Source organism: Pseudomonas shirazensis (genome assembly GCF_050496565.1).
GTDB classification, from domain to species: Bacteria; Pseudomonadota; Gammaproteobacteria; order Pseudomonadales; family Pseudomonadaceae; genus Aquipseudomonas; species Aquipseudomonas shirazensis_A.
This window is the reverse complement of the sequence record NZ_JBNWAE010000012.1, coordinates 1-56,454: the sequence shown is the minus strand read 5'-3', so window position 1 is coordinate 56,454 and position 56,454 is coordinate 1. Positions and strand designations below refer to the sequence as shown.

51 protein-coding genes and 1 other RNA gene (1 of these 52 only partly in view) are annotated in these 56,454 nt (G+C 63.1%); 27 read left to right on the top strand and 25 right to left on the bottom strand.

The genetic code is table 11. The features are described from left to right. The 6 genes from ACQZ2L_RS17820 to ACQZ2L_RS17795 form a co-directional block, all read right to left on the bottom strand. Positions 1-567, bottom strand: partial view of a PLP-dependent aminotransferase family protein gene (locus ACQZ2L_RS17820; protein ID WP_430327186.1) — the beginning only. The gene continues 876 nt to the left of window position 1, outside the view; only the first 567 of its 1,443 coding nucleotides appear in the window; it begins with the start codon at positions 565-567; its stop codon lies beyond the left edge, outside the window. Between the two features lie 192 nt (positions 568-759). Then, positions 760-1,569, bottom strand: a complete 810-nt coding sequence (locus ACQZ2L_RS17815; protein ID WP_101318115.1) for an OmpA family protein — start codon at positions 1,567-1,569, stop codon at positions 760-762. Continuing rightward, positions 1,566-1,919 (bottom strand): DUF4398 domain-containing protein, encoded by a 354-nt coding sequence (locus ACQZ2L_RS17810; protein ID WP_101318113.1) that lies wholly within the window; start codon positions 1,917-1,919, stop codon positions 1,566-1,568. The genes ACQZ2L_RS17815 and ACQZ2L_RS17810 overlap by 4 nt, the downstream gene beginning before the upstream one ends. Before the next feature lie 10 nt (positions 1,920-1,929). Then, entirely contained in the window at positions 1,930-2,751 is an 822-nt protein-coding gene (locus tag ACQZ2L_RS17805; RefSeq protein ID WP_430327185.1) for a substrate-binding periplasmic protein, read from the bottom strand. A gap of 71 nt (positions 2,752-2,822) precedes the next feature. Beyond that, entirely contained in the window at positions 2,823-3,752 is a 930-nt protein-coding gene (locus ACQZ2L_RS17800; RefSeq protein WP_101318108.1) for an electron transfer flavoprotein subunit alpha/FixB family protein, read from the bottom strand. Beyond that, entirely contained in the window at positions 3,753-4,502 is a 750-nt protein-coding gene (locus tag ACQZ2L_RS17795; RefSeq protein ID WP_430327184.1) for an electron transfer flavoprotein subunit beta/FixA family protein, read from the bottom strand. It lies immediately after the preceding gene. Positions 4,503-5,041: 539 nt separating this feature from the next. Here ACQZ2L_RS17795 and ACQZ2L_RS17790 point away from each other — a divergent pair. Next, complete coding sequence (locus ACQZ2L_RS17790) at positions 5,042-6,706, top strand: electron transfer flavoprotein-ubiquinone oxidoreductase (RefSeq protein WP_430327183.1); 1,665 nt, start codon at positions 5,042-5,044, stop codon at positions 6,704-6,706. Positions 6,707-7,554: 848 nt separating this feature from the next. On the opposite strand, the gene ACQZ2L_RS17785 is transcribed toward ACQZ2L_RS17790, so the two are convergent. The 3 genes from ACQZ2L_RS17785 to ACQZ2L_RS17775 all read right to left on the bottom strand — a co-directional run bounded on the left by ACQZ2L_RS17785 (position 7,555) and on the right by ACQZ2L_RS17775 (position 10,076). Next, the gene (locus ACQZ2L_RS17785; RefSeq protein ID WP_430327182.1) at positions 7,555-8,895 is read right to left on the bottom strand and encodes an MFS transporter; all 1,341 of its coding nucleotides are present in this window, start codon (positions 8,893-8,895) and stop codon (positions 7,555-7,557) included. Positions 8,896-8,963: 68 nt separating this feature from the next. Then, positions 8,964-9,443, bottom strand: a complete 480-nt coding sequence (locus ACQZ2L_RS17780) for a histidine kinase (RefSeq protein ID WP_430327181.1) — start codon at positions 9,441-9,443, stop codon at positions 8,964-8,966. 156 nt (positions 9,444-9,599) lie between these two features. Next, positions 9,600-10,076 (bottom strand): sigma-70 family RNA polymerase sigma factor, encoded by a 477-nt coding sequence (locus tag ACQZ2L_RS17775; RefSeq protein WP_430327180.1) that lies wholly within the window; start codon positions 10,074-10,076, stop codon positions 9,600-9,602. Between the two features lie 295 nt (positions 10,077-10,371). Here ACQZ2L_RS17775 and ACQZ2L_RS17770 point away from each other — a divergent pair, with 295 nt between their 5' ends. Next, complete coding sequence (locus tag ACQZ2L_RS17770; RefSeq protein ID WP_430327179.1) at positions 10,372-10,902, top strand: RNA polymerase factor sigma-70; 531 nt, start codon at positions 10,372-10,374, stop codon at positions 10,900-10,902. A 3-nt stretch (positions 10,903-10,905) separates the two neighbouring features. On the opposite strand, the gene ACQZ2L_RS17765 is transcribed toward ACQZ2L_RS17770, so the two are convergent. Next, positions 10,906-11,709, bottom strand: a complete 804-nt coding sequence (locus ACQZ2L_RS17765; protein WP_430327255.1) for a substrate-binding periplasmic protein — start codon at positions 11,707-11,709, stop codon at positions 10,906-10,908. A 150-nt stretch (positions 11,710-11,859) separates the two neighbouring features. On the opposite strand from ACQZ2L_RS17765, the gene ACQZ2L_RS17760 reads away from it, so the two are divergent. Both ACQZ2L_RS17760 and ACQZ2L_RS17755 read left to right on the top strand, forming a co-directional pair. Then, positions 11,860-12,411 carry an exonuclease domain-containing protein gene (locus ACQZ2L_RS17760; RefSeq protein ID WP_430327178.1) on the top strand — a complete coding sequence of 184 codons (552 nt, stop codon included), beginning with the start codon at positions 11,860-11,862 and terminating at the stop codon, positions 12,409-12,411. Between the two features lie 75 nt (positions 12,412-12,486). Beyond that, positions 12,487-12,771, top strand: a complete 285-nt coding sequence (locus ACQZ2L_RS17755; protein ID WP_430327177.1) for a pyrimidine/purine nucleoside phosphorylase — start codon at positions 12,487-12,489, stop codon at positions 12,769-12,771. A gap of 49 nt (positions 12,772-12,820) precedes the next feature. Here ACQZ2L_RS17755 and ACQZ2L_RS17750 read toward each other — a convergent pair whose 3' ends face one another. Beyond that, positions 12,821-13,513 (bottom strand): alpha/beta family hydrolase, encoded by a 693-nt coding sequence (locus ACQZ2L_RS17750; RefSeq protein ID WP_430327176.1) that lies wholly within the window; start codon positions 13,511-13,513, stop codon positions 12,821-12,823. A 49-nt stretch (positions 13,514-13,562) separates the two neighbouring features. On the opposite strand from ACQZ2L_RS17750, the gene ccoN (ACQZ2L_RS17745) reads away from it, so the two are divergent. The 16 genes from ccoN (ACQZ2L_RS17745) to ACQZ2L_RS17670 all read left to right on the top strand — a co-directional run bounded on the left by ccoN (ACQZ2L_RS17745) (position 13,563) and on the right by ACQZ2L_RS17670 (position 29,189). After that, a complete protein-coding gene (ccoN, locus tag ACQZ2L_RS17745; protein ID WP_430327175.1) occupies positions 13,563-14,987 on the top strand; it encodes a cytochrome-c oxidase, cbb3-type subunit I in 1,425 nt (474 codons plus the stop codon). 13 nt (positions 14,988-15,000) lie between these two features. Next, entirely contained in the window at positions 15,001-15,609 is a 609-nt protein-coding gene (gene ccoO, locus ACQZ2L_RS17740; RefSeq protein ID WP_101318075.1) for a cytochrome-c oxidase, cbb3-type subunit II, read from the top strand. Positions 15,610-15,618: 9 nt separating this feature from the next. Then, positions 15,619-15,810, top strand: a complete 192-nt coding sequence (locus tag ACQZ2L_RS17735; RefSeq protein WP_101322973.1) for a cbb3-type cytochrome oxidase subunit 3 — start codon at positions 15,619-15,621, stop codon at positions 15,808-15,810. Beyond that, entirely contained in the window at positions 15,807-16,748 is a 942-nt protein-coding gene (ccoP, locus tag ACQZ2L_RS17730) for a cytochrome-c oxidase, cbb3-type subunit III (protein WP_430327174.1), read from the top strand. Before ACQZ2L_RS17735 ends, ccoP (ACQZ2L_RS17730) begins: the two co-directional genes overlap by 4 nt. Positions 16,749-17,263: 515 nt before the next feature. Then, complete coding sequence (gene ccoN, locus ACQZ2L_RS17725) at positions 17,264-18,706, top strand: cytochrome-c oxidase, cbb3-type subunit I (protein ID WP_103436733.1); 1,443 nt, start codon at positions 17,264-17,266, stop codon at positions 18,704-18,706. Then, entirely contained in the window at positions 18,706-19,314 is a 609-nt protein-coding gene (ccoO, locus tag ACQZ2L_RS17720) for a cytochrome-c oxidase, cbb3-type subunit II (protein WP_101318069.1), read from the top strand. Before ccoN (ACQZ2L_RS17725) ends, ccoO (ACQZ2L_RS17720) begins: the two co-directional genes overlap by 1 nt. Positions 19,315-19,319: 5 nt before the next feature. Continuing rightward, positions 19,320-19,517, top strand: coding sequence for a cbb3-type cytochrome oxidase subunit 3 (locus ACQZ2L_RS17715; protein WP_101318067.1), 198 nt, complete (start codon positions 19,320-19,322; stop codon positions 19,515-19,517). Next, positions 19,514-20,494, top strand: a complete 981-nt coding sequence (ccoP, locus tag ACQZ2L_RS17710) for a cytochrome-c oxidase, cbb3-type subunit III (RefSeq protein ID WP_430327173.1) — start codon at positions 19,514-19,516, stop codon at positions 20,492-20,494. Before ACQZ2L_RS17715 ends, ccoP (ACQZ2L_RS17710) begins: the two co-directional genes overlap by 4 nt. A 223-nt stretch (positions 20,495-20,717) precedes the next feature. Then, positions 20,718-22,133, top strand: a complete 1,416-nt coding sequence (gene ccoG, locus ACQZ2L_RS17705; RefSeq protein ID WP_430327172.1) for a cytochrome c oxidase accessory protein CcoG — start codon at positions 20,718-20,720, stop codon at positions 22,131-22,133. Positions 22,134-22,145: 12 nt separating this feature from the next. Beyond that, positions 22,146-22,670 (top strand): FixH family protein, encoded by a 525-nt coding sequence (locus ACQZ2L_RS17700; protein WP_103436730.1) that lies wholly within the window; start codon positions 22,146-22,148, stop codon positions 22,668-22,670. Between the two features lie 167 nt (positions 22,671-22,837). Next, complete coding sequence (locus ACQZ2L_RS17695; RefSeq protein ID WP_430327171.1) at positions 22,838-25,300, top strand: heavy metal translocating P-type ATPase; 2,463 nt, start codon at positions 22,838-22,840, stop codon at positions 25,298-25,300. An 11-nt stretch (positions 25,301-25,311) separates the two neighbouring features. Beyond that, positions 25,312-25,521, top strand: a complete 210-nt coding sequence (ccoS, locus tag ACQZ2L_RS17690; protein WP_103436728.1) for a cbb3-type cytochrome oxidase assembly protein CcoS — start codon at positions 25,312-25,314, stop codon at positions 25,519-25,521. Continuing rightward, the gene (locus tag ACQZ2L_RS17685) at positions 25,514-26,197 is read left to right on the top strand and encodes a sulfite exporter TauE/SafE family protein (RefSeq protein WP_430327170.1); all 684 of its coding nucleotides are present in this window, start codon (positions 25,514-25,516) and stop codon (positions 26,195-26,197) included. Before ccoS ends, ACQZ2L_RS17685 begins: the two co-directional genes overlap by 8 nt. A 97-nt stretch (positions 26,198-26,294) precedes the next feature. Continuing rightward, positions 26,295-27,677: an oxygen-independent coproporphyrinogen III oxidase gene (hemN, locus tag ACQZ2L_RS17680; protein WP_430327169.1), complete on the top strand. Its 1,383-nt coding sequence runs from the start codon at positions 26,295-26,297 to the stop codon at positions 27,675-27,677. Positions 27,678-27,857: 180 nt separating this feature from the next. Further along, positions 27,858-28,592, top strand: coding sequence for a Crp/Fnr family transcriptional regulator FnrA (fnrA, locus tag ACQZ2L_RS17675; protein ID WP_101318051.1), 735 nt, complete (start codon positions 27,858-27,860; stop codon positions 28,590-28,592). Between the two features lie 48 nt (positions 28,593-28,640). Then, positions 28,641-29,189 carry an adenine phosphoribosyltransferase gene (locus ACQZ2L_RS17670; RefSeq protein ID WP_101318049.1) on the top strand — a complete coding sequence of 183 codons (549 nt, stop codon included), beginning with the start codon at positions 28,641-28,643 and terminating at the stop codon, positions 29,187-29,189. Between the two features lie 68 nt (positions 29,190-29,257). Here the strand turns inward: ACQZ2L_RS17670 and ACQZ2L_RS17665 are convergent, their stop codons facing one another. Genes ACQZ2L_RS17665 through ACQZ2L_RS17645 form a run of 5 tightly spaced genes read right to left on the bottom strand, consistent with a single transcriptional unit; the run spans position 29,258 to position 34,586 of the window. Further along, positions 29,258-30,322, bottom strand: coding sequence for a 2,3-butanediol dehydrogenase (locus tag ACQZ2L_RS17665; RefSeq protein WP_430327254.1), 1,065 nt, complete (start codon positions 30,320-30,322; stop codon positions 29,258-29,260). Positions 30,323-30,371: 49 nt separating this feature from the next. Further along, the gene (locus tag ACQZ2L_RS17660; RefSeq protein ID WP_430327168.1) at positions 30,372-31,478 is read right to left on the bottom strand and encodes an acetoin dehydrogenase dihydrolipoyllysine-residue acetyltransferase subunit; all 1,107 of its coding nucleotides are present in this window, start codon (positions 31,476-31,478) and stop codon (positions 30,372-30,374) included. Further along, the gene (locus ACQZ2L_RS17655; protein WP_430327167.1) at positions 31,475-32,497 is read right to left on the bottom strand and encodes an alpha-ketoacid dehydrogenase subunit beta; all 1,023 of its coding nucleotides are present in this window, start codon (positions 32,495-32,497) and stop codon (positions 31,475-31,477) included. Before ACQZ2L_RS17655 ends, ACQZ2L_RS17660 begins: the two co-directional genes overlap by 4 nt. A 33-nt stretch (positions 32,498-32,530) precedes the next feature. Beyond that, positions 32,531-33,508 (bottom strand): thiamine pyrophosphate-dependent dehydrogenase E1 component subunit alpha, encoded by a 978-nt coding sequence (locus ACQZ2L_RS17650; RefSeq protein ID WP_430327166.1) that lies wholly within the window; start codon positions 33,506-33,508, stop codon positions 32,531-32,533. A gap of 22 nt (positions 33,509-33,530) precedes the next feature. Beyond that, a complete protein-coding gene (locus tag ACQZ2L_RS17645; RefSeq protein ID WP_430327165.1) occupies positions 33,531-34,586 on the bottom strand; it encodes an ATP-NAD kinase family protein in 1,056 nt (351 codons plus the stop codon). 277 nt (positions 34,587-34,863) lie between these two features. Between ACQZ2L_RS17645 and ACQZ2L_RS17640 the strand changes: the two genes are divergently transcribed. Further along, positions 34,864-36,717 carry a sigma-54-dependent Fis family transcriptional regulator gene (locus ACQZ2L_RS17640; protein ID WP_430327164.1) on the top strand — a complete coding sequence of 618 codons (1,854 nt, stop codon included), beginning with the start codon at positions 34,864-34,866 and terminating at the stop codon, positions 36,715-36,717. Positions 36,718-36,735: 18 nt separating this feature from the next. Here ACQZ2L_RS17640 and recR read toward each other — a convergent pair whose 3' ends face one another. The 3 genes from recR to dnaX form a co-directional block, all read right to left on the bottom strand. Beyond that, complete coding sequence (gene recR, locus ACQZ2L_RS17635; RefSeq protein WP_430327163.1) at positions 36,736-37,338, bottom strand: recombination mediator RecR; 603 nt, start codon at positions 37,336-37,338, stop codon at positions 36,736-36,738. 219 nt (positions 37,339-37,557) lie between these two features. Then, the gene (locus tag ACQZ2L_RS17630) at positions 37,558-37,884 is read right to left on the bottom strand and encodes a YbaB/EbfC family nucleoid-associated protein (RefSeq protein WP_101318032.1); all 327 of its coding nucleotides are present in this window, start codon (positions 37,882-37,884) and stop codon (positions 37,558-37,560) included. Positions 37,885-37,949: 65 nt separating this feature from the next. Next, positions 37,950-40,013: a DNA polymerase III subunit gamma/tau gene (gene dnaX / locus ACQZ2L_RS17625; RefSeq protein ID WP_430327162.1), complete on the bottom strand. Its 2,064-nt coding sequence runs from the start codon at positions 40,011-40,013 to the stop codon at positions 37,950-37,952. 128 nt (positions 40,014-40,141) lie between these two features. On the opposite strand from dnaX, the gene ACQZ2L_RS17620 reads away from it, so the two are divergent. Beyond that, the gene (locus ACQZ2L_RS17620) at positions 40,142-40,909 is read left to right on the top strand and encodes a substrate-binding periplasmic protein (RefSeq protein WP_430327161.1); all 768 of its coding nucleotides are present in this window, start codon (positions 40,142-40,144) and stop codon (positions 40,907-40,909) included. Here the strand turns inward: ACQZ2L_RS17620 and ACQZ2L_RS17615 are convergent. Further along, the gene (locus ACQZ2L_RS17615; RefSeq protein ID WP_430327160.1) at positions 40,898-41,386 is read right to left on the bottom strand and encodes a DUF2938 domain-containing protein; all 489 of its coding nucleotides are present in this window, start codon (positions 41,384-41,386) and stop codon (positions 40,898-40,900) included. The two genes, ACQZ2L_RS17620 and ACQZ2L_RS17615, sit on opposite strands and share 12 nt — an antisense overlap. 83 nt (positions 41,387-41,469) lie before the next feature. Between ACQZ2L_RS17615 and ACQZ2L_RS17610 the strand changes: the two genes are divergently transcribed. Next, positions 41,470-41,874, top strand: a complete 405-nt coding sequence (locus ACQZ2L_RS17610; protein ID WP_430327159.1) for a helix-turn-helix domain-containing protein — start codon at positions 41,470-41,472, stop codon at positions 41,872-41,874. A 79-nt stretch (positions 41,875-41,953) separates the two neighbouring features. On the opposite strand, the gene ffs is transcribed toward ACQZ2L_RS17610, so the two are convergent. From ffs to ACQZ2L_RS17585, 5 genes are all read right to left on the bottom strand, one after another. Further along, positions 41,954-42,050, bottom strand: an RNA gene (gene ffs / locus ACQZ2L_RS17605) — signal recognition particle sRNA small type. 121 nt (positions 42,051-42,171) lie between these two features. Continuing rightward, positions 42,172-44,502, bottom strand: a complete 2,331-nt coding sequence (gene ligA / locus ACQZ2L_RS17600) for an NAD-dependent DNA ligase LigA (RefSeq protein WP_430327158.1) — start codon at positions 44,500-44,502, stop codon at positions 42,172-42,174. A 279-nt stretch (positions 44,503-44,781) separates the two neighbouring features. Continuing rightward, positions 44,782-45,669, bottom strand: a complete 888-nt coding sequence (zipA, locus tag ACQZ2L_RS17595) for a cell division protein ZipA (RefSeq protein ID WP_430327157.1) — start codon at positions 45,667-45,669, stop codon at positions 44,782-44,784. Between the two features lie 206 nt (positions 45,670-45,875). Next, positions 45,876-49,364, bottom strand: coding sequence for a chromosome segregation protein SMC (smc, locus tag ACQZ2L_RS17590; RefSeq protein ID WP_430327156.1), 3,489 nt, complete (start codon positions 49,362-49,364; stop codon positions 45,876-45,878). Between the two features lie 3 nt (positions 49,365-49,367). Beyond that, positions 49,368-50,027, bottom strand: a complete 660-nt coding sequence (locus ACQZ2L_RS17585) for a GntR family transcriptional regulator (RefSeq protein WP_430327155.1) — start codon at positions 50,025-50,027, stop codon at positions 49,368-49,370. A gap of 267 nt (positions 50,028-50,294) precedes the next feature. On the opposite strand from ACQZ2L_RS17585, the gene xdhA reads away from it, so the two are divergent. From xdhA to guaD, 4 genes are all read left to right on the top strand, one after another. Then, entirely contained in the window at positions 50,295-51,740 is a 1,446-nt protein-coding gene (gene xdhA, locus ACQZ2L_RS17580; RefSeq protein ID WP_181107630.1) for a xanthine dehydrogenase small subunit, read from the top strand. Next, entirely contained in the window at positions 51,733-54,132 is a 2,400-nt protein-coding gene (gene xdhB / locus ACQZ2L_RS17575) for a xanthine dehydrogenase molybdopterin binding subunit (RefSeq protein ID WP_186698718.1), read from the top strand. The genes xdhA and xdhB overlap by 8 nt, the downstream gene beginning before the upstream one ends. Before the next feature lie 67 nt (positions 54,133-54,199). Next, positions 54,200-55,045, top strand: coding sequence for a xanthine dehydrogenase accessory protein XdhC (xdhC, locus tag ACQZ2L_RS17570; protein ID WP_430327154.1), 846 nt, complete (start codon positions 54,200-54,202; stop codon positions 55,043-55,045). Between the two features lie 10 nt (positions 55,046-55,055). After that, positions 55,056-56,360 (top strand): guanine deaminase, encoded by a 1,305-nt coding sequence (gene guaD / locus ACQZ2L_RS17565; protein WP_430327153.1) that lies wholly within the window; start codon positions 55,056-55,058, stop codon positions 56,358-56,360. The last annotated feature ends 94 nt before the right edge of the window (positions 56,361-56,454 follow it).

Here is a 56,454-nt window from a genome sequence, read left to right as displayed (position 1 = left end):
GCGCAGTGACATCTGCAGCGCATCGACACAGCCATGGGTCACGATGATCTCGCGCGGGTCGACCAGCACCCCGGCATCGCGCATGCGAATGGCTATTTGCCGGCGCAGTGGCTCGAAACCTGGGCTGAACATGTAACTGAACGCGCGCGGGCTGTGAAAACGAGTGACCTTGGCCAACTGCTGGTGCAGCGCTCGTACCGGCAGATAGTCGACATGGGGCACGGCAGCGCCGAACGGGAACACACCGTCACGGCGCGCCTCGGTCAGTACCTGCTGGATGATGGTGGCGCGGGTCACCAGTCCAGGCCGCTCGACGCGGGCGATGTCTGGCGTCTGCGCAGTCAGCGCTGGCGTCTGGTGCACATAGTAGCCGGACTGCGGCCGTGCACGGATCAGCCCCTGGTCTTCCAGGTTGGCGTAGGCCTGAAGCACGGTCGCGTGGCTGACATTGAGCTGCGCGCTCATCTTGCGTACCGACGGCACCCGCTCACCGGGCTGGTAGACACCACGACGGATGTCCTCGGCCAGTTGCTGGGCGATGCGCTGGTACAGCAGCAGGTTGGTCATGACGGATTCTCGAAGCGCGGACGGGTCGTTGTTTTTATGCGACTCACTGACAGGCAGAATACCGGAACAGTTGCAAAGTGTACGGGGACAGATTGCAGAGTAGTCGACATTACAGTTACGTGACCAGCACCCTTTCAGGGTTTACCCACGCCAGCTCACGGGGCCCTGCAACGACCCCGCGAGCAGCGTCTGTCAGCGTGGCGCGGCGAGTTTGCCCTTGTCGTCGGAGAAGACGATCTCGACTCGGCGGTTCTGCGCCCTGCCCCGCTCGGAAGCATTGACGTCGATCGGATACTGGTCGCCGTAACCCTCGACCTGAATACGCTTCTCGTCGATACCCAGATCGACCAGCATATCGGCCACGGCCTGTGCACGATCACGCGACAGCTTGAGGTTGTCTTCCGGCGTGCCGGTACTGTCGGTGTAGCCCTCGATGCGGATCACCCGACGCGGATTGAGCTGGAGAAACTGCACCAGCTTGAGCACGGTGCGACTGGCTGAGTTCTTCAGATCAGCCCGACCGGTGTCGAACAGCACATCGCCCAAGGTCATCACCAGGCCGCGTTCGCTCTGCTCGGAGGCCAGCGCGCTGATCTGCGCTTCGACCCACTTGCCTTGCTGTTGCACACTGGCCAGCTTGGCCTCACGCAGCGCCAACTGCAGGCGCTGACGCTCCAGATCAAGCTTGGCGATGCGCTCCTGATTCAACGACAGCTTGGCGTGCTCGGCAGCGATCTCGCTGTAGCGCTGGCTCAGATAAGCGTAGTGGCGCACATCGGCACCGGTGCCGATGTAGCTGGACAGCCGCTCAGCCTTGGCCAGCGACTCGCCGGCACGGATCACGTCACGTGGCGCACTGCGCAGTACGTTGGAGTCATCCTTGACCTTCTGGAACGCCGCGCTGGCATCCTCCAGGGCCGATTCGCTGCGCTGGCTGGCACAGCCCTGCAGCCCGACCAGCGCCAGCAATGCCAGCGCCGCGATTGGCGTCGTGCGGTTCATGGCTGCGCCTCCAATTGCTTGCGCAAGCGCTTGACCCGCGACTGCAGCACAGTCAACTGTTCTTCGCTCTTGAGCGTCAGCACCTGCGCCTCGGCCAGGCGTGCATCCAGTTCGGCCTGCTCGGCGCGCATGCGTGCATCGCGGTTGTCCTGGCTGAGCAGATTGGCTTTGGCGCGAGTCAGTTTTTCGTCTGCCAGCTTCAGCGCTTCGACCTGATCGGTGGCACCGACGGCCTTGGCCTGCTCCAGCGCCTGCTCGGACAGCCGCAGTTGTTCAGTGGGCGCCGGATCATTGGCACAGCCAGCCAGGCTGGTGATGGCCAGGGCCAGCATCAAGGGTTGGATTCTCAACACGGTCTTCCTACTGTTTGGGGGCATCCTGGGGCACCAACATCTGCGCCTTCCAGCGCTCGACGTTACGTTGCAGCACCGTTTCGGATGCACCGGAGATCGGCAATTCTGTCAGTTTTTTTGCCAGTTGTCCGCGCAACCAGGCGTCATTGCAGGCCGAGTTGTGCGACACCGCCAGGTACAGCCCGGGACGGTCCACCGGCAGACCACGGGCGATCAGGTCATTGGCCATGCCCAGACCCTGGACCATGGCCATGCCTGAGTAGCGCCCGGCCAGCACATAATCGACCTGACCGAGCACCAGCTTCTGGAACGCCTGAGTCAGGTTCTGCGCCGGCACCAGCTTGAGCTGCGCCTTGGCAAAGGCCTCGAAGGCCGGGGTCAGCCGGGCCCGCTCCGACAGCGTGCCTTGGTACTGAGCGAGATCAGCCGGGCCGTCGAACACCACGGCACCGTCATGCCGGGTCCAGACCAGGTATTCATTGAGCTGCAGCGCCGGGTGGATGTAATCCAGGGCATCCAGCTGGGTCACCTGCATGGGCGTATCGAGCAACACGTCCATACGCCCGCTGCGCACCTCTTCCAGCGCTTGATCGCGGCGGCCGGCGTGCAGCACTTCAAGCTTCAGGCCCAGCTCGGTCGCCACCTGGCGCAGCAGGTCGACGTTGGCCCCGATCAGGTGCCGCGGGTCTTGCGGGTCCTGCCATGAATAGGGCGGCGCATCCGGGCTGCCGGTGGCGACCAGGCGCTCGCACTTGCCGGCCGCCATGACTACAGGCGACATCAGCGCGGCCAGGCAGATCAGCGCCCTGCCCGTTCTGCGAAAATTCATCCACCACTCCTTATGAAAAAGCCCGGCCCTCATGTCGAGGGCCGGGCTTCTTTATAAGTGAAGCAGGCGGATCAGACCAGCTTTTCCAGCTCTGGAACTGCTTCGAACAGGTCCGCGACCAAGCCGTAATCAGCCACCTGGAAGATCGGCGCCTCTTCATCCTTGTTGATCGCAACGATCACTTTGGAGTCTTTCATACCGGCCAGGTGCTGGATCGCGCCGGAAATACCGACGGCGATGTACAGCTGTGGCGCGACGATCTTGCCGGTCTGACCGACCTGCATGTCGTTCGGCACAAAGCCTGCGTCGACCGCAGCGCGCGATGCGCCAACGGCGGCGCCGAGCTTGTCGGCCAGGGTGTACAGGTGCTTGAAGTTGTCACCGTTACCCATGCCGCGACCGCCGGAGACGACGATCTTGGCAGCGGTCAGCTCAGGACGATCCGACTTGGCCAGCTCTTCGCCAACGAACGCCGACTTGCCGGCATCGTGGGCGGCGCTGACGGCTTCGACAGTGGCCGAACCACCCTCGGCAGCAACCGGATCGAAACCGGTGGTACGCACGGTGATGACCTTGACGGCCGCGCTCGATTGCACGGTGGCAATGGCGTTACCGGCATAGATCGGGCGCTTGAAAGTGTCGGCAGACTCGACCGCGATGATCTCGGAGATCTGATCGACGTCCAGCAGCGCAGCAACCCGCGGCAGGATGTTCTTGCCGTTGGTGGTGGCCGGGGCCAGCACGTGGCTGTATCCCTTGCCCAGCTCGGCCAGCAGCGGCGCGACGTTTTCTGGCAGCAGGTGGGCATAGGCGGCGTTGTCGGCTACCAGCACCTTGGCTACGCCAGCGATCTTGGCAGCAGCTTCGGCGACAGCACCAACATTGGCGCCGGCGACCAGTACATGTACTTCACCACCGATCTTGGCGGCAGCAGCAACTGTATTGAGGGTGGCCGGGGCAACGGCGCCGTTCTCGTGTTCAGCGATAACCAGGATAGTCATTTAGATTACCTTCGCCTCGTTCTTCAGTTTCTCGACCAGTTCAGCCACCGACTTGACCTTGATACCCGCGCTGCGTGCAGCCGGCGCTTCGACTTTTACGGTCTTCACAGTGGAGGCGGTAGAAACGCCCAGCGCGTCCGGAGTAACAGTCTCCAGCGGCTTCTTCTTGGCCTTCATGATGTTCGGCAGCGACGCATAGCGCGGCTCATTCAGGCGCAGGTCGGTAGTGACGATCGCCGGCAGGTTCAGCGATACCGTCTGCAGGCCGCCATCGATTTCACGAGTGACGTTGAGCTTGTCACCGGCCACTTCAACCTTGGAGGCGAAGGTGCCCTGGGCGTAGCCAGTCAGCGCCGCGAGCATCTGCCCGGTCTGATTGTTGTCGCTGTCGATCGCCTGTTTGCCGAGGATCACCAGCTGCGGTTGTTCCTTGTCGACCAGCGCCTTGAGCGCCTTGGCCACGGCCAGCGAGTTCAGCTCTTCGCTGGTCTCGACCAGGATGGCACGGTCAGCGCCGAGGGCCAGCGCGGTGCGCAGTTGCTCCTGGGCAGCGGTCGGGCCGACTGCAACGGCGATGATCTCGGTCGCAACGCCCTTTTCTTTCAGGCGTACGGCTTCTTCCACCGCGATTTCGCAGAAGGGGTTCATGGACATCTTGACGTTTGCAAGGTCGACGCCGGAGTTGTCCGCTTTGACGCGAACCTTGACGTTGTAGTCGACCACTCGTTTGACAGCTACAAGAACCTTCATGGATTCCTCGTTACTCTCCGGTGAAAAGAAACTCGCCTAGGGGCAAAGGCCCGGCGATTGCGCGTGGGTACAAGGGCACCTCTAAAAACGTATCGGCCAGAGGATTACTCACTGTGACTGATAAGTCCTGTAGCGACTGCCGAGGCAGAACCTGCGGGTCATTTTCTGTGGTGGCGTGTAAACTCCACTACATGACGGCGTTCAGCCCGAAAACCCTGCTCTACACCTGGTCTTTAGGGGTGCTCCTGCGCCCATCGATCAGCCTACGGCGAGCGTAAAACCGCTCGTATCTTGACCGTAACACCCAGCCTGGTCAATACGGCAAATCGGCCAGCCTCCAGCCGCCTCCCTTTGATTTTACTGGTCTGCGGCAAATTCAAACAAACGTTTGTATTGGACCGTTGGAGTGGTGTAGATATAATGCGCGGCATGACCCAGCGGTGTAGTCCGTGTTCGGTAAAGCTACAGCCTAGATAGCTACCGGTGACTGCCCGTCCCCCGACAAGAAACAGCGATGAGCCTTGAGTAGGAGAGAACCAGTGGAACGCGAATACATGGAATTCGACGTGGTCATTGTCGGCGCCGGGCCGGCAGGCCTGTCCGCCGCCTGCCGTCTGAAGCAGAAGGCCGCCGAAGCCGGTAGCGAGATCAGCGTCTGCGTGGTCGAGAAAGGCTCCGAAGTCGGCGCTCATATCCTCTCTGGCGCGGTGTTCGAACCGCGCGCGCTGGATGAGCTGTTCCCTGACTGGAAAGCGCTCGGCGCCCCGCTCAACACCGCGGTCAAACGCGACGACATCTATGTCCTCAAAGATGCCGGCAGCTCGACCAAGGTGCCTGACCTGTTCGTGCCCAAGACCATGCACAACCAGGGCAACTACATCATCTCGCTGGGCAACCTGTGCCGCTGGCTGGCCCAGCAGGCGGAAAACCTCGGCGTTGAGGTGTACCCAGGCTTTGCCGCTCAGGAAGCGCTGATCGATGACAACGGCGTAGTCCGCGGCATCCTCACCGGCGACCTCGGCGTCGACCGCGAAGGCAAGCCGAAAGATGGCCTGTACACCCCAGGCATGGAACTGCGTGCCAAGTACACCCTGTTCGCAGAAGGCTGCCGCGGGCACATCGGCAAGCAACTGATCAAGCGCTTCAATCTCGACAGCGAGTCGGATGTGCAGCACTACGGCATCGGCATCAAAGAGATCTGGGAGATCGACCCGAGCAAGCATGAGCAAGGCCTGGTGGTGCATACCGCGGGCTGGCCGCTGGATGTGGTCAGCAACGAGAACACAGGTGGCTCGTTCCTCTATCACCTGGAGAACAACCAGGTGGTGGTTGGCCTTATCGTCGACCTGTCCTATGCCAACCCATACCTGTCGCCGTTCGATGAGTTCCAGCGTCTCAAGCACCATCCGGTGATCAGCCAGTATCTTGAGGGCGGCAAGCGCATCAGCTACGGCGCCCGCGCCCTGGCCAAAGGCGGTATCAACTCACTGCCAAAAATGGTCTTCAATGGCGGCGCATTGATCGGCTGCGACCTGGGCACCATGAACGTGGCCAAGATCAAGGGCAGCCATACGGCGATGAAGTCGGGCATGCTCGCCGCTGATGCGGTGGCTGCTGCGTTGCTGGCCGGGAGTGAAGGCGGTGATGTGCTCAACAGCTACGTCGATGGCTTCAAGGCCAGCTGGCTGCACGACGAGCTGTTTGCCAGCCGTAACTTTGGCCCGGCGATGCACAAGTTCGGGCCGCTGTTTGGCGCTGCCTTCAACTATGTCGACCAGAACTGGTTTGCTGGCAAGCTGCCGTTCACCCTGCGTGATACCAAGCCTGACTATGCGTGTCTGAAGCTGGCGGCGGATTCGAAGAAGATCGATTATCCGAAGCCGGATGGCAAGTTGAGCTTTGACAAGCTGAGCTCGGTGTTTCTCTCCAGTACCAACCATGAAGAGGAGCAGCCTTGCCACTTGAAGCTGGCTGATCCGAGTGTGCCGATTGCCAGTAACCTGCCGTTGTATGACGAGCCGGCGCAGCGGTATTGCCCGGCTGGGGTGTATGAGGTGGTTACGCAGGAGGATGGTGCCAAGCGGTTCCAGATCAATGCGCAGAACTGTGTGCATTGCAAAACGTGCGATATCAAGGATCCAGCGCAGAATATTACCTGGGTTACGCCTGAGGGTGCGGGTGGGCCTAACTATCCTAATATGTGATTATTTTAGGTTGGTTTGAGGTTGGGGGCTGGGGCTTATCCGTTTGTTTTATCGGTAGGTCCGGCCCCTTTCGCCCTTACGGCGAGTCACTTTTTTGACAAACGCCTCAAAAAAGTAACCAAAAAAAGGCTTGCTCCTACATACGGCCCCTTCGCTGCGCTGCGGGGTTCCCTCGCTTCGGTCTTGCTCCCGGGAGGACCGCGCTGAACGGGCCCTCCTGGCCCGCAGCGCTTGACGGCCATCCATGGCCGTCACCTCCCTCCGCAAGACCTGCGCTCGGCCTCCTGAAGTCGCAGTAGATCAAGATCAAAAGCAGATCAAGATCAAGTGCACGCCTCGCTGCGCTGGCGCAGAGCGGGATTGGTGTGGCTGCCTGATTTTTGTTTGATTTGAGATTGCCGGGGCTGCTGCGCAACCCCTCGCGGGTAAACCCGCTCCCACAGGAAGCTGAGCCAACTTGTGGGAGCGGGTTTACCCGCGAAGGGCCGCAAAGCGGCCCCGCCCTTGATCTGCGCCAGCGCAGCGAGGCGTGCTCTTGATCTTGATCCACCGGCGACTCAGGAGGCCGAGCGCAGGTCTTGCGAAGGGAGGTGACGGGCATGGATGCCCGTCAAGCGCTGCGGGCCAGGATGGCCCGTTCAGCGCGGTCCTCCCGGGAGCAAGACCGAAGCGAGGGAACCCCGCAGCGCAGGGGCCGGATGTGGAGCCAAGCATTTTTTTGGTTACTTTTTTGGGGCGTTTGCCAAAAAAGTGACTCGCCGTAAGGGCGAAAGGGGCCAGAACTACCTATAAATCAAATGGATAATCCCAAAAACCCGCGCCCCACCCCCGAAGACAGCCAAGGCAACCTAGACAGCCCGCTCACGACACAAAGCCGCCCCCACAACAGAACTATCCCCCGCAAACACCAACGACTCCCGCCCCTGAAAATACAGCGCAGTCACCGCCCCAACCACCCCCATCATCAAACAGAACCCCACACAAACCCAAGGGCTCCAAGGCATCAGAGCAATCAAAGCCAAAGGCGTAGTACTCGCCCACAACGCATAAGCCACGTTATAGGTAAAGGAAATCCCGGAAACCCGAATCTGCGCCGGGAACAGCCCCACCATCACCGAAGGCACCACCCCCACCACCCCACAGCAAAGCCCGGCCAAGGCATAGGCCGGCCAGATCACCGCCCACTGCCCCACCAGACTCGCATACAGCGCCGCAATCCCCACCGGCAGCGCCAGGCTGTAGATCAGCAACGCGCGCCACGCCCCGATCCGGTCAACCAGCAACCCAGCCAACACACAGCCAATATTCAAAAACACGATACCGACACTGCTCAAGGCAAAGGTATGCCCAGCACTGATGCCAAACCGCTGCTGCATCACCGTTGGCGTGATCACCACCAACACCACCACCGCCGAAGTCAGCACACAGGTCAGCAATGCCGCCGGCACCAACGCCCGTCGATGCTCGCGCAACACCTGCCGCAACGGAAACGCCACCGGCTGCTCACGCCGCTCACGCAATGCCAGAAACACCGGCGTCTCACTCAACCAACGGCGCAGCCAAACCCCAATCACGCCAAACACCCCGCCAAGCAAGAACGGATAACGCCAGGCGTAATCAAGAATCTCCTGCGGGGTAAACAACTGCGCCAGCAAACTAGCCGTCAGCGCGCCGAGCAAATAACCAAAGGTCAGCCCAGCCTGCAAAAATCCCAATGCGTAGCCTCGCCGACCATCCGGCGCATGCTCGGCAACGAAGGTCCAGGCGCTGGGGACTTCACCGCCCACTGCCGCGCCCTGCAGAATCCGCAGCGCCAATAGGATCAACGGCGCGGCGTAGCCTATGTCGGCGTAGGTCGGCATCACCCCGATCAACAGGCACGGCAGCGCCATCATCAGGATGCTCAGGCTGAACACCCGCTTGCGGCCCAGATGGTCGGCAAAATGCGCCATCAAGATACCGCCCAACGGCCGCGCCAGGTAACCGGTCACAAAAATCCCAAAGCTCTGCAACAAACGCAGCCACTCAGGCATTTCCGGCGGGAAAAACAGCTGGCTGAGGGTCAGGGCAAAGAACACGAAGATGATGAAATCGTAGATTTCCAACGCGCCGCCCAGCGCCGCCAGACCCAGGGTCCGGTGGTCAGCGCGGGTAAACCGCGGCACAGGCGCGCTATCGATGGCAGTCATGGCAGAGTCCGCAGATCGGCAAAGGGCGAGAGGATAACAAACCCTGCGGCAATCGGGCGCATCCAGGCTTAGCGGTTGAACACGGTCTGGGCGAAGTTGCGCCGTAGTCTTGGATAGCCCGAGCCTGGGGAAAGCCCGGGCGGCAGCGGCAACTGGCCGACCACCATCGGCAGGTCGATGATTGCCATAAATGACTCCAGCGCCTCGCTGTCAGGCACTTTCGGCAGGCTGATGCTCACCGCCTTGCGCTCGGTCTGCGGCACCGCCGGTACTTTCAGGTGCTGCGAGTGGTACAGCAGGGCATGCTGAATCTGCGAACTAACCCGGCAGAAACGCGCCAGATCAACACCTGCGTGGCTAGCCAGCTCGATGTTGCCAATCAGCAGATTGAACGGCTGCAGCGCGCTCTGCACCAGGCGCTGCAAGTCTTCGAAGTTTTCCACCGGGGCGATCCGGTAATACCCCATGGCATTGAGCATCTTCTCCAGCTGCAAACGCTGGGACGGATGCTCGTCGGCGATGAGGATGCGCAAGGCTTTATGAGGCATCGATCGAACCTGGGCAGAGGTAAGGACACACGCTCCATGACCATACTGCGCCAGTTCAGGCATGCCCGGTGACTACCAGGCGGGGTCTTTACTGATACTCGTCGCTAAAACGCGAGAAATCAAGGTGCCAGTACGGGGATTTTTACTGGCCGCCGTTCACGATTCCCACTGGCGCATGCGCACGCGGCAGTGCTTCATGGCATTGACGATGTGCTTTTCCACAAGGCTGCGGGAGATACCCAGGCGCTCGGCGATCTGCGGATGCGACAGGCCTTCGATCTTGCGCAACAGAAAACTCTCGCGGCACGGCGCGCTGAGTTCATCCAGTGCGCGTTGCATCAGCGCCAGTCGCTGGTCAAGCTGCATGCTCTGCGACGGCGCCGGGGTGTGCCAGCGCTCATCGTTGTCGAGCACATCAAGCGACTCGGCCCGGCGGACCAGGTGGCGGCGGTGGCGGTCAATCACCAGATTCAGCGCCGTGCGATAAAGGAACGCGCGGGGATGCTCGATCTGCTGCGTATCGGTACGCTCCAGCACCCGCAGATAAGCGTCGTGAGCCACGTCTTCAGCGGCCTGGCGATTGCCCAGACGCGCGCTAAGAAAGCTCACCAACTCACGGTAATAATGTTCCACAACGGCACCTGGCGTCTCCCTGCTCGGCAATAAGCGCTGCATTGACGCGGGACTGAGTGATATCAGCGTGCGATCTTACAAATTATAATTATTCTCAGCAACACAGTCTCGAGCACCCTTACCGTCATGTTGGGCAACTCACTGCTCCGGGCTGCCTGCTCCAGACACCGCACAATGGATAGTCATTATCCTTTGCATTTGACAATCATTACCATCAAGCCTAGTTTGTCGCTGGTCGCAGGAAGCGTCCTTAGCCAAAAACGCTCCTGTTCCCACAAGAGCTGAGGTGATTTCCATGGCGGACCAGCTATTCGCAAGTAACTGCAACTCCCCCTTGCTCCAGGCGTTCGTCGACAATCGCAGTATCCTTGTGAAAATCGCCGCCCGCATCACAGGCTGCCGCTCACGTGCCGAGGACGTCGTTCAGGACGCTTTCTTCAGGGTCAACGCGGCGCCGCAGATCACCTCCTCGATCAAGGCTCAACTCAGCTATCTGTTCCAGATCGTGCGCAACCTTGCGATCGATCACTACCGCAAGCAGGCGGTGGAGTTGCGGTATTCGGGCACAGAAGAGGAAGGCATGAATGTAGTAGTCGCCAATGCATCGCCAGAGCAAACCCATATCAACCTGGCTGCGCTTGAACATATCGCCGATGTGCTGAATGAGCTGCCACAGCGCACCCGTTATGCGTTCGAGATGTATCGGCTGCATGGTGTCCCACAAAAAGACATCGCCAAGGCGTTCGGCGTCTCGCCGACGCTGGTCAATTTCATGATCCGCGATGCCTTGATCCACTGTCGCAACAGCGCCCAGCTATATACCTGAGCGCTATTGCGGGCTGATCGTCTGGATTTGATAAGGCTGAAAAATCCGCGCCAACTCACCGTTGCTGCGCAGCTGTTGCAACAGTGTGGTAAATGCCTGCGGGCTGATCGGTGCGTCCGGGCGCAGCAGTGCGTAATGATGATAGCGCTGATCGACCCGCTCCGAGCCCAGCAGCTGCTCGCGGCTGGCAGGGTTGCGGGCGAGAAAATCATTGAAATACGAGCGCGTCACCAAAGCAATGTCGGCGCGGCCGCGCTGGACCATGAACAGGTTGCTGTCATGGGAATAGGTCAAGGTTGCGCGGAAGTTTGCAATGAGCTGCTGCGGGTCGGCATTGAAGCCGGCGAAGGCATAGTGATAGCCGTGATACACCGCCAGGCGTTTGCCATGCAGATCATCGAAGTAGCTTTGGTCACGGCCCGGCTGACGCCGCGCAACAAAAATCTCGGCGTCTTCCAGGCCCATGTCGACTGCACTATGGGCAACCTGTTGCCAGCCCCATTGAGGGTTCTCGAAAATTGCCATGTCAGTGCGCCCTTGCTCCAGGTCGGCAAAGCGCCGCGGAATCGAGGTGGGTACCAGCACGAAGTGGTAAGTCTGTTGCAGGGTGTTGAGCGCCTGCGTCAGTTGCGGCAGCAGGCCACTGTCGACGCCCCGCTCCGGGCGAAAGGTGTAAGGGGGAAAATGCGCTGCACCGACGCGCACTTCGATACCTGCTTCGGGCTCGGCCCAGGCAGGCGCGAGGTGCCCCAGCAGGGCAACCAGCAACAGCGACGATAAGGCCTTGAGCCTGGGCAGTGGAATCAACGCAGACACTTGCAGACACACCAAACCTTGATGCGCCTAAGCTAGGCGTTTTCCGCAAGCGGCACAACCAGCACATATGCTAAAGTGCCATAGGGTGCCTGTTTGGCCGAGTTTGGCTACTCTCTAGCCAGACTTGCAAGGGAGCCTGCCATGGCCCATTGGTTAGTGATCGACCTGGAGGCCACCACCGACGACGGTGGCTGGCCGCTCACGGAAATGGAAATCATCGAAATCGGCGCCAGCCTGGTGACGCGGCAAGGCCATGAGGTCGACCAGTTCCAGTGCTTCGTCAAGCCGAAAAAGCGCCCGCAGTTAACTCCGTTCTGCCGCCAGCTGACCCACATCAGCCAGGCGGACGTCGACGCTGCCGCGTGTTTTCGTGAAGCCTGGGCCGGGTTTGAGGGCTGGCTGAGTACGCATGCCGACGAACTGCAAGCCTGGGTCAGCTGGGGCGACTATGACCGCCGCCAGCTGCTGCAGGAGTGGCACGACTATAAAGTGCGCAGCGTGCTCCAGGACACCGCCCACATCAACCTCAAGCAGCGCTTCGCCAAGGCCCGCCACCTGCAACGCCCGGCCGGGCTCAACAGCGCTCTGCAACTGGCCGGCCTGCAGTTCAGCGGCCAGCAGCACCGCGCCCTCGAAGACGCGCGCAACACCGCGCGTTTGCTGCCACTGAGCCTGCCGACCGAGAGCCCCTGAAAGCAGATGACGACACGCTGGGGCTTGGGCATACTGGCCGGCCCCTTTTTCATCCCCCTTACAGGAGTCGCCCCCATGTTCAAGGTCAACGAGTACTTTGATGGCACCGTCAAGTCGATCGCTTTCGAAGGCACTGAAGGCCCGGCCACCGTCGGCGTCATGGCCCCGGGCGATTACGAGTTCGGCACCGCCAAGCGCGAAATCATGCACGTGGTTTCCGGCGCCCTGACCGTCAAGCTGCCAGGCAGCGACAACTGGCAGGAGTTCGCCGCTGGCAGCCAGTTCAATGTGCCTGCCGACAGCAAGTTCCAGCTCAAGGTCGCGGTTGCAACCGCTTACCTGTGCGAATACCGCGACTGATCCAACGGTCGCATTGGCTCAGCAGGCGCGGCGCCTGCTGAGTTGCTGTTCAGCGCTGGATGAAGCGGGCAACCCGTTCTGCGGTTGTCTGCAGGTGCTGCTCATGGGTGAAACCCGACGCTTTGAGCGGCTTGAGGTCATGATCCGCCGCCGCCAGCCAGCACAGTTCGATAGCTGACGACAGCTCGTACCCCGCGACCGTCTCCCGGTTACCCAGGGCATCGCGCTCGCCCTGAACAATCAAGGTCGGTGTCTGTAGTTCAGCCAAGTGCGCGACCCGCGGCTTTTCCGGCTTGCCCGCTGCATAGAACGGATATCCCAGGCACACCAGTGCATCTACCTGCAGTTCATCGGCCAGCAAACTGGCCATGCGCCCACCCATCGACTTGCCGCCAATCGCCAGCGGCCCTGTGACCAATGGTCGCACCTGTTGATACACCTCGCGCCAGCATTCAAGCAAAACCTTCTGCGGGTTAGGTGGCCGCCTGCCGCCCGTTACGCGCCGTTCGGCCATGTACGGGAACTCGAAGCGCACTACCGCCAGCCCTTGCCCTGTGAGCCTTTGCGCCATGTCGTTCATGAACCCGCTGTCCATCGGAGCGCCGGCCCCATGGGCCAGGATCAAACACCCCGCATTGCCCTGCGCGCCACCGGTCGGCGGCAGATCGCAGCGCAAGCCTGAAACATTTGTCACTTGCGCCCATTGATCCCCGTCAATACCGGCATTTTGCCCATCTCTCATTCTTGCCTCGCTGTTTAGTCTGCCTATAACCGTGGATGGGAACCCATACATGAACACAACACCCAGAACCGCCTACAACTACAAGGTGGTCCGCCAATTCGCCATTATGACGGTGGTGTGGGGAATCGTCGGGATGGGGCTCGGCGTTTTCATCGCCGCCCAGCTCGCCTGGCCTGCCCTCAACTTCGACCTGCCGTGGACCAGCTTCGGCCGCCTGCGACCGCTGCACACCAACGCAGTGATCTTCGCCTTCGGCGGCTGCGCGCTGTTTGCCACCTCGTATTACTCGGTGCAGCGCACCTGCCAGACCACCCTGTTCGCGCCGCGCCTGGCGGCATTCTCGTTCTGGGGCTGGCAACTGGTAATCCTGCTCGCCGCGATCAGCCTGCCGCTGGGCTACACCAGCTCCAAGGAATACGCCGAGCTGGAATGGCCGATCGACATCCTGATCACCATTGTCTGGGTGGCCTACGCGATCGTGTTCTTCGGTACGCTGATCAAGCGCACTACCAAGCACATCTATGTGGGTAACTGGTTCTTCGGTGCGTTCATCCTCACCGTGGCGCTGCTGCACATCGTCAACAACCTGGAAATCCCGGTCAGCCTGACCAAGTCCTACTCGATCTATGCCGGCGCAACCGACGCCATGGTCCAGTGGTGGTACGGCCACAACGCGGTGGGCTTCTTCCTGACCGCAGGCTTCCTCGGCATGATGTACTACTACGTGCCCAAGCAGGCCGAACGCCCGGTGTATTCCTATCGGTTGTCGATCGTGCACTTCTGGGCGCTGATCACCCTGTACATCTGGGCCGGCCCGCACCACCTGCACTACACCGCCCTGCCCGACTGGGCGCAATCACTGGGCATGGTCATGTCGCTGATCCTGCTTGCGCCAAGCTGGGGCGGCATGATCAACGGCATGATGACCCTGTCGGGCGCCTGGCACAAACTGCGCAGCGACCCGATTCTGCGCTTCCTGGTGGTGTCGCTGGCGTTCTACGGCATGTCGACCTTCGAAGGGCCGATGATGGCGATCAAGACCGTCAACGCCCTGTCGCACTACACCGACTGGACCATCGGCCACGTCCATGCCGGCGCGCTGGGCTGGGTAGCAATGATTTCGATTGGTGCGCTGTATCACACCATTCCGAAAATCTGGGGCAAAGAGCGCATGTACAGCATTGGCTTGATCAATGCGCACTTCTGGCTGGCAACCATCGGCACCGTGTTGTACATAGCCTCGATGTGGGTCAACGGTATCGCCCAGGGCCTGATGTGGCGCGCAGTCAACGCCGACGGCACCCTCACCTACTCGTTCGTCGAAACCCTGGTGGCCAGCCACCCAGGCTTCATCGTGCGCTTCGTCGGTGGTGCGATCTTCCTCAGCGGCATGTTCCTGATGGCCTGGAACACCTGGCGCACGGTGCGCGCACCGGATGCAGCCGCCGCCCCTGCGAACGCCCAGTTGGCCTGAGGAGAGTTGTCTGATGAAACATGAAGTCATCGAGAAAAACGTCGGCCTGCTGGCAGTGTTGATGGTGTTGGCCGTCAGTATCGGCGGCCTGACCCAGATCGTCCCGCTGTTCTTCCAGGACGTCACCAACAAGCCGGTAGAAGGCATGAAGCCCTACACCGCGCTGCAGCTGGAAGGCCGCGATATCTACATTCGCGAAGGCTGCGTCGGTTGCCACTCGCAGATGATCCGGCCGTTCCGTGCTGAAACCGAGCGCTACGGACACTACTCGGTCGCCGGCGAGAGCGTCTGGGACCACCCGTTCCTGTGGGGCTCCAAGCGCACCGGGCCGGACCTGGCCCGAGTCGGCGGGCGCTACTCGGACGACTGGCACCGCGCGCATCTATACAACCCGCGCAACGTCGTCCCCGAGTCGAAGATGCCGTCCTACCCATGGCTGGTCGCCGACCAGGTCGACAACAGCCACACCGAGACCAAGATGCGCGCCCTGCGCACCCTCGGCGTGCCTTACACCGACGCGGATATCGCCGGTGCCCGTGACGCCGTCAAGGGCCATACCGAGATGGACGCGCTGGTGGCCTACCTGCAGGTGCTCGGCACTGCGATCAAGAACAAGAGGTAAGCAATGGAACTGTCAATCGACATCGGCATGATCCGCGGCCTCGGCACCCTGGTGGTGATGATCGCCTTCATCGGCCTGAGCCTGTGGGTGTTCAACCGTCGCCGTGACCGTGATTTCGCCGAAGCGCGCCTGCTGCCCTTCGACGATGACCGCCTGCCCCCTGCCGGGCAGGAGCCTGCAATGAGGAGTAACGGGCAATGACCACCTTCTGGAGTACGTACATCAGCGTACTGACCATCGGCAGCCTGATCGGCCTGACCTGGCTGCTGCTCAGCACCCGCAAGGGCCAGAGCAAGGACACCACCGACCAGACCATGGGCCACAGCTTCGATGGCATCGAGGAGTACGACAACCCGCTGCCCAAGTGGTGGTTCTGGCTGTTCGTCGGCACCCTCGCCTTCGGCGTCGGTTACCTGATCCTGTACCCAGGCCTAGGCAACTGGAAAGGCATCCTGCCGGGCTACGAGAATGGCTGGACCCAGGTCGATGAATGGCAGCGCGAGATGGACAAGGCCGACGCCCGCTTCGGGCCGATCTTTGCCAAGTTCGCCGCCATGCCGGTGGAAGAAGTGGCCAAGGACCCGCAAGCGCTGAAAATGGGCGGTCGCTTGTTTGCCTCGAACTGCTCGGTGTGCCACGGCTCGGACGCCAAGGGTGCCTACGGCTTCCCCAATCTGACCGACAGCGACTGGCGCTGGGGCGGCGACCCGGAAACCATCAAGGCCTCGATCATGAACGGCCGCCACGGCGTCATGCCGGGCTGGGCGGAGGTGATCGGTGAGCAGGGCGTGGCTGATGTGGCCGCATTCGTGCTGACCAACATGGACGGTCGCACGCTGCCTGAAGGGGTCAAGGCTGATCCAGCCAAGGGCCAGCAGATTTTCGCCAGCAACTGCGTTGCCTGCCATGGCCCGGAAGGTAAAGGCACGCCAGTGATGGGCGCACCTGACCTGACCCATCCGCAGGCGTTCATCTATGGGTCCAGCTTCGCCCAGCTGCAGCAGACCATTCGCTACGGCCGCCAGGGGCAGATGCCGGCGCAGGCTGACATCCAGGGCCACGACAAGGTCCACCTTCTGGCCGCCTACGTGTACAGCCTGTCGCAACCGCAACCGGCCGAGACGGTAACCGCCAAGTAACACCCCCCGGGGCTGCTCTGCAGCCCTTTCCGACCGGTCCGGCGCCCCGGCAAGGCCGCTCCTACAGGTGAAATGCGATCCGTGTAGGAGCGGCCTTGTGTCGCGAAAGGGCCGTGAAACGGCCCCGGCTCCCTCCCGCCGCACCCCCTCGCTTGCACCCCCTCCGAACACAACTAAGCTTGATGCCAAGGCGGCAACGCCCTGCTCGCACGTCTTATGGCGCCTGATGCTGGGCCGACTTTGGGCGGTTCAAGCTACGGCTTTCGGAGGGTATCCGACCTACCCAGGCAGGCCCAAAAAAGCCTGACCGATCGATCAGAAAAAGTCGAGAAACGGTACACATAACAAATATTTATTTGTGTACAATCGTCCAGACCCAAGCGCTGCGGGACGGCAGTATGCAGGGTGTGGACACGGGTCGGCGCAAGGAGCCTTGCGTTGCCATACCCCCAGGGGTTACCGATACTGGCGCCGATTTTCAACAAACAAGAATATTCAAACCGTGGAACCTTAGAATGAGCACAGCAATCAGTCCGACTGCTTATAACTATAAGGTCGTCCGCCAGTTCGCCATCATGACGGTGGTCTGGGGGATCCTTGGCATGGGGCTCGGGGTGTTCATCGCCTCGCAACTGGTCTGGCCGCAACTGAACCTCGACCTGCCCTGGACCAGCTTTGGCCGCCTGCGCCCGCTGCACACCAACCTGGTGATTTTCGCCTTTGGTGGCTGTGCGCTGTTTGGCACCTCCTATTACGTGGTGCAGCGCACCTGCCAGACGCGGTTGATTTCCGACAGTTTGGCGGCGTTCACCTTCTGGGGTTGGCAGGCGGTCATCGTCAGCGCCTTGATCACCCTGCCATTGGGTTACACCACGACCAAGGAATACGCCGAGCTCGAGTGGCCGATCGCGATTCTGCTGGCGATCGTCTGGGTCACCTACGGGGTGGTGTTCTTCGGCACCATCGTCAAGCGCAAGACCAAGCACATCTATGTCGGCAACTGGTTCTACGGTGCCTTCATCGTCGTCACCGCGATGCTGCACATCGTCAACCACATCTCGCTGCCGGTCAGCCTGTTCAAGTCGTATTCGGCCTACGCCGGCGCGACAGACGCGATGATCCAGTGGTGGTACGGGCACAACGCGGTGGGCTTCTTCCTGACCACGGGCTTCCTCGGCATGATGTATTACTTCGTGCCCAAGCAGGCCGAGCGGCCGATCTACTCGTACCGCTTGTCGATCGTGCACTTCTGGGCGCTGATCACCCTGTACATCTGGGCTGGCCCGCACCACCTGCATTACACCGCTCTGCCTGACTGGGCGCAGTCGCTGGGCATGGTCATGTCGATCATCCTCCTGGCGCCGAGCTGGGGCGGCATGATCAACGGCATGATGACCCTGTCCGGGGCCTGGCACAAACTGCGCACCGACCCGATCCTGCGCTTCCTGGTGGTGTCGCTGGCGTTCTACGGCATGTCGACCTTCGAAGGGCCGATGATGGCGATCAAGACGGTCAACTCGCTGTCGCACTACACCGACTGGACCATCGGCCACGTACACGCCGGCGCGCTTGGCTGGGTGGCGATGATCTCGATCGGCGCCATCTACCACATGATTCCCAAGCTCTACGGCCGGGCGCAGATGCACAGCGTCGGTCTGATCAACGCGCACTTCTGGCTGGCGACCATCGGCACCGTGCTGTACATCGCCTCGATGTGGGTCAACGGCATTACCCAGGGCCTGATGTGGCGTGCGATCAACGATGACGGCACCCTCACCTACTCGTTCGTCGAGGCGCTGCAGGCCAGCCATCCGGGCTATATCGTCCGCGCAGTGGGCGGTGCGTTCTTCGCCTCGGGGATGTTGCTGATGGCTTACAACGTGTTGCGCACGGTACGTGCAGCGGACGCCACAGAAGCTGAAGCCGCCGCCAAGATCGTCGTTGTGGGAGCGCACTGATGAAGCATGAAGCAGTCGAGAAGAACATCGGCCTGTTGGCCTTCTTCATGGTCATCGCCGTCAGCATCGGTGGCCTGACCCAGATCGTCCCGCTGTTTTTCCAGGACGTCACCAACAAGCCGGTCGAAGGCATGAAGCCGCGCACTGCGCTGGAGCTTGAAGGCCGCGATATCTATATCCGCGAAGGCTGCGTCGGCTGCCACTCGCAGATGATCCGCCCATTCCGCGCCGAAACCGAACGCTACGGGCACTACTCGGTGGCCGGTGAAAGCGTCTGGGATCACCCGTTCCTGTGGGGCTCCAAGCGTACCGGGCCGGACCTGGCGCGGGTCGGCGGGCGTTACTCGGATGACTGGCACCGCGCGCACCTGTACAACCCGCGCAACGTCGTGCCCGAGTCGAAGATGCCGTCCTACCCGTGGCTGGTCGAGCACAAGCTCGATGGCAAGGACACCGCGAAAAAGCTCGAAGTGCTGCGCACCCTGGGCGTGCCGTACACCGATGCCGACATCGCCGGCGCCGCCGATGCTGTCCGCGGCAAGACCGAGATGGACGCGCTGGTGGCGTACCTGCAAGGCCTTGGCACCATCATCAAAAGCAAACGGTGACGCTGATGGATATCGGAATGATCCGTGGCCTGGGCACCGTGGTGGTACTGGTGGCGTTCGTCGGCCTCGCGTTGTGGGTGTTCAGCCCGCGGCGCAAGCGCGACTTCGACGAGGCCACGCAACTGCCTTTTGCCGATGACCCCGAAGCCAGCCAGCACGTCGAGCAAGCGCAAGCAAAAGCGTCTAGGAGCAAACAACAATGACTACCTTCTGGAGCCTGTACGTCAGCGTGCTGACGTTGGGCACGATCTTCGCCCTTACCTGGCTGCTGCTGTCGACCCGCAAGGGCCAGCGCGAAGACATCACCGACGAGACCGTTGGCCACGCCTTCGACGGCATCGAGGAATACGACAACCCGCTGCCCAAATGGTGGTTCTGGCTGTTTGTCGGCACCATCATCTTTGCCCTGGGTTACCTGGTGCTGTACCCAGGCCTGGGCAACTGGAAAGGCATCCTGCCGGGCTACAGCTACCTCGATAACGACAAGCAGACCGAGTTCAGCAACGGTGAGGCGGGCTGGACCGGCGTGCACGAGTGGGAAAAGGAAATGGCCAAGGCCAATGCCCGCTTCGGGCCGATCTTTGCCAAGTTTGCCGCGATGCCGATCGAGGAAGTCGCCAAGGACCCGCAGGCGCTGAAAATGGGTGGCCGGTTGTTCGCCTCCAACTGCTCGGTGTGCCACGGTTCCGACGCCAAGGGCGCCTATGGCTTCCCCAACCTGACCGACAGCGACTGGCGCTGGGGCGGTGAGCCGGAGACGATCAAGGCCTCGATCATGAACGGCCGCCACGGCGTGATGCCGGCCTGGGCCGAGGTGCTCGGTGAGCAAGGTGTGGCTGATGTGGCCGCCTTTGTCCTGACCAACCTGGACGGGCGCAAGCTGCCAGAGGGTATCAAGGCAGATCCTGCCAACGGCCAGAAACTGTTCGCCACCAACTGCGTGGCCTGCCACGGGCCCGAGGCCAAGGGCACGCCGGCCATGGGCGCACCTGACCTGACCCATCCGCAGGCGTTCATCTACGGCTCAAGCTTCGCCCAGTTGCAGCAGACCATCCGCTACGGTCGTCAGGGCCAGATGCCGGCCCAGGCTGAACTGCAAGGCAATGACAAGGTGCACCTGCTGGCCGCCTATGTGTACAGCTTGTCGCAGCAGGAACCGGCCGAGCCTGCCAAGCCGTAATCCAGCCAGATCAGCCGAGGCGTTTGCGTCTCGGCTGATCTGGATCAATTGACAATCGCGCATACACCATTTCATAGGCAAACCCAACGCGACATAACGTCGCAGTGCGGTCCGACCCCGCCAGCACAGGCGTATCATAGGCCGCAGAGCGTCAGCACCAGGCGCACGACCGCGGCCGGCATGCACTGGTCGCGGCACTTCTCCACTGCCGTGGGACTCGATGATGAGCAAGCACATTCCGGTACATGACGTGACCCCGCCTGCCAACAAGGGAAAGGATTCCGTCGACCTCTATGCCTCCCGTGCCAAGATCTACACCCGCGCCTTCACCGGCGTGTTCCGCAGGCTGCGCATGGTCGGCGGCGCGCTGCTGTTTCTGCTCTACTTCGGCACCGTGTGGCTGAACTGGGGTGGCCATCAGGCCGTCTGGTGGAACCTGCCCGAGCGCAAGTTCTACATCTTTGGCACCACCATCTGGCCGCAGGATTTCATTCTGCTGTCGGGCATTCTGATCGTCGCCGCTTTTGGCCTGTTTTTCATCACCGTGTTCGCCGGGCGCATCTGGTGCGGCTACACTTGCCCGCAAAGCGTGTGGACCTGGGTGTTCATGTGGTGCGAGAAAATCACAGAAGGTGACCGCAACCAGCGCATGAAGCTCGACAAGGCGCCAATGAGCGCCAACAAGCTCGCACGCAAGACCGCCAAGCACAGCCTGTGGCTGCTGATCGGTTTCGTCACCGGGGTGACCTTTGTCGGTTACTTCTCGCCGATCCGCGAACTGCTCGTGGAATTCTTCACCGGCCAAGCCGATGGCTGGGCCTACTTCTGGGTCGGCTTCTTCACCCTGGCCACCTACGGCAATGCCGGCTGGCTGCGCGAACAGGTGTGCATCTACATGTGCCCGTATGCGCGCTTCCAGAGTGTGATGTTCGACAAGGACACCCTGATCGTCTCGTACGACCCGCGCCGCGGCGAGCTGCGCGGCCCGCGCAAGAAAGACGCCGACTACAAGGCGCAAGGTCTGGGCGACTGCATCGACTGCACCATGTGCGTGCAGGTGTGCCCGACCGGCATCGACATCCGTGACGGCCTGCAGGTCGAGTGCATCGGCTGCGCCGCCTGCATCGACGCCTGCGACACCATCATGGACAAGATGAACTACCCGCGCGGGCTGGTCAGCTACACCACCGAACACAACCTGTCCGGACAGAAAACCCACATGGCGCGGCCGCGCCTGATCGGTTATGCAGTAGTCCTGCTGGTGATGATCGGCGCCCTGGCCACGGCCTTTGCCACCCGTTCGCTGGTGGGCTTCGATGTCAGCAAGGACCGCGTGCTGTACCGCGAAAACGCCCAAGGGCGGATCGAGAACGTGTACAGCCTCAAGGTCATGAACAAGGACCAGCGCGATCACGTCTACGTGCTCGACGCCAGCGGCCTGCCAGACCTGCAACTGCAAGGCCGACGCGAGATTCGCGTCGAGGCCGGTGATATCGTCAGCCTGCCGGTACAGCTGTCGGTGGCTCCCGAGCAGTTGCCGTCGACCACCAATGAAGTCATCTTCACCCTCAAGGACGCCGACGACAATGGCACCCAGGTTGAAGCCAAGAGCCGATTCATCGGCCCGCAAATTCGCTAAGGAACCCGCTCCATGCCTGCTACTGCCGCCAGCCCCTGGTACAAGCACCTCTGGCCCTGGATCCTCATCGGCATCCTCACCACCTCGGTGTGCCTGAGCCTGACCATGGTCAGCATTGCCGTGCGCAACCCGGACAACCTGGTCAACGACAACTACTACGAGGCCGGCAAAGGTATCAACCGCTCGCTCGACCGCGAGCTGCTGGCGCAGACTCTCAACCTCAAGGCCAGCGTGTTCCTTGATGAGCTGACCGGCGAGGTCGAGCTGCGCCTGAGTGGCAACAGCGATCCGCAGACCCTGGAGCTCAACCTGATCTCACCGACCCAGCCGGACAAGGACCGCAAGGTCCAGTTGGCGCGCAGCGAAGCGGGCCGCTATGTTGGCCAATTGGACGACAAGGTCGAGGGCCGGCGCTTTGTCGAGTTGCTGGGTAGCCAGGATGGCCACATCTGGCGCTTGTTCGAGGAAGAGAAAGTCGAGCACGGCGTGACCCTGCAACTCGGCGACGAAGCCATCCAAGGCGCCGAGCACCTGTAGGAGCGGCCTTGCCGGGGCGCCGGACCGGTCGGAAAGGGTCGCGGAGCGGCCCCGGGATTTGTGCCGCGGCCGAGATTGCCGGGGCCGCTTCGCAGCCCTTTCGCGACACAAGGCCGCTCCTACAGGGGATGCGTGCCACCGTGCGGTTTTTGTAAGGCCATGATGTGATGACTCAGCCCACCCCGTGCTACCACTGCGCCCTGCCGGTCCCTGCCGGCAGCCGCTTCAACGCCAAGGTGTTGGGCGAGCTGCGGGCATTCTGCTGCCCCGGTTGCCAGGCGGTTGCCGAATCCATCGTTGCCGGTGGCCTTGAGCACTACTACCAGCACCGCAGTGAAACCAGCGCCAACCCCGAAGCCCTGCCCCAGCAGTTGCAGGACGAACTGGCACTGTACGACCGCAACGACGTGCAGCAAGGCTTCGTCCGCCATGACCATGGCCAGGCCGAAGCGATCCTGATGATCGAGGGCATCAGTTGCGCCGCCTGCGGCTGGCTGATCGAGAAGCACCTGCGCAATGTGCCAGGAGTGGCCGACGCGCGCCTGAACCTGTCCAACCACCGCCTGCTGCTGAGCTGGGATGACCTGCAACTGCCGCTGTCGAAGCTGATGGCCGAGCTGCGCCAGATCGGCTACGCCGCCCACCCTTATCAGCCCGACCAGGCCGCCGAGCAGCTTGCCCGGGAGAACCGCAGCGCCCTGCGCCGCCTGGGTGTGGCCGGGCTGTTGTGGTTCCAGGCGATGATGGCGACCATGGCCACTTGGCCGGAATTCAACATCGACCTGAGCCCCGAGCTGCACACCATCCTGCGCTGGGTCGCGCTGTTTCTGACCACACCGATCGTGTTCTACAGCTGCGCGCCGTTTTTCAAGGGCGCCGCGCGCGACCTGCGCACCCGCCACCTGACCATGGACGTGTCGGTATCGCTGGCCATCGCCCTGGCCTACTGCGCCGGGATCTGGACGGCGATCACCGGCAGTGGCGAGCTGTACTTCGACACGGTCGGCATGTTTGCCTTGTTTCTGCTGACCGGTCGTTACCTTGAACGCCGCGCCCGCGAGCGCACAGCGGCGGCCACCGCACAACTGGTCAACCTGCTGCCCGCCTCGTGCCTGCGGCTGGATAGCGAGGGGCGCAGCGAGCGCATTCTGCTGGCCGAACTCAACTGCGGTGATCGGGTGCAGGTGCTGCCCGGCGCGGTGATCCCGGCGGACGGGCGGATTGTCGAGGGCCGTTCGAGCATCGACGAGTCATTGCTCACCGGCGAGTACCTGCCGCTGGCGCGCAGCCCGGGCGATCATGTCACCGGCGGCACCTTGAACATCGAAAGCACGCTGACCGTGGAGGTCCAGGCGCTGGGTCAGGCCACGCGCTTGTCCGCCATCGTCCGGCTGCTGGAACGCGCCCAGTCCGAAAAGCCGCGCCTGGCGCAGATCGCCGACCGCGCCTCGCAGTGGTTCTTGTTATTCACCCTGCTGGCCGCGGTCGCCATCGGCTTGCTCTGGTGGCAACTGGACCCGAGCCGGGCATTCTGGATCGTGCTGGCGATGCTGGTCGCCACCTGCCCCTGCGCCCTGTCGCTGGCCACGCCGACCGCACTGACCACCGCCACCGGCACCCTGCACAAGCTTGGCCTGCTGGTGACACGCGGGCATGTGCTGGAAGGCCTCAACCAGATCGACACGGTGATCTTCGACAAGACCGGCACGCTCACCGAAGGCCGCCTGACCCTGCGCAGCATCCGCCCCTTGGGCACGCTGGGCAGCGACCAGTGCCTGGCCCTCGCCGCTGCGCTGGAAAACCGCTCCGAGCACCCGATCGCGCGTGCCTTCGGCCGCAGCACGCGGCCCGCTGAAGAGGTGCAGAACGTGCCCGGGCTGGGCCTGGAAGGCCAACTCGATGGCCAGCACTTGCGCATCGGCCAGGCCAGCTTCGTCTGCGCCCTGAGCGGCAGCGAGCCACCGCCGCTGCCCGAGCCGCGTGGCCAGTGGCTGCTGCTCGGCGATGCCAACGGGCCGCTGGCCTGGTTTGGCCTGGACGACCGCCTGCGCGACGACGCCCAGGGGTTGCTCGAAGCCTGCAAGGCGCGCGGTTGGAAGACCTTGTTGCTGTCGGGCGACAGCTCACCGATGGTCGCCGAGGTGGCCGCGCAACTGGGCATCGATCAAGCGGTTGGCGGCCTGCGCCCCGACGACAAGCTGGCCCGCCTGCGCACCTTGCAGGCCGAAGGGCGCAAGGTGTTGATGCTCGGTGACGGGGTCAATGACGTGCCGGTGCTGGCTGCAGCGGACATCAGCATTGCCATGGGCTCGGCCACTGACCTGGCAAAAACCAGCGCCGATGCGGTGCTGTTGTCCAACCGCCTGCAAGCGCTGGCCCAGGCGCTGCTGCTGGCACGCCGCACGCGGCGGATAATCGTCGAGAACCTGGCCTGGGCAACCTTGTACAATGGCCTGATGTTGCCGTTCGCGGCGCTGGGCTGGATCACCCCCGTGTGGGCCGCCATCGGCATGTCGGTCAGCTCGCTGGTGGTGGTGCTCAATGCCCTGCGCCTGACCCGCCTGCCCGATCCCGCGCCTGCCAGCACCGCGCGCGTCGAGGCGGTTGCCGGCGCGACCATCCTTCACTGAGCGATACCGCCATGCCTGCGCTGTACATCATGATTCCCGCAGCCCTGCTGATCGTTGGCGTGGCCATCTACATCTTCTTCTGGGCGGTCGACAGCGGCCAGTACGACGACCTCGACAGCCCGGCGCACAGCATCCTCTTCGATGACCAGGACCCAGGCCATCAAGCGGCGGTCAAGCACGACACCAAGCCCGCAGATGAGGACACCCCGCCCCGTGTTTGACCTGCTGCCCCTGCTGGGCTCGGCCCTGGTACTCGGCCTGCTCGGTGGCGGCCACTGCCTGGGCATGTGCGGCGGCCTGATGGGCGCGCTGACCCTGGCCATACCCGCCGAGCAACGCGGCCGCCGGCTGCGCTTGTTGCTTGCCTATAACCTCGGCCGCGTGCTCAGCTACGCCAGCGCCGGCCTGCTGCTGGGCATGGCCGGCTGGGCCGTGGCCAGCAGCCCGGCAGCGCAGGTGTTGCGAGTAATCGCGGCGTTGCTGTTGATCGCCATGGGCCTGTACCTGGCCGGCTGGTGGAGCGGGCTGACTCGCATCGAAGCACTGGGCCGCGGCCTGTGGCGGCATATTCAACCGCTGGCCACGCGCTTGCTGCCGGTATCGAGCCTGCCGCGGGCGCTGCTGCTCGGTGCACTGTGGGGCTGGCTGCCGTGCGGGCTGGTCTACAGCACCCTGCTATGGGCGGCGAGCCAGGGCAACGCCGGCTACAGCGCGGCGCTGATGCTTGCATTCGGCCTCGGTACCTGGCCGGTACTGCTCGCCACCGGCCTGGCCGCCGAGCGGGTCAATCGGCTGCTGCGCAAACGCAGTGTGCGCGTGGCCGGCGGCCTGCTGGTGATGGTGTTTGGCCTGTGGACCCTGCCCGGGCCGCACCAGCACTGGCTGATGGGCCACTGAGCGCGCCTCGCGAGGCGCGTTGATACAAATCAAAACAGATTCCTACAGACGCCCATAGACTTCGGACACTGCTGCTCCTATCCGGGGACTATTCCACATGCTCGACGAACTTCGTTGGGACGCCGACCTTATCCGCCGTTACGACCTGGCCGGCCCTCGCTACACCTCTTACCCAACCGCTCTGCAACTGCACAGCGAAGTGGGTTCGTTCGACCTGCTGCATGCCCTGCGCGAGAGCCGCCGCGCGGTACGGCCGCTGTCGCTGTATGTGCACGTGCCGTTCTGCGCCAACATCTGCTACTACTGCGCGTGCAACAAGGTCATCACCAAGGACCGCGCCCGCGCCCTGCCCTACCTGCAGCGCCTGCAACAGGAAATCCAGCTGATCGCCTGTCATCTGGAACCTAAACAGCGTGTTGAACAGCTGCACTTTGGTGGCGGCACGCCGACCTTCCTCAGCCATGTCGAATTGCGTCAGCTGATGGCGACCCTGCGCGAGCACTTCAACCTGCTCGACGACGACTCCGGCGACTACGGTATCGAGCTTGACCCGCGTGAAGCCGACTGGTCGACCATGGGCCTGCTGCGCGAACTGGGCTTCAACCGGGTCAGCCTCGGTGTGCAAGACCTCGACCCCGTGGTGCAGCGGGCGGTCAACCGCCTGCAGAGCCTGGAGCAGACCCGCGCCCTGATCGAGGCGGCGCGTACCTTGCAGTTCCGCTCGGTCAATCTGGACTTGATCTACGGCCTGCCCAAGCAGACCCCGGAAGGTTTTGCCCGCACCGTCGACGAAGTGATCCGGCTGCAGCCCGATCGCCTTTCGGTGTTCAACTACGCGCACCTGCCAGAACGCTTCATGCCCCAGCGACGCATCGACAGCAACGACCTGCCGGCCCCGGCAGCCAAGCTGGAAATGCTCCACGCCACCATCGAGCAACTGACCGCAGCGGGTTATCGCTACATCGGCATGGACCACTTTGCCCTGCCTGATGACGAGCTGGCCATCGCCCAGGAAGAAGGCACCCTGCAGCGCAACTTCCAGGGCTACACCACCCACGGTCATTGCGACCTGATCGGCCTCGGCGTGTCGGCGATCAGCCAGATCGGCGACCTGTACTGCCAGAACAGCAGCGACCTGAACACCTACAAGGAACTGCTCTCCAACGCGCAACTGGCGACCCAACGCGGGCTGCTGTGCAACCAGGATGATCGCCTGCGCCGGGCGGTGATCCAGCAATTGATCTGCCACTTCGAGCTGGATTTCGAGCAGATCGAACGCGCCTTCATGATCGATTTTCGTGGTTACTTCAATGAGCTGTGGCCGCAACTGCAGGCGATGCACCGCGACGGCCTGATCCGTCTCGACAGCAAGGGCATCAAGGTGCTACCGGCCGGGCGCCTGCTGGTCCGCTCGGTGTGCATGGTGTTCGATGCCTACCTGGCGCAACACAATCGCCAGCGCTTCTCGCGGGTGATCTGACGCGACCAAGCAGCGCATGGACTTCCCTGTGGAGCAGGCACATCATTGGCTGAGGACGAGCTGCGCGACACCACGCTGCAGCCCCGCCAGCCTGCACAAAAAAAGTGCAGGCTGGCCCTCAAGCCATGCCGTCGGTTATCCTTACGGCTTATGTGTGATTTCCCACAAGGATCGATCGAAATGTCCGAGCCAGTAAAACTGCGCACACACAACCAGGCCCACTGCAAGGATTGCAGCCTGGCCCCGTTGTGCCTGCCATTGTCCCTTAACCTTGAGGACATGGATGCGCTGGATGAAATCGTCAAACGCGGCCGCCCGCTGAAAAAGGGGGAATTCCTGTTCCGACAGGGTGACGATTTTGGCTCGGTCTACGCAGTTCGCTCCGGTGCCCTGAAGACTTTCAGCCTGAGCGACAGCGGCGAGGAGCAGATCACCGGCTTCCACCTGCCGAGCGAGCTGGTCGGCCTGTCGGGGATGGACACCGAGGCTTACCCGGTATCGGCCCAGGCCCAGGAAACCACCTCGGTGTGCGAGATCCCCTTCGAGCGCCTCGACGAGCTGTCGGTGCAATTGCCGCAGCTGCGCCGTCAGCTGATGCGGGTGATGAGCCGGGAGATTCGCGATGACCAGCAAATGATGCTGCTGCTCTCGAAAAAGACCGCCGACGAGCGCATCGCCACCTTCCTGGTCAACCTGTCGGCGCGCTTCCGCGCACGCGGTTATTCGGCCAACCAGTTCCGCCTGAGCATGTCGCGCAACGAGATTGGCAACTACCTGGGCCTGGCTGTGGAAACCGTGTCGCGGGTGTTCACGCGCTTCCAGCAAAACGGCCTGATCACTGCCGAAGGCAAGGAAGTGCACATCCTCGATCCGATCCAGCTGTGCGCACTGGCCGGCGGCGCAATCGACGCCTGAGTCGGCTGACGGGGTATACTTGCGGCCAGATTTCTCAGGATACCCCTCATGTACAGCGACACTTTCGACCTCAAAGCCCTGATCCGCCCGGTAGTGGACTTCCCCAAGCCGGGTGTGATCTTCCGTGACATCACCCCGCTGTTCCAGTCGCCGCGCGGCCTGCGCTATGTGGCCGACCGGTTCATCGAGCGCTATGTCGAGGCCGAATTCAGCCATATCGGTGCCATGGATGCGCGTGGTTTTCTGATCGGTTCGATCATCGCCCACCAGCTGAACAAGCCGCTGATCCTGTTCCGCAAACAGGGCAAGCTGCCGGCGCATGTGTTGTCCGAGGGCTATCAGACCGAGTATGGCGAGGCGTTTCTTGAAGTGCACGCCGACAGTCTGTGTGAAGGTGACTCGGTGCTGATCTTCGATGACCTGATTGCCACCGGCGGTACCTTGCTGGCAGCAGCCAACCTGGTCCGTCGCACCGGCGCGCAAGTGTTCGAAGCGGCGGCGATCATCGACCTGCCGGAGCTGGAAGGCTCGCAACGGCTGCAGGACGCAGGCGTGCCGACCTTCTGCCTGACCGAGTTTTCCCTGAGCGAATACTAAGGGTCTGCCTGATCTGCGCTGGCCGCTGGCGGCCAGCGCATCTCCCTGTGTAGATCAGTCTGTGCAGATCAGCGCCCGCCCGGCGAGACGATGATCTTCACGTTCTGCTCCTTGTTGTTGACCAACTCCTCAAAGCCCAGCTCGACGATCTGCTCCAGGCCAATGCGCCCGGTCACCAGTGGCTGAATGTTCAGGCGGCCATCGTTGATGAAGGCGATCACATCGGCAAACTCGCCGTTGTAGGCCAAGGCACCCAGCACCTGCTTCTCGGTCGAGACCAGATCGAAGAAGTTGAACGAGCTCGGCTCCTCGAAAATACCCACCAGCACGCACTTGCCCGCTTTGCGAATCGCATCGATGGCCAGCTTGGCGGTGTTCTTGTTGCCGATGCATTCGAAGCTGACATCAGCACCCAGGCCGCCAGTAAGCGCGCGAATTTCAGCCAGCGCGTCGCACTGGCTCGGGTCGAGCACCGCACTGGCGCCGACCTCAAGGGCCTTGGCTTTGCGCGCCGAGGACATCTCCAGGGCGATGACCTGAGCCGCGCCTGCGGCCTTGGCGCACATGATGGTGCACAGGCCGATGGTGCCGGCCCCGACTACCACCACGTTCTGCCCAAGCAGGCTGCCGGCCTTTTTCACCGCATGCATGCCCACCGCCAGCGGTTCGATCAGCGCCCCGGCTTCACGCGGAAACCCTTCAGGCAGGCGGTAGAGCAGATTGGCCGGGACATTCACTAGCTCGGCGAACGCACCGTTGTTCATCAGCCCGGTAAAGGCCAGTTTTTCACAGATGTTGTACAAGCCATGGGTGCAGTAATAGCAGGTGCCGCAGTGCTGGCAGGCGTCGGCCGCAACCGGGTCGCCAACGGCATAGCCGCTGACGCCCTCGCCGAGCTTGGCGATCTCGCCGCAGAATTCGTGGCCTAGAATGCACTGGCCCTGAATACCGGTCAGCGGGTGCGGTGCTTCGACCGGGATAAACACTGGCCCGGCCACGTATTCGTGCAGGTCAGAACCGCAGATACCGCACCAGTCGACCTTGATCTGCACCCAGCCCGGCGGAGGGTCTGCCGGCAGGGGGACCTGTTCGACGCGGATGTCATTGCGCCCGTGCCAGACGGCGGCGCGCATGTGGGAGTGGCTGAGGTCGTTCATTGTTGTTGTCTCCAGGCTCACGGGATCAGTGCTTGCGGACAAAGTCCTGCAGCAGCTGGTTGATCTGCTCGGCAGCTTCCATCTGCACCATATGGCCAACCCCTGGCAGCACCACCGCTTCGGCCTCTACGCCCTGGGCATGGCTGGCCGGGATGATCGCGTCTTCGCTGCCCCATAGCACCAGGGTCGGCTGTTGCGCGATCACGCCGCGCAGGTCATGCCGCTGCTGGTCGCCGTCGGCAATCGCCGCGGCCAACAAGCGCAGGGCAGCGTCGACGCTTTCGAGGCGCTTGAACTTGAGCATGTCCTCGAGCATCTGCCGGGTGACCATGCCCTGGTCGGCAAACAGTTGGCTCATGGCCGGTTTCAGGCCATTGCGATTGGCTGCCTCGACAAAACCGCGCAGGTACTCGCCGTTGATCTCCTGGCCCAGACCGGCGCTGGCGATCAGGCTCAGGCTGGCCACCCGCTGCGGCGCCAGGCGGGCCAGGTTCAAGCACACCGCGCCGCCCATGGAGTGCCCAGCCAGGTGTGCGCGGGTGATATCGAGGTGGTCGAGCAAGGCCAACACGGCGCCGCTGAGTTCGTCCAGGTCACCATGCTCAAGGGTCTTTGCCGACTCGCCGTGGCCGGGCAGGTCCAGCGCAATCACCCGCCGTTCGGCGGCCAGGGCCGGGTGGTTGAACAGCCAGTTGTTGAGGTCGCCGCCAAAGCCGTGCACCAGCACCAGTGGCGTGCCGCCCTCGCCCAGCTCGAACCAGCGCAGCAGGCGCCCGCCGACCTCGGCCTTCTGCGGTGCCGGGCCTTGCGCCTGCTCACTGGCAGCACTGGCGACGAACTCGGCCTGGAAGCGCTCGACCACTGTGTCGATCTCGGCCTCATCCGCTTCACCGTCGACCAGCACGGCAAGTAACGCGCCGACCGCCAGGGTTTCGTCCGGCTTGGCGACCTGGCGGCGCAACACGCCGCTGAACGGCGCCTCGACGCTGCTGCTGATCTTGTCGGTCTCGACATCCAGCACTTCGTCGCCCTTGTTGATCTGCTCGCCTTCCTGCTTGAGCCAAGCGTCGACTCGGCCCTCGGTCATCGACAGGCCCCACTTGGGCATGGTCAGGGTATGGATCTGGCTCATGCAGCACTCCTTGAGGCGTCCATGACTTTACGCACGGCGGCTTCGATCTTCGCCGCATCGGGGATGTACAGGTCTTCGAGGGCATCGGAAAACGGCACCGGCGTGTGCGGCGCGGTAACCATCTCGATCGGCCCCTTGAGCTCGGCAAAGGCCTTCTGCGCGACCAGCGCACTGATGTCGGTGGCCAGCGAGCAACGCGGGTTGGCTTCGTCGATCACCACCAGCCGGCCGGTTTTCTCCACGCTCTCAAGGATGCTGTCTTCGTCCAGCGGGCTGGTGGTGCGCAGGTCGAGCACCTCGCAGTCGATGCCCTGGCGGGCCAGGTTGTTGGCGGCCTCCATGGCCAGATGGACCATGCGCCCGTAGGTCACCAGGGTGATGTCGTTGCCGTCGCGCAGGTAGTTGGCCTCGCCGAACGGTATGGTGTAGAGCTCTTCGGGCACTTCGCCCTGCATGCTGTAGAGCAGCTTGTGCTCACAGAAGATCACCGGGTCGTTGTCACGGATAGCCTGGATCAGCAGGCCCTTGGCGTCATACGGCGACGACGGGCAGACCACCTTCAGGCCCGGGATATGGGTCCACAGCGAGGTGAGCATCTGCGAGTGCTGGGCCGCTGCGCGCAGGCCGGCGCCGACCATGGTGCGCATCACCAGCGGTGTCACCGCCTTGCCGCCGAACATATAGCGAAACTTCGCCGCCTGGTTGAGGATCTGGTCCAGGCAGCAGCCGGCGAAGTCGACGAACATCAGTTCGCAGACCGGCCGCAGGCCTTGGGTGGCAGCACCGACGGCAGCACCGACGTAACCGATTTCGGACAGCGGCGCATCCAGCACCCGCCCCGGAAACTGATGATAAAGGCCCTTGGTCACGCCAAGCACGCCACCCCAGGCGTCCTGCTCACCGGGCGCACCGGCGCCGCCGGCGACGTCTTCGCCAATGATGAACACCGTGCTGTCGCGGCGCATTTCCTGAGCCAGGGCCTCATTGATGGCCTGCTGGTAACTGATCTTTCTTGCCATGGTGATTGTCCTGTAGTTGTTATTGTCGGGGGCTCACGGGTAGCTGACGTAAACGTCGCTGAGCAGGTCGGCGGGCTGTGGTTTGGGGTCGGCCTTGGCACGGCGCACGGCGTCTTCGATCAGGTCGTCGACGCGGCCATCGATGGCGTCCAGTTGCGCGGCGCTGAGCAGGCCGGCACGGGTGGTCTTGTTGCGAAACTGCAGCAGGCAGTCGCGGGTTTCGCGCAGGTTCTTCACCTCGTCGGGGGCGCGATAGGTTTGTGCGTCGCCCTCGAAGTGGCCGTAATAGCGGGTCAGCTTGACCTCGATCAGCGACGGCCCCTGGCCGCTGCGCGCGCGCTCGACGGCGGCGCCTGCGGCTTCGTGCACGGCAAAGAAGTCGTAGCCGTCGATCGTCACCCCGGGCATGCCGAAGCCGGCGGCGCGGTCGGCAATATGGTCGCAGGCCACCGACCACTTCGATGCGGTGGCCTCGGCGTAGCCGTTGTTCTCGGCGACGAAGATGCACGCCAGGTTCATCACCGAGGCCATGTTCATGGCTTCGAACACCGCGCCTTCGTTGGAGGCGCCGTCGCCGAAGAACACCACCGAGACGTCATCGCGGCCCTTGAGCTTGGCTGCCAGCGCCGAGCCGGCCACCAGCGGCGCGCCAGCACCGACGATGCCGTTGGCGCCGAGCATGCCCTTGGACAGATCGGCGATGTGCATCGACCCGCCCTTGCCGCCGCAGACGCCGGTCTTCTTGCCGTAGATCTCGGCCATCATCCCGTACACATCGACGCCCTTGGCGATGCAGTGGCCATGGCCGCGGTGGTTGGAGGCGATGCAATCGGCATCGCGCAGGTGCGCCATGACCCCGGCCGCAGAGGCTTCTTCGCCGGCATACAGGTGGACGAAACCGGGGATCTCGCCGGTGGCAAACTCGACATGCAGGCGCTCTTCGAAGGCGCGAATGGTGCGCATGACTTCATAGGCATGCAGCAACTGCTCGGAACTGAGTTGGGTGGACATCTTGTTGTTCTCCAGGGTTGTCTCAACGCAGGGTTGCAGGGGTGTGCCGCTGGTCGCGGGGGACGACCAGCAAATGGTGGCGGGCGGCATGCGCCAACACCGCCTCGACATCGACCGACAGTGGGCCGTGCAGGTCGAGGGTGATGGTTGGGGTGTCTTGCTCGGCAAACTCGATTTCCCGCTCGCCATCCAGCGCCAGGGTGCCGCTGCGCAGGCTCAGCGGGTACGCCACGCCGGGCTGCAGCGGGCCACTGGCGGTCAACCCGCAGCCTTGCAACAGGCCGGGCGCGAGCGGCGCCAGCAAGACCTGGGTGGCGCTGGCGTCGAGGCGGACCCAGGCGCCCTGCTCGGCCTGACGCGACACCGGGCACCACAGCCCGCAGATGGCCGACAGGCCGATGGCGTGTGGCTCGGCGAAGCAGGCGAACACTTCGGCCAGGTCTTCGCTGCGGCTCAAGGCGCGGGCGCCGACAAAGCGCTGTGGCGACACCGCGACCTCGACCAACGCCCATTCGCACAGCTGCTGTTGCGGCACCCGCACCAGCAACCGCTTGTTGCGGCGCAGGCCGATATCCGCAGGGATCTGCCCGCTGGCCAGCAGGCCACCGGCGAGGCCCGCGCTGGTCGCTTCGCGCAGTTCAGGGAAGGCATTGTTGGTGCCGGTCGACAAGGTCAGCAACGGCGTATCGCCGGCTTCGGCGGCGACCGCTTTGTGCGTGCCGTCACCGCCCAGCACAGCGATCATCGCCACGCCCTGCTCGACCATCTGGCGAGCCGCGAGGCGGGTGTCGGCGACGGTTTGGGTCAGGGGCAGATCGAGCATCTGCAACGTCGGCCAGCGCTGCTCACGGGCCATCGGGCCAGTACTGGCCTTGAGCACCGCGGCGGCGATGCCGGTCATATCGGTTGGCAGCAGCACCCTGGCAATGCCGGTGGCACCAAATGCGGCGAGCAGGCGCTGGATGGCCGAGGCTTTGTCGGTGCTGGAATACAAACCGGCACTGGCCGTCAGGCGGCGCAGGTCGCGACCGGAGGCAGGGTTGGCAATGATCCCGATGATCGGGCCGGGCTGGCGCATGGCGCACCTCGTTTTATTGTTTGAGGAGAGCCAGAGCAAGGCCAGTGCCAGCTTTTTATTTGAACGCTGCAAGCCCCGTGGCAGAGCAGTTTCAGCGATTGTCCAGTGCACGTTGGCGGCTTGCCGACGAGACGCCGGGTGTCGCACCAGCAGCACCGCCCGCGAGACGCTGAGACGCCGCGTCTCAGCCGCGTCGCCAATCAAGCAGCGCTTGTCGCGGCTGTCGCGCGGGTGCTTAATGGCTCGATAAAGACAAGAACAAAAAACGGAGGCCCGAATGCTTGCCGCGAACTCCAGAGCCCATGTCGACTGCGTCAGCCGCGTGCTGAAAAACGCCGAACGCCAGCCGCAGGTGCCGGTGCCCGCGCTGATCCTCGACTCGTGGCGGCGCTCAATGGAGCTGCATCACCTCGACCCTGGCTCGCAGCAGGGTCCACGCATCCTTTCGCAAAACCTGCTCAACGAATGCCGCGAGCGCGCCGAGCTATTTCTGCGCATCGCCAGCGACGCCGTGGCGCGCCTGCACGCCCAGGTGCGCGGCGCCGACTACTGCGTGCTGCTGACCGACGGCCAGGGCCGCACCATCGACTACCGGGTCGACAGCAGCATCCGCACTGACTGCCGCAAAGCCGGCTTGTATCTGGGCACCTGCTGGTCGGAAGTGGAAGAAGGCACCTGCGGCGTGGCAGCGGTGCTGACCAGCAAGGCGCCGGTTACCGTGCACAAGCGTGATCACTATCGCGCAGCGTTCATTGGCCTGACCTGTACTGCTGCGCCGGTGTTCGACCCGCTGGGCGAACTGCTCGGGGTGGTCGATGTGTCCGCGCTGAAGTCACCGGATGATCGGCGCAGCCAGCACTTGATTCGCCAGCTGGTCGAGCAGACCGCCCGGGAAATCGAAAACGCCTTCTTCATGCACAGCAGCCAGGGCCACTGGGTGATGCGTGCCCACGGCACCCCCGGTTATGTCGAAAGCCAGCCCGATTACCTGCTGGCCTGGGATGCCGAAGGCCGCCTGCAAGCGCTCAACAGCCTCGCCCGCGAGCACCTGCTGGCACGCAACGGGCGCCTGCCGCAACACATCGGCGAGCTGTTCGACCTTGAGCAACTGCGCCGCGCCAGCGAGGCCAGCGCCCAGCGCCTGCCGGGCTTTGCCTTGTATGGGCGAGTCAGCGCGCCGCAGCGGCGCAGCGCGCCATCAGCACCCACGGCGCCGGCGCAAGACGCGCGCATCAGCCAGCACCTGCGCCTGGCCACGCGGGTCAAGGACTGCAACCTGGCGGTGCTGGTGCAAGGTGAGACCGGGGTCGGCAAGGAAGTCTTCGCGCGCCAGTTGCACCAGCTCAGCCAGCGCGCCGCTGGGCCATTTGTCACGCTCAATTGCGCGGCGATCCCGGAGTCGCTGATCGAAAGCGAGTTGTTCGGCTATGTTGCCGGAGCATTTACCGGCGCATCGAGCAAAGGCATGCAGGGCCTGCTGCAGCAAGCCGATGGCGGCACGCTGTTTCTCGACGAGATCGGCGACATGCCGCTAAGCCTGCAAACCCGCCTGCTGCGGGTGCTGGCCGAGGGCGAGGTGGCACCGCTGGGGGCGGCCCGGCGCGAGCGCGTCGATATTCAGGTGATCTGCGCCACTCACCGTGACCTGGCAGCGATGGTCAGCGACGGGCGCTTTCGTGAAGACCTGTACTTCCGCCTGGCCAACGCCCGCTTCGAATTGCCGCCGCTGCGCGACCGCGACGACCGCCTGAACCTGATCCACCGTCTGCTCGCTGAGGAGGCGCAGGCCTGCGGGGTTGAGGTGCTGCTGACCGATGCGGCGCTGGAAGCGCTGTTGAGCTACCGCTGGCCGGGCAACCTCAGGCAGCTGCGCCAGGTGCTGCGCTATGCCTGCGCGGTGTGTGATGGCGGTGAGTTGCACCTGGATGATCTACCGCAAGAGTTGCGCGGCACCGCTCAGCAGGCGCCGGCGCTGACCAGCGTCTCCAGCCCGGCCCGGCAGATGATTCTTGATGCGCTGATTCGTCATCGCTGGAAACCGGCGGATGCGGCTCAGGCGCTGGGCATTTCCCGGGCAACCTTGTACCGGCGGGTGCATGAGCACCGGATTGAGATGCCGCGGATGAAGTAACCGGCTGGGGGCTGCCAGTTACAGCGCAATCGGCCGGCGCCCGGCAAAGGCATGAGCCAGGGTGCCGCCATCGACCAGCTCCAGCTCGCCACCGAGCGGCACGCCGTGGGCGATGCGCGAGGCAACCAAACCCTTCTCGTGCAGCAACTGGGCGATGTAGTGCGCGGTCGCTTCACCTTCCACCGTCGGGTTGGTGGCGAGGATGACCTCGGTAAAGCTGCCCTGCTCTTCAATGCGCGCCATCAGCTGCGGGATGCCGATCGCCTCGGGGCCGAGGCCGTCGAGCGGCGACAGATGCCCCTTGAGCACGAAATAGCGACCGCGGAAACCGGTCTGCTCCACCGCATACACATCCATCGGCCCCTCGACCACGCACAGCTGGGTGTCGTCGCGGCGCACATCGGCGCACTGCGGGCACAGCTCCTGTTCGGTCAAGGTGCGGCACTGGCGGCAGTGGCCGACCCCTTCCATCGCCTGGGTCAGGCTTTGCGCCAGGCGCAGGCCGCCGCTGCGGTCACGCTCGAGCAACTGCAGGGCCATGCGCTGGGCGGTTTTCTGGCCGACACCGGGCAGGATGCGCAGCGAGTCGATCAGTTGGCGGATCAGTGGGCTGAAGCTCATGGGAGAGGCCTGACAATACAAATTAAGAGGCGGTTTATACCGGCCACGGCAGGCAGCGTCAAATCAGCTACAGCCGATACCGACAAGGCCTACCTGTGTTGTGGTTGACCCCTGTCCACATCTGCGGGTTCGGTCGGCTGCGGTTACCGGCCAAGGTCTACCCAGCGCAAAAAAAACGCCCGATCAACGGGCGTTTTGTCCTGCAAGAAAGCCAATGCCTTAGAACGGCATCTTGAAGCCCGGCGGCAACTGCATGCCAGCGGTCATGCCGCCCATCTTGTCCTGGCTGTTCTGCTCGACCTTGCGCACGGCGTCGTTGACGGCGGCAGCGATCAGGTCTTCGAGGACTTCCTTGTCTTCCTGCATCAGGCTGTCGTCGAGGCTGATGCGCTTGACGTCATGACGGCCGGTCATGACCACGCTGACCAGGCCGGCGCCGGACTGACCAGTGACTTCGGCGCTGGCCAGCTCTTCCTGCATCTTGGCCATTTTTTCCTGCATTTGCTGAGCCTGCTTCATCAGGCCTGCCATGCCACCTTTCATCATGGGGGTATACCTCGATTGGTTCATATGATGCGGCCAGGCGCAGTGCCGGCCGCATGGATAGCGGTTTATTGCCCCTGGCTGACCAGAGGCTCTACGGGCTCAATAGTATCCTGCCGCACGGTCGCGCCAAACTGGCGGATCATCTGCTGGATGAGCGGATCCTGCTCGATCGACACTTCGGCATCGTGCTGACGCTCGGAACGCTTGCGCGCTGCGGCCTGGGCCGGGGTTTCCTGCTCCGGGCGGATCAGCTCGATGCTCAGTTGCAGGGTGCGCCCGAGGTGCTGGTTGAGCGCGTCGTTCAAGCGCCGCTGCTGGGTGGAGTTGAACAGCGCGCCCTGCGCCGGGTCAAGGTGCAGCAGCCAGTTGTCGCCGTCGACGGCAATCAACGTACAGTTTGCGGCGATGTTGCCTGTCATCCCCGACACAGGCAACTGTGGGCATAATTCCAACCATTGCAGGGCCAGCCCGGTCGCCGGCTTGGAGGCTGGCAGGGGCTCGGGAGGCGGCGCCTGCTGGTCTTCCTGGACGTGCTCGGCGAGTTCGTCCAGGTAGCTGAAGCCAACCGGGTCGGCTTCGCCTGCGTAATAGTCCTCGTCCAGCGGCGGCTCGTCGTCGCGGTCCATGGCGACGCTATCGTAGGCGGCCGGGTCGAACGGCGGCGTATCGTCATGTGACGGCGCGTGCTGTGCCTGTGCTTCGGGTTGCGGCTCGGGCTTGGCTTGCGGCTCCGGTGCTGGTGCTGGCGGCTGTACCGGGGCGACAGGCGCAGCCTGCTCTTCCCATGGCAGGTCGATGGCTTGCTCGGCAACTGGCGCTGGCGCAGCAGGTTCTGGCTCTGGCTCTGGCTCTGACTCAGGCTCTGGTTCGGCAACGGGCTGCTCGACTACTGGTTCGGCAACCACTGGGGCCAGCGACGTAACTGGGGCCGGCACCTCTGCAACCGCGCTGACGGGCGCTGCCGCTGCCACCGCTTTTGCTGAATCAGCTGTGGCCTGGCTGATCCCCACTGGCTTTAGCTGCGGTCTGGGCGCGTCGTCGTTGTCCGCCGGGCGGAACGCCAACATGCGCAGCAGGACCATTTCGAAGCCGCCGCGCGGGTCTGGTGCCAGCGGCAAGTCGCGCCGGCCGATCAAACCCATCTGATAGTAGAACTGTACGTCCTCGGCAGGCAGCGCCGACGCCAGCGCCAGGACTCGATCACGATCGCCCTGACCATTGTCGACCGCCTCCGGCAATGCCTGGGCGATGGCCACGCGGTGCAGCACGTTGAGCATTTCGGCGAGCACGCCGGACCAGTCCGGGCCTTGCTCGGCCAAATCGCGCACCGCTTCAAGCAGCGCTCGCGCATCGCCCTCGAGCAACGCCTGCAACACGCCATACACCTGGCCATGATCAAGGGCGCCGAGCATCGCCCGCACATCGGCGGCCAATACCTTGCCCTCGCCAAAGGCGATGGCCTGATCGGTCAAGCTCATGGCATCGCGCATCGAGCCATCGGCAGCGCGCCCGAGCAGCCACAGTGCATCATCCTCGAACGGTACGTTCTCGGCAGACAGCACATGATTCAGGTGCTCGACTACCCGCTCCGGGCTCATGTTCTTCAGCGAGAACTGCAAGCAGCGCGAGAGGATGGTGGCCGGCAGCTTTTGCGGGTCGGTGGTGGCGAGGATGAACTTGACGTAGGGCGGCGGCTCTTCCAGCGTCTTCAGCAAGGCGTTGAACGAGTGCGTCGAGAGCATGTGCACTTCGTCGATCAGGTAGACCTTGAAGCGGCCACGGCTCGGTGCGTACTGCACGTTGTCGAGCAGCTCGCGGGTGTCTTCGACCTTGGTTCGGCTGGCGGCGTCGATCTCGATCAGGTCGACAAAGCGCCCCTCGTCGATCTCCCGGCATACCGAGCAGGTGCCACAGGGCGTAGAGGTGATGCCGGTTTCGCAGTTCAGGCACTTGGCGATGATCCGCGCGATGGTGGTCTTGCCGACCCCGCGGGTACCAGTAAACAGGTAGGCGTGATGCAGCCGCTGGTTATCCAGCGCATTGATCAATGCCTTGAGCACATGGGTCTGGCCGACCATTTCGCGGAACGAGCGCGGACGCCACTTACGTGCAAGAACCTGATAACTCATCAAAAACCATCGCAAACTGAACCAGCGGAAGATCGCTAATGCTAGCGGAGCGGGGCCGAAATTGCACCCGGCCAATCTCGTCTACGCTAAGCCATGCACGGTTCGACGCAGATCAAGGAGGAATACACATGCGCCGACTACTGGCCAGCCTGCTGTTATGCGCCACGCCCAGCTGGGCCGAGCAACCGGTGCTGCGCTTCGCCATTGCCGAGAGCTGGAGCATGCCGCTGATCCGCATCGAGCAGGGCCAGCCGGTCGAAGGCATTCTATATGACCTGATGCAGGCCGCTGCGCGCGAAGCCGGCGTGCGGCCTGAGTACCACGTGTTGGCCCGCCTGCGCATGCAGCAAGCCATGGAGGACGGCAGTATCGACGTGCGCTGCAATGTCGCAACCAATTGGTTGATCGAACGCCCTGGCGAGTACATCTGGAGCGTGCCGCTGATGGAACAGCGCGATTTACTCGTGAGCCGCGCCGGCGTGCTCGACCCCGTCGATGCCTCGCGCCTGCCCGCTCAAGCCATTGGTACGGTACTCGGCTATAGCTACCCAACTCTGCAACCCCTGTTCAGCCGAGGCCAACTGCGCCGCGAAGACAGCCGCAGCCAACAACTGGCGCTGCAGAAATTAGAGGCCGGGCGCTACCAGTACGCAGTGAGCAATGAGTTGTCGCTGCAGTGGTTCAACCGCCAACTGCCAGCCGAAGCGCAACTGCAGAGCCGCGCGCTGCTGGAAGAGCAAAACCTCGGTTGTATGGTCCGCAGCGCCCCCTCGCGCCCGACCCAGGCGCTGCTCAGGGCGCTGGTGCGGATCAAGCAGTCCGGCGAGGTGGAGCGCATTGTTCAGCACTACGCGCCCGCTTCGCCAGCGCCGATGGTGATCGGCTCACACCCGTGAAAGCAGCAGCGCGGTTGCGTACAGACCGCTCCCGAACACCAGGTGCGTGGCCACACTACGCAGGCTGTTGCTAAACGGCGCTGGCGTCTTGCTGGCAAACCAGCCCGCGCCCATCGCCGGCTGCAGAATGCACAGCGGCGCCACCACGGTACACAGGCCAAAGGTCAACGCAGGCAGCAGCGTCGGCGCATGCAACCAATCGGCCCCTTGCAGCGCCAGCAACGCTGCGGCGAACAACAGCCCAATCGCGTAATGCAACGCCCAGCCCAACACCCGCTCATGCCTGATCGGCTCCGCGTTGGCGATAGCCACATGGCGCACCCTGCCTCGCAGCAGATGCCCCGCCCAACGCCCGAGCATGGCGTAATTGAGCGTGCTCACCCCCAGCCGCCGCAGCAACATCGCCCACACATCCATCACCAACGTGGCGCCGATGCCGATCACCAGCGTGGAAATCAAGAAAACCGTAACGCCCATGAACACACCCTCGCAGATTGACGAAAAAGCCCAATGCCGCGCAGCATAGAAGTTGAAGTCAACTTCAAGTCAAGGGACCAATCATGGACATCGCCGATGTCGCCAAACGCACCGGAGTACCGGCCTCGACCCTGCGCTACTACGCCAAGACCGGCTTGCTCGAGCCCCTCAGCAGCCCCGGCCAACGCCGGCAGTTTTCCGCAGACGTGGCCGATCGCCTGGCCTTGATCGCGCTTGGCCAGGCGGCGGGGTTTTCATTGAGTGAAGTGCGGGCGATGCTGGTGGACCTGCAGGTCGATCGCGACATGCTCCAGGCCAAGGCGGACGAAATCGATGAACAGGTCAAACGCTTGCAGGCCATGAGCAAAGGGCTGCGGCATGCGGCGGCGTGCCCTGAGGAGGATCATCTGGCGTGTCCGACGTTTCAGCGGTTGATGAAGGTTGCGGCTGCGGGAGTGCGTGTACGCGAGCGGCGCTCGAATAACTGAGGGGAGTTGGATTGGGCAGCGAAGGACAACGCTGGAGCAGGCGCGTCGAAAGATTTTTCGACCCCTGAAATGGAGGCGGCCCCACCAGCCACACCCCGGCACTCAATGTCCCCGCCTTGGCTGCTTCCTTCCGGATCTGACCAGGTCAACGGGTAATCAATGCGGAGGGACCGGTAGGGCCACCATAACGCGACTTGCCATGTGACAAGCCGCGCCATTGTACCGCTCTGGGACGAAGTTACAACCTCTGCATCAAGAAAAAATCATCATTTCTCAATGACTTGTCCCGCGAGGCGGTCAGATGTCGATGCCATGGCCGGCCAGGAAGCCGACAAAGGCGTCTTCATCGAGCACCTTGACCCCGAGTTCGCTGGCTTTGGCCAGTTTCGAGCCGGCGCCGGGACCGGCGACTACGCAATGGGTCTTGCCGGAGACCGAGCCGGCGACCTTGGCGCCGAGCTGTTCGAGCTTGTCCTTGGCGATGTCGCGGCTCATGCGTTCGAGGCTGCCGGTGAGCACCCAGGTCTGCCCGGCCAGGGGCAGGCCTTCGACCACGCGCTTCTCGCTGGCCCAGTGCATGCCGAACTTCAGCAGCTGTGCTTCGATGGCGCGTGCCAGCTGTTGGTTGGCCTCGACCTTGAAGAACTCGCGCACGGCTTCGGCTTGCTTGGCCGCGAGGGCCTGGCGCAGGTCGATACCGTCGGCCTGGATAATCTGCTCGAGGGTGCCCAGCTTAGCCACCAGCTTCTCGGCGCCGGTCGGGCCGACCGAGGCGATATCGAGTTTGGCGATCAGCCCGGCGAGGGTGGTGCTGGCGGCGAACTCGGGGGCCAGCTCGCCCTCCTCCTGCAACTGCATGCCGCTGTCGAGCAACTGCTGGATGACGTCGCGGTTGTGCTGGTCTTCGAAGAAGTTGTGGATCTCGTGGGCGACTTCCAGGCCGATATCAGGCAGGTACGTCAGTACCTGCGGCAGCGCCTCCTGCACCCGCGCCAGGCTGCCCAGCGAGCGCGCCAAGACCTTCGCGGTCTCTTCGCCAACATCGGGGATGCCGAGGGCGTAGATGAAACGCGCCAGGCTTGGTCGTTTGCTGTTGTTGATGGCCTCAAGCAGTTTGTTGCTGGAAACCTCGGCAAAGCCTTCGAGGTCGACGATTTGCTCGAAAGTCAGCTTATACAGGTCTGCAGGCGAGCGGATCAGCCCCTCATCGACCAACTGCTCGACGCTTTTTTCGCCCAGGCCATCGATGTCCATGGCGCGCCGCGAGACGTAGTGGATGATCGCCTGCTTCAACTGCGCGGCACAGGCCAGGCGGCCAACGCAGCGGTAGACAGCACCTTCACTGGTGGTCTCTTTGCCTTTGCTGCGCTTGATCAGCTGGGTGCGCTCGACCTGCGAGCCGCACACCGGGCATTCGCTCGGCACGGGCACTGGACGGGCGTCAGCGGGGCGGCGCTCGAGCACCACCTGCATGACTTGCGGGATAACGTCGCCAGCGCGGCGGATGATCACCGTGTCGCCGATATGCACGCCGAGGCGGGCGACTTCGTCCATGTTGTGCAGGGTGGCATTGGATACGGTGACGCCGGCGACTTTGACCGGTTTCAGGCGCGCGACAGGCGTGACTGCGCCGGTACGGCCGACCTGAAACTCGACGTCGAGCACTTCGGTCAGCTCTTCCATGGCCGGGAATTTATGGGCAATCGCCCAGCGCGGCTCGCGTGCCCGGAAGCCCAGCTCACGCTGCGCGGCCAGGCTGTTGACCTTGAACACCACACCGTCGATCTCGTAGGCGAGCTCGTTGCGGCGGGCGCCGATGTCCTGGTAATAAGCCAGGCATTCTTCAATGCCGGCGGCGTGCTTGAGCTCGCGGCTGATCGGCATGCCCCAAGTCTTGAGCTTCTCGAGGGTGTCGATGTGGCTGTCGGCGATGCTTTCGGAGGTTTGCCCAACGCCATAGCAGCAGAATTCCAGCGGGCGGCTGGCGGTGATCTTCGAGTCCAGCTGGCGCAGGCTGCCGGCGGCGGCGTTGCGCGGGTTGGCGAAGGTCTTGCCGCCAATGGCAGCCTGGCTGGCGTTGAGACGGTCGAAGCCGGCTTTGCTCATGAACACTTCACCGCGCACTTCGAGCACGGCTGGCCAGCCACTGCCCTGCAGTTTGAGCGGGATGTTGCGTACGGTGCGCACGTTGCTGCTGATGTCTTCGCCGGTGGTACCGTCGCCGCGAGTGGCGCCTTGCACCAGCTGGCCATCACGGTACAGCAGGCTGACCGCAAGGCCGTCGAGCTTGGGCTCGCAGCTGTAGTCGACTGCACCGGGCTGGTCGAGGCCGTCGACCACGCGGCGATCGAATTCACGCAGATCAGCTTCTTCGAAGGCGTTGCCCAGGCTGAGCATGGGCACTTCGTGGCGGACCTGGCTGAAAGCCGCCAGGGCACTGCCGCCGACGCGCTGGGTTGGCGAGTCCGGGGTGACCAGGTGCGGGTGTTCGGCTTCGAGGGCTTTTAGTTCGTTGAACAGGCGGTCGTATTCGGCGTCGGGGATGCTGGGCTCGTCGAGGACGTAGTAGCGGTAGTTATGCTGGTCGAGCTCGGCGCGCAGCTGGTGGATGCGGGTTTCGGCGGTCATGAGGGTGTTCTCTTGCTGGGCACAAGAGCGGGTTTGGGTGGGTTCAGCGGATGGGGGCTGCTGCGCAGCCCTTTCGCGACACAAGGCCGCTCCTACAGGACCAAGCATGGCTGAAGCACGACGCGGTCCCTGTAGGAGCGGCCTTGTGTCGCGAAAGGGCCGCATAGCGGCCCCAATCCAGGCACCGCCGCGCCCACCTGCCCCACTCAGCCCCAAAGCTGCTCTAGCGCATAAATCACTGCGGGCAGAATCGCTATCGACCCTGCCCGCACGGTTAAATCAACGTTTCTGAGTCAGCGCCCGGCGCTCGAACTCAACGATACGCTGGCGGTAATGCTCAATGGTCTGCGCCGTCAACACGCTACGCTGGTCATCCTTGAGTTCGCCATCGAGCTCATGGGCCAGCTTGCGCGCAGCAGCAACCATCACGTCGAAGGCCTGCTTGGGATGGCGCGGGCCTGGCAAGCCGAGGAAGAAGCTCACCGCACGGGTGCTGAAATGGTCGATGTCGTCCAGGTCAAACACACCTGGCTTGACCGCGTTGGCCATCGAGAACAGCACTTCGCCGTGACCGGCCATGCTCTCGTGACGGTGGAAGATGTCCATTTCGCCAAAACGCAGACCGCTCTCGAGAATGTTCTGCAACAGGGCTGGGCCGCGGAAGCCGGTTTCGTCACGGGAGATCACGCTGATCACCAGCACCTCCTCAGCCGGTGGCAGCTCCTTGACGCTGCTGCTGGACGAGCTCGAGGAGAAACCACTGTTGCGGTTGTTGTCGGTCTCGTAGGCGTTGTCAGGCTCGGCGAACAGGTCAGGCTCACGCGGCTCGGCCGCCAGGCTCAGATCGCCTTGCTGTGGCTCGCTGTTGCGCTTGCCGCGCTTGGCGGCCTTGACCGGTTTGGCTTCGCGCTCGCGCTCACGCCCTGCGCTCATCGACGGCAGGTCGGTTTCATCCAGCTCGGGCTCTTTGTGCTGGCCTTCCAGCACACGTGCCGGGCCAAGCACTTCAGCGCCGCCTTCTTCGTCCGCAACATTGGAGTAGCTGCGGTCGAGACGGAATTTCAACTTGCCTTTGCCACCACGCATGCGACGCCAGCCGTCGAAAAGAATACCGGCGATGACAATGATGCCGATGACGATCAGCCACTCGCGCAGACCGATTTCCATTTAATCCCGTGCCTCTATAAAAAAATATGCTTGAAAACAAAGGGTTCAAAGCCCTTTAACACGTGGCGCCAACTCTATGTTCTGACAGGCGTTTTACCCACGCAGAATACACGTGACGGTAAAGCTAGCACGACCAAAGGCAACTTTACACCGTCTGTCACACATGACAGGCGTTTTAGCTGCTGAAAACGCCTCAACGTCGCTTATCAGGCGTCTACCATGGCCATTGCCGCCTCTACATCAACTGCAACAAGACGTGAACAGCCCGGCTCGTGCATCGTCACCCCCATCAATTGATCGGCCATCTCCATGGCGATCTTGTTATGGGTGATGTAGATGAACTGCACGGTCTCGCTCATTTCCTTGACCAACCGCGCGTACCGCCCAACGTTGGCATCGTCCAGCGGCGCATCGACTTCGTCGAGCATGCAGAACGGTGCCGGGTTGAGTTTGAAGATAGCGAACACCAGCGCCAGCGCAGTCAGGGCTTTCTCGCCACCCGACAGCAAATGGATGGTGCTGTTTTTCTTGCCCGGCGGGCGCGCCATGATTGTCACCCCAGTATCGAGTAAATCTTCGCCCGTCAGTTCCAAGTAAGCGCTACCACCGCCGAAAACTTTTGGAAAAAGTGCCTGCAAACCGGCATTTATCTGATCAAAGGTATCCTTGAAGCGGGTGCGGGTTTCCTTGTCGATCTTGCGGATGACGTTTTCCAGGGTCTCGAGCGCTTCGACCAGGTCGGCGTCCTGCGCATCCAGATAGCGTTTGCGCTCGGACTGTTGCTCGTACTCTTCGATGGCTGCCAGGTTGATCGCACCCAGGCGCTGAATACGCCCTTCGATTTGCTCGAGCTGCTGTTCGGTGGCAGCTTCACTGGCCTCGTCTTCAAGCGTGGCAAGCACGCCTTGCAGGTCGAAACCGTCGGCCAGCAGTTGTTCCTGCAAGGTGCTGCGGCGCAGGTCGAGGCCTTGCGATTCAAGGCGTGACTGCTCAAGCTGACCGCGCAGGAGAAGCGACTGCTGCTCGGCCTGGGTGCGGCGTTTTTCGGCGTCGCGCAATTCGCGGTCGGCTTCATCCATGTGCAACCTGGCCAGGCGCATTTCTTCATCGACGCTCATGCGCCGCTCGAGCAGCTCTTCAAGCTTGAGGCGCAGCTCTTCCTGCGGCGCTTCGCCCTCTTCCAGATTCAGGCTCAACTGCTCCTGGCGCTCGCTCAGGCGTTCGGCTTGCTGCTCCAGCCGCTCCAGCGCCTGCCGGGTGGAGTCGTGCTGGGCGCGCAGCGAGCCCAGGCGCACGGCCAGCTGGTGGGCGTGGTCCTTGTGCTGGCGGGCTTCCTGGCGGATGCGGTCGAGGCCTTCGCGCAGGGTGTCGCGGCGGGCCAGCAGTTGCTCGCGCTGCTCGGTGTCCTCGGCCATCAGGTCGAGGGCCTCTTGCAGGATCAGCCGCGCCTCACCGAGCTGTTCGTGCTCGATGGCGCGCTGCTCACCGAGCTCGCTTAATTCTTCTTCGAGGCGGCGGCGACGCAGCTCCAACTGCTCGGCGCGGGCGCGGCCAGCGGACAGGCGTGCCTTGAACTCACCGAGCTGGCGGTTTTCGTCCTGGCTACGGCGGCGCAATTGTTCGCGCTGCTCTTCAAGGTCACGCTGTTGCTCGCGCTGGCTGTGCAGGCGCTGCTCGAACTGGTCCAGCTGCTCCTGTTGCTGCAGTTGCTGCTCGGCCAGCTGTTCGATCTCCTGCGCGCGGGCGAGCATGCCGCCTTGCGCTTCGCTGCCGCGGCTGACGCGCAGAAAATGCCGGCCCACCCAGTAGCCATCGCGGCTGACCAGGCTTTCGCCAGCCAGCAGACTTGCGCGCTGGCTCAGCGCCTGCTCGAGGGTCTCGACCGGACGCACCTGGCTCAGCCAAGGGCTGAGATCAGTGCGCCCTTCGACCTTGTCGAGCAAGCTGCCGGGCACCCGAGCGCCCTCGCCAGCCGCCAGCAACAAGCGCAAATCACCTTGTTCCAGTGCGGCGAAGTCCAGTTGTTTGAAGTCGTCGACCAGCACTGCCTGCAAGTCGGCACCCAGTACGGTCTCGACGGCCAGCTCCCAGCCGGCTTCGACGCGCAGCCCTTCGGCCAGGCGCGGACGTTGTTGCAAGCCTTGCTCGCGCAGCCACTCACCAGCACCGGCAGAAGGCTCAAGGGCAGCTTGCTGCAGCGCCTCAAGCGACGCCAGGCGACCGCCCAGACGCTGTTGTTCGCCCTGCAACTGCTGATGGTTTTGGTTGAGCTGCTGCAGTTGCTCACGCACGGCTTCTAAGCGCTCGAGCACGTCCTGCTCGCTGAGCTGCAGTTCTTCCAGCAGCAGCTCACTGCTGGCGACCTGTTCGGTCAACTCGAGCATGGCCGCGTCCTGCGGGTCGGCGCTGAGCTGATCGCGTTCGTCAGCCAACTTGCGCTGGCGCTCGGCCAAGCGCTCGAGGCTGGTTTCCAGCTGCTGCAAGCGCGATTGCTGGACCTCGGCCTGGCGCCGCGGCTCGGCAGAGCGGGTGTTGAAACTGTCCCACTGCTCCTGCCAGCCGTGCATGCCCAGTTCGGCCTCTTCAAGCACGGCAGCCGCTTCTTCGGCGGCTGCGAGGGTCATCTCCTGCTCGGGCTCAAGCTGCTCCAGCTCTTCGCCGAGGGTCGCCAGCAGGGTGCGGTCATGGCCCAGGTGCGACTCGGTTTCCAGCCGCGTGCGCTCGGCTTCCTTGAGGTCGTCCTGCAACTGGCGCAGGCGCTGCTGGCCGTGCTGGATGCTCTGCTCGACCCGGGCGATGTCCCCCGCCACCGAATAGAAGCGGCCCTGAACCTGATTGAAGCGCTCGGACAACTCATGATGGCCGTCACGCAGGCGTTCGATGCTGGCATCGGCATTGCGCTGCTCGGCCACCAGTGCTTCGAAGGCCACTTCCTGGTCACCGATGACGGCGCCGCGCTGCTGCACCCTCTGGTCCAGCTCACGCCAGCGCAGGGCCGACAAGCGCGCCTTGAGCAGGCGCTCTTCGGCCTTGTATTCGCGGTATTTTTCGGCGGCCTGGGCCTGGCGGTGCAAGCGCTCGAGCTGGCGCCCAAGCTCATCGCGCAGGTCGGTCAGGCGGGCGAGGTTTTCCTGGGTGCGGCGAATACGGGTTTCGGTCTCGCGGCGGCGCTCCTTGTACTTGGAGATGCCGGCGGCTTCTTCGATGAAATTGCGCAGCTCTTCCGGCTTGGCCTCGATCAGCTTGGAGATCATGCCCTGTTCGATGATCGAGTAGCTGCGCGGTCCCAGACCGGTACCGAGGAAGATATCGGTGATATCGCGACGACGGCATTTGGTGCCGTTGAGGTAGTAGGTATTCTGCGCGTCGCGGGTCACCTTGCGCCGGATCGAGATCTCGGCGTAGGCGGCGTACTCGCCGACCAGGGTGTTGTCGCTGTTGTCGAACACCAGCTCGATACTGGCCTGGCTGACCGGCTTGCGGCTGGTCGAGCCATTGAAGATGACGTCGGTCATCGACTCGCCGCGCAGGTTCTTGGCCGAGCTTTCGCCCATCACCCAGCGCACCGCGTCGATGATGTTGGACTTGCCACAGCCATTGGGCCCAACCACGGCGGCCATGTTGCTGGGGAAGTTGACCGTAGTCGGGTCGACGAACGACTTGAACCCGGCCAGGCGAATGCACTTCAAGCGCATCGATCAGGCCCGTGCCAACGCGGCCAGCACCAGCTCGCAACTGCGCTGGCAGTAGGCAACCAGCACTTCGCGAATGAGCGCAGTATCGCGCGCAACCACCGCCTGCAGCAGGCGATCGAACAGGTCGAGGTAGTCGAGCATATTGGCCTGGCGTTGATCCAGCGCCAGATAATAGGCCCTGCTCATGGCGGGCTGCAGGTTCTCGACGGTTTCCTGCAGGTACGGGTTGTCGGCGAACGGATAAGCAGCGCGCATCACCGCGAAGCTTTCGGCGACGAAGGTCTTGATGTCGGTGGCGGCGTAGGCTTGTTGCAAGCGTTGCTGAATGCCCAGAAACGGCATCAGGTCGGCATCGGTGCGCCATTTCTGGGCAACGGCGTTGCCGAGCAGGATGTAGAACTCGCCCATCAACGCGCACAGGCTGCGCACACTGCGCTCGTCAAGCCGGGTAACGTGAGCGCCACGTCGCGGCAGGATCGCCACCAGATGGCGACGTTCAAGGATCAACAATGCCTCGCGCACGGAGCCGCGGCTGACGTTCAGGGCCTGCGTGACCTTTTGCTCCTGGATCCGCTCACCCGGGGCAAGCTCGCCGCGGATGATCCGCTCGGCCAGATGGTGGGCAATCTGCTCGGAGAGACTGTCCGGCGCCTTGAACGTCATGGTTTTCCTTCAAAATCATTGAACTGGGCACAAGCGGCGGATTGTAGCGCACTTGTCTGGCAGTCGCGCAGAGGGGCGCTGCGCTTTATTCGTAGGCAAGCCGGGCCGGCAATCAGGCGCGATCTATGCTTGGTAAAAGGCACACTGTTTGGTGCGGACGCACTATGCGCGACTTCTTGACCTTTGAGTCAGAAAATCATTGACCCGGCGATCAAGCCTGCTTAGAGTCCGCCGGAACAACAATAAAACCATTGCGAGGCCTCCCCCGTGATCCAGTTTCTCGTAAACCAGGAGCTGCGTAATGAGCACGCCCTGGACCCGAACATGACCGTGCTGCAGTACCTGCGCGAACACCTTGGCAAATCAGGCACCAAGGAAGGCTGCGCCAGTGGCGACTGCGGCGCCTGTACAGTGGTGGTCGGCGAGCTCGAAGAAGACGGCCAGAGCCTGCGCTACCGCAGCCTCAACTCGTGCCTGACCTTCGTTTCGTCGTTGCACGGCAAACAATTGATCAGCGTCGAAGGCCTCAAGCATCAGGGCGAACTGCACAGCGTGCAAAAGGCCATGGCCGACTGCCACGGCTCGCAGTGCGGCTTCTGCACCCCCGGCTTTGTCATGTCGCTGTTTGCCTTGCAGAAGAACAGCAACGGCGCCGACACCCAGCAGGCGCAGGAAGCCCTCGCCGGCAACCTGTGCCGCTGCACCGGCTACCGGCCGATCCTCGCCGCTGCCGAACAGAGCTGCGCCACGCCGTGCCGCGACCAGTTCGATGCGCAGCAGGCGCAAACCATCGCCCGCCTCAAAGCCATCGCCCCGTCAGAAACCGGCGAACTGAACAGCGGTGACAAGCGCTGCCTGGTGCCGCTGACCGTTGCCGACCTGGCCGACCTGTACAGCTCGCATCCGGAAGCGCGCCTGCTCGCCGGCGGCACCGACCTGGCGCTGGAAGTGACCCAGTTCCACAAGACCCTGCCGGTGATGATCTATGTCGGCAACGTCGCCGAACTAAAGCGCATTGACAAAACCGCCACTCACCTGGAGATAGGTGCAGCCACGCCGCTGACCGACTGCTATGGCGCGCTGAGCGACGAATACCCGGATTTTGGCGCCCTGCTGCACCGCTTTGCCTCGTTGCAGATCCGCAACCAGGGCACCCTCGGTGGCAACATCGGCAACGCCTCGCCCATCGGTGACTCGCCGCCGCTGCTGATTGCCCTGGATGCCCAGGTCGTACTGCGCCAGGGCCAACGCCAGCGCGTGCTGCCACTGGAAGACTACTTTATCGACTACCGCATCACGGCGCGCCAGGACAGCGAGTTCATCGAGAAGATCATCGTGCCGCGCGCCAGCAACGATTGGACGTTCCGCGCCTACAAGGTCTCCAAGCGGCTGGACGACGACATCTCGGCAGTTTGTGCAGCGTTCAACCTGAGCATCGAAAACGGTGTGGTCAGCGGCGTGCGCATTGCCTTTGGCGGCATGGCCGCGATCCCCAAACGGGCCCGCGCCTGCGAGGCCGCACTGCGCGGCAAGCCATGGAATCAGGCCACCCTTGAACGTGCCTGCCAGGCGCTGGGCGAAGACTTCAGCCCGCTCTCGGACTTCCGCGCGAGCAAGGAATACCGCCTGCTGACCGCGCAGAACCTGCTGCGCAAGTACTTCATCGAACTGCAATCGCCGCACATCGAAACCCGGGTGACCGACTATGTCTAATCATCATGCCGTCAAGAGCCAGGCCGAGATGGCCGAGCTGTTCCGCCAGGACCTGACCACCGGCGTCGGCCGCAGCGTCAAGCACGACAGCGCCGACAAACACGTCAGCGGCGAAGCGGTGTATATCGATGACCGCCTTGAATTCCCCAATCAGTTGCATGTGTATGCGCGCACGGCCGACCGTGCCCACGCGCGCATCCTGAGTATCGATACCGCGCCGTGCTACGCCTTTGAAGGCGTGCGCATCGCCATCACCCATGAAGACATCCCCGGCCTCAAGGATATCGGCCCGGTGGTCGCCGGCGATCCGTTGCTGGCGATCGACAAGGTCGAGTTCTTCGGCCAGCCAGTGCTGGCGGTAGCTGCCCGCGATCTGGAAACCGCGCGCCGTGCGGCGATGGCGGCGATTATCGAATACGAAGACCTCGAGCCGGTGCTGGATGTTGTTCAAGCACTGCGCGACAAGCACTTCGTACTCGACAGCCATACCCATCAGCGCGGTGATTCGGTTGCGGCCCTGGCCAGCGCCCCGCACCGCTTGCAAGGCACCTTGCATATCGGTGGCCAGGAGCACTTCTACCTCGAAACGCAAATCTCCTCGGTGATGCCGACCGAAGACGGCGGCATGATCGTGTACTGCTCGACGCAGAACCCGACCGAAGTGCAAAAACTGGTCGCCGAAGTGCTCGATGTACCGATGAACAAGATCGTCCTCGACATGCGCCGCATGGGTGGCGGTTTCGGCGGCAAGGAAACCCAGGCCGCCAGCCCGGCCTGCCTGTGCGCGGTGATCGCGCGCCTGACCGGCCAGCCGACCAAGATGCGCCTGCCACGGGTCGAAGACATGACCATGACCGGCAAGCGCCACCCGTTCTATGTCGAGTACGACGTCGGCTTCGATGACGACGGCCGCCTGCACGGCATCCAGTTTGACCTCGCCGGCAACTGCGGCTACTCGCCGGACCTGTCCGGCTCGATCGTCGACCGCGCCATGTTCCACTCGGACAACGCCTATTACCTTGGCGACGCCACCGTCAACGGCCACCGCTGCAAGACCAACACCGCCTCCAACACCGCCTACCGCGGTTTCGGCGGGCCGCAAGGCATGGTCGCCATCGAGCAGGTGATGGACCACATTGCCCGCCAGCTGGGCCGTGACCCGCTGGACGTGCGCAAGGCCAACTACTACGGCAAGACCGAGCGCAACGTCACCCATTACTACCAGACCGTCGAACACAACCTGATCGAGGAAATGACCGCCGAACTGGAGGCCAGCAGCGACTACGCCGAACGGCGCAAGTCGATCCGCCACTTCAACGAGCACAGCCCGGTGCTGAAAAAAGGCCTGGCGCTGACGCCGGTCAAATTCGGCATCTCGTTCACTGCCACCTTCCTCAACCAGGCCGGCGCGTTGATCCACATCTACACCGACGGCAGCATCCACCTCAACCATGGCGGCACCGAGATGGGCCAGGGTTTGAACACCAAGGTTGCGCAGGTGGTTGCGCAGGTGTTCCAGGTCGAGATCGACCGCATCCAGATCACGGCGACCAACACCGACAAGGTCCCCAACACCTCGCCGACCGCTGCATCCAGCGGCGCCGACCTGAACGGCAAGGCGGCGCAGAACGCGGCGGAAATCCTCAAGAAGCGCCTGGTCGAGTTTGCCGCCCGGCACTGGAACGTTACCGAAGAAGACGTTGAATTCCGCAACGGCCATGTGCGCGTGCGCGAAGAGTTGATCAGTTTCGAGACGCTGGTGCAGCAGGCCTATTTTGCCCAGGTGTCGCTGTCGACTACCGGCTTCTACCGCACGCCGAAGATCTTCTACGACCGCTCACAGGCACGCGGCCGGCCGTTCTACTACTTCGCCTTTGGCGCAGCCTGCGTCGAGGTCATCGTCGACACCCTGACCGGCGAGTACAAGATGCTCCGCGCCGATATCCTGCACGACGTCGGCGACTCACTGAACCCGGCAATCGACATCGGTCAGGTCGAAGGCGGCTTCATTCAGGGCATGGGCTGGCTGACCACCGAAGAGTTGGTGTGGAACGCCAAGGGCAAGCTGGTGACCAATGGCCCAGCCAGCTACAAGATCCCGGCAGTCGCCGACATGCCGCTGGACCTGCGGGTGAAGCTGGTCGAGAACCGCAAGAATCCGGAAGACACCGTGTTCCATTCCAAGGCCGTCGGCGAGCCGCCGTTCATGCTCGGCATCGCCGCCTGGTGCGCGATCAAGGACGCCGTTGCCAGCATCGCCGACTACCGCGCGCAACCCAACATCGACGCGCCGGCCACGCCTGAGCGGGTCCTGTGGGGCTGCGAGCAGATGCGCCAGACCCTGGCCGTGCAGCAGCCCGCTGAGCAGCACGTGGAACCTGTCACATCGTGACCGCAGGCAGCCCCGCGCAGCGCTGTGCTGCGCGAGGCTGAGTTGAAGCCAACTGAGGTTTTGTATCATGCACCAATGGATCAACGCCCTCGCCGACCTGCAAGCTCGCGGTGAACCCTGCGTGCTGGTGACCATCATCGAAGAGCGCGGCTCGACCCCGCGCAATGCTGGCTCGAAGATGGTCGTCAGCGCCCGCCAGTTGTTCGACACCATCGGTGGTGGCCACCTTGAGTACAAGGCCCTGCACATCGCCCGGCAGATGCTCGACGAGCAGCGCAGCACCCCGCACCTGGAGCGCTTCAGCCTCGGCGCAAGCCTTGGCCAATGCTGCGGCGGCGTTACCGTGCTGCTGTTCGAGCCGATGGCGGCGGTGCAGGCCGAGATCGCCGTGTTCGGCGCGGGCCACGTCGGTCGGGCTCTGGTACCCTTGCTGGCTGCCCTGCCCTGCCGGGTGCGCTGGATCGACTCACGGGAGCAAGAATTCCCGGAGCTGATCCCCGCCGGCGTGAGCCGCATCATCAGCGAGGAGCCGGTCGACGAAGTGGCCGCACTGCCGCCCGGCAGTTACTGCATCGTCATGACCCACAACCACCAGCTCGACCTGGAGCTGACCGCGGCCATCCTCAAGCGCAACGACTTCACCTGGTTCGGCCTGATCGGCTCGAAGACCAAACGGGCCAAGTTCGAGCATCGCCTGCGTGATCGCGGCTATGACGATGCGGTGGTAGCACGCATGCGCTGCCCGATGGGCCTGGCCGAGGTCAAAGGCAAATTGCCGATCGAGATCGCCGTGTCGATTGCCGGCGAAATCATCGCCACCTACAACGCCTGTTTTGGCCAGCACGACGCTGCGGTCAATGCCGGCCCCATTGCTCAGTTGCTGCCGCCGTCGCGCCGCAGCCACGCCAATTGACGAGAGTGTTATGAGCGCAACCCGCAAAGCTTACCGATCCGCCATCCTGCACAGCGTAGGCGACCCTGCCGAAGTCGGCCTGGAGGCATCCTACGAGTACTACCCGGACGGCCTGCTGGTGGTCGACGAAGGCCGCATCAGCGCCCTCGGCCACGCCAGCGACCTGTTGCCGACGCTGGATGCCGACATCGACGTGGTGCATTACCAGGATGCCCTGATCACCCCGGGCTTTATCGACACCCATATCCACTTCCCGCAGACCGGCATGATCGGCTCCTATGGCGAGCAGTTGCTGGACTGGCTGAACACCTACACCTTCCCCTGCGAGAAGCAGTTCGCCGACAAGGCGCACGCCGACAAGGTCGCGAAGATCTTCCTGCAGGAGCTGCTGCGCAACGGCACCACCACTGCGCTGGTGTTCGGCAGCGTGCATCCGGAGTCGGTCAACGCCCTGTTTGAAGAGGCCGAGCGGCTGGACCTGCGACTGATCGCCGGCAAGGTGATGATGGACCGCAATGCGCCGGATTATCTGACCGACACGGCGGAGTCGTCGTACACCGAGAGCAAGGCGTTGATTCAGCGCTGGCATGGCAAGGGCCGGCTGCACTACGCGGTTACTCCGCGCTTTGCCCCGACCAGCACGCCTGAGCAATTGGCGATGGCCGGCCAGCTGCTGAAGGAGCATCCGGGGGTGTACATGCATACGCACCTTTCCGAGAACCTGCAGGAGATCGACTGGGTCAAGGGCTTGTTCCCGGAGCAGAAGGGTTACCTGGACGTCTACGATCACTTCGAGTTGCTGGGTGAGCGGTCGGTGTTTGCCCATGGCGTGCATCTTTGTGATGAGGAGTGTCAGCGGCTTTCGGAAACAGGCTCGGCGGTGGCGTTCTGCCCGACATCGAACCTGTTCCTGGGCAGTGGCTTGTTCAACTTGCCGCAGGCGGAGAAGTTCAAGGTCAACGTCGGGCTGGGCACGGATGTTGGCGCGGGGACCAGTTTTTCGCTGCTGCATACGTTGAATGAGGCTTACAAGGTGATGCAGTTGCAGGGGGCGCGGTTGCATCCGTTCAAGTCGTTGTACCTGGCGACGCTGGGTGGCGCGCGGGCTTTGCGCCTGGAGGATCAGGTGGGGAGTTTGCGTCCGGGGAATGATGCGGACTTTGTGGTGCTGGACTTCAAGGCTACGCCGCTGCTTGAGTATCGCCTGGAGCAGTCGGGGGGGATTGAGGAGACGTTGTTTGTGCTGACGACGCTTGGGGATGATCGGACGGTGCTGGAGACGTATGCGGCTGGGCGGTGTGTGCATCAGCGGTAACGGGTTGTGTACGGGATGGGTTGTGGACTTATCCATTTGATTTGTTGGACGTTCGGGCCCCTTTCGCCCTTACGGCGAGTCACTTTTTTGGCAG

Excerpts from the sequence above, each read along its gene's own strand:
- ACQZ2L_RS17815 (WP_101318115.1), bottom strand. The coding sequence starts at position 1,569 with ATGAACCGCACGACGCCAATCGCGGCGCTGGCATTGCTGGCGCTGGTC.
- ACQZ2L_RS17805 (WP_430327185.1), bottom strand. The coding sequence starts at position 2,751 with ATGAATTTTCGCAGAACGGGCAGGGCGCTGATCTGCCTGGCCGCGCTG.
- ACQZ2L_RS17800 (WP_101318108.1), bottom strand. The coding sequence starts at position 3,752 with ATGACTATCCTGGTTATCGCTGAACACGAGAACGGCGCCGTTGCCCCG.
- ACQZ2L_RS17795 (WP_430327184.1), bottom strand. The coding sequence starts at position 4,502 with ATGAAGGTTCTTGTAGCTGTCAAACGAGTGGTCGACTACAACGTCAAG.
- ACQZ2L_RS17785 (WP_430327182.1), bottom strand. The coding sequence starts at position 8,895 with ATGACTGCCATCGATAGCGCGCCTGTGCCGCGGTTTACCCGCGCTGAC.
- ACQZ2L_RS17780 (WP_430327181.1), bottom strand. The coding sequence starts at position 9,443 with ATGCCTCATAAAGCCTTGCGCATCCTCATCGCCGACGAGCATCCGTCC.
- ACQZ2L_RS17770 (WP_430327179.1), top strand. The coding sequence starts at position 10,372 with ATGGCGGACCAGCTATTCGCAAGTAACTGCAACTCCCCCTTGCTCCAG.
- ACQZ2L_RS17760 (WP_430327178.1), top strand. The coding sequence starts at position 11,860 with ATGGCCCATTGGTTAGTGATCGACCTGGAGGCCACCACCGACGACGGT.
- ACQZ2L_RS17755 (WP_430327177.1), top strand. The coding sequence starts at position 12,487 with ATGTTCAAGGTCAACGAGTACTTTGATGGCACCGTCAAGTCGATCGCT.
- ACQZ2L_RS17750 (WP_430327176.1), bottom strand. The coding sequence starts at position 13,513 with ATGAGAGATGGGCAAAATGCCGGTATTGACGGGGATCAATGGGCGCAA.
- ccoN (WP_430327175.1), top strand. The coding sequence starts at position 13,563 with ATGAACACAACACCCAGAACCGCCTACAACTACAAGGTGGTCCGCCAA.
- ccoO (WP_101318075.1), top strand. The coding sequence starts at position 15,001 with ATGAAACATGAAGTCATCGAGAAAAACGTCGGCCTGCTGGCAGTGTTG.
- ccoP (WP_430327174.1), top strand. The coding sequence starts at position 15,807 with ATGACCACCTTCTGGAGTACGTACATCAGCGTACTGACCATCGGCAGC.
- ccoN (WP_103436733.1), top strand. The coding sequence starts at position 17,264 with ATGAGCACAGCAATCAGTCCGACTGCTTATAACTATAAGGTCGTCCGC.
- ccoO (WP_101318069.1), top strand. The coding sequence starts at position 18,706 with ATGAAGCATGAAGCAGTCGAGAAGAACATCGGCCTGTTGGCCTTCTTC.
- ACQZ2L_RS17715 (WP_101318067.1), top strand. The coding sequence starts at position 19,320 with ATGGATATCGGAATGATCCGTGGCCTGGGCACCGTGGTGGTACTGGTG.
- ccoP (WP_430327173.1), top strand. The coding sequence starts at position 19,514 with ATGACTACCTTCTGGAGCCTGTACGTCAGCGTGCTGACGTTGGGCACG.
- ccoG (WP_430327172.1), top strand. The coding sequence starts at position 20,718 with ATGAGCAAGCACATTCCGGTACATGACGTGACCCCGCCTGCCAACAAG.
- ACQZ2L_RS17700 (WP_103436730.1), top strand. The coding sequence starts at position 22,146 with ATGCCTGCTACTGCCGCCAGCCCCTGGTACAAGCACCTCTGGCCCTGG.
- ACQZ2L_RS17695 (WP_430327171.1), top strand. The coding sequence starts at position 22,838 with ATGACTCAGCCCACCCCGTGCTACCACTGCGCCCTGCCGGTCCCTGCC.
- ccoS (WP_103436728.1), top strand. The coding sequence starts at position 25,312 with ATGCCTGCGCTGTACATCATGATTCCCGCAGCCCTGCTGATCGTTGGC.
- hemN (WP_430327169.1), top strand. The coding sequence starts at position 26,295 with ATGCTCGACGAACTTCGTTGGGACGCCGACCTTATCCGCCGTTACGAC.
- fnrA (WP_101318051.1), top strand. The coding sequence starts at position 27,858 with ATGTCCGAGCCAGTAAAACTGCGCACACACAACCAGGCCCACTGCAAG.
- ACQZ2L_RS17670 (WP_101318049.1), top strand. The coding sequence starts at position 28,641 with ATGTACAGCGACACTTTCGACCTCAAAGCCCTGATCCGCCCGGTAGTG.
- ACQZ2L_RS17665 (WP_430327254.1), bottom strand. The coding sequence starts at position 30,322 with ATGCGCGCCGCCGTCTGGCACGGGCGCAATGACATCCGCGTCGAACAG.
- ACQZ2L_RS17660 (WP_430327168.1), bottom strand. The coding sequence starts at position 31,478 with ATGAGCCAGATCCATACCCTGACCATGCCCAAGTGGGGCCTGTCGATG.
- ACQZ2L_RS17655 (WP_430327167.1), bottom strand. The coding sequence starts at position 32,497 with ATGGCAAGAAAGATCAGTTACCAGCAGGCCATCAATGAGGCCCTGGCT.
- ACQZ2L_RS17650 (WP_430327166.1), bottom strand. The coding sequence starts at position 33,508 with ATGTCCACCCAACTCAGTTCCGAGCAGTTGCTGCATGCCTATGAAGTC.
- ACQZ2L_RS17645 (WP_430327165.1), bottom strand. The coding sequence starts at position 34,586 with ATGCGCCAGCCCGGCCCGATCATCGGGATCATTGCCAACCCTGCCTCC.
- ACQZ2L_RS17640 (WP_430327164.1), top strand. The coding sequence starts at position 34,864 with ATGCTTGCCGCGAACTCCAGAGCCCATGTCGACTGCGTCAGCCGCGTG.
- recR (WP_430327163.1), bottom strand. The coding sequence starts at position 37,338 with ATGAGCTTCAGCCCACTGATCCGCCAACTGATCGACTCGCTGCGCATC.
- ACQZ2L_RS17630 (WP_101318032.1), bottom strand. The coding sequence starts at position 37,884 with ATGATGAAAGGTGGCATGGCAGGCCTGATGAAGCAGGCTCAGCAAATG.
- dnaX (WP_430327162.1), bottom strand. The coding sequence starts at position 40,013 with ATGAGTTATCAGGTTCTTGCACGTAAGTGGCGTCCGCGCTCGTTCCGC.
- ACQZ2L_RS17620 (WP_430327161.1), top strand. The coding sequence starts at position 40,142 with ATGCGCCGACTACTGGCCAGCCTGCTGTTATGCGCCACGCCCAGCTGG.
- ACQZ2L_RS17615 (WP_430327160.1), bottom strand. The coding sequence starts at position 41,386 with ATGGGCGTTACGGTTTTCTTGATTTCCACGCTGGTGATCGGCATCGGC.
- ACQZ2L_RS17610 (WP_430327159.1), top strand. The coding sequence starts at position 41,470 with ATGGACATCGCCGATGTCGCCAAACGCACCGGAGTACCGGCCTCGACC.
- ligA (WP_430327158.1), bottom strand. The coding sequence starts at position 44,502 with ATGACCGCCGAAACCCGCATCCACCAGCTGCGCGCCGAGCTCGACCAG.
- zipA (WP_430327157.1), bottom strand. The coding sequence starts at position 45,669 with ATGGAAATCGGTCTGCGCGAGTGGCTGATCGTCATCGGCATCATTGTC.
- smc (WP_430327156.1), bottom strand. The coding sequence starts at position 49,364 with ATGCGCTTGAAGTGCATTCGCCTGGCCGGGTTCAAGTCGTTCGTCGAC.
- ACQZ2L_RS17585 (WP_430327155.1), bottom strand. The coding sequence starts at position 50,027 with ATGACGTTCAAGGCGCCGGACAGTCTCTCCGAGCAGATTGCCCACCAT.
- xdhB (WP_186698718.1), top strand. The coding sequence starts at position 51,733 with ATGTCTAATCATCATGCCGTCAAGAGCCAGGCCGAGATGGCCGAGCTG.
- xdhC (WP_430327154.1), top strand. The coding sequence starts at position 54,200 with ATGCACCAATGGATCAACGCCCTCGCCGACCTGCAAGCTCGCGGTGAA.
- guaD (WP_430327153.1), top strand. The coding sequence starts at position 55,056 with ATGAGCGCAACCCGCAAAGCTTACCGATCCGCCATCCTGCACAGCGTA.